We start from the raw sequence: 57,671 nt of genomic DNA on the forward strand, positions 1-57,671 counted from the left end.
CGAGCTGCACGACGTGGTCGCCCACCACATGTCGGTCATCTCCATCCAGGCCCAGGTGACCCCTCATCTGGTGGAGAACCCGTCCGAGGAGCTGCTGGAGAACCTGGCCGGGATCCGCGACAACGCGCTGGAGGCCCTCACCGAGCTGCGCCGGGTGCTCGGTGTGCTGCGTTCCGAGAACCCCGACGACCCGTACGGGCTGGGCGGTCCGGGCACCGGAGCGGCCCCGCACGCTCCGCAGCCCACGCTCGACCGGCTCGACGCGCTGATCGAGAACACCCGCGCCGCGGGGCTGGACGTCACCGCGGAGGTGGTGGGCGCGGCACGGCCGTACGCTCCGGGCGTGGAGCTGTCGGCGTACCGGATCGTGCAGGAGGCGCTGAGCAACGCCCTGCGGCACGCGCCGGGATCCCGGGTGCGTGTGGAGGTCGGGCACTTCCCGAACGGCCTGCACCTGGACGTGGTCAACTCGCCCCCGCGGCACCCCGTTCCGCCCTCTCCGGGAGCCGGGCACGGGCTGCTCGGTATGCGGGAGCGCGCGGCGATGCTCGGCGGTCATGTCGTCGCGGCCAGAACCTCGGGCGGCGGATTCCACGTGACGGCCTTCCTCCCCGGCGGCACCGGCCCGACGTTGTCCGGGACTTCGCCCGCCCCCGCGTCCGGTACGTCCGGGACCGCGCCCGGTCCCGCGTCCCCGCCTTCGTCCGACCGGCGTCCGACAGGAGAACACACCCCATGACGAGCGGTACCGGCAGCATCCGGGTACTCATCGCCGACGATCAGCAGATGGTCCGGCAGGGCTTCACCGTGCTGCTGAACACCCAGCCCGGCATCGAGGTGATCGGGCAGGCGGTGGACGGCCGGGACGCGATCGCGCGGACCGCCGAACTGCTCCCGGACGTGGTGCTGATGGACATCCGGATGCCGGAACTGGGCGGCATCGAGGCGACCCGCCGGATCACCGAGGACCACTTCGCCGTCAAGGTGCTGGTGCTGACCACGTTCGACCTGGACGAGTACGTGTACGACGCGCTGCGGGCGGGGGCCTCCGGCTTTCTGCTGAAGGACGCCTCCGCGGACAAGCTGGCCGAGGCGGTGCGGGTCGTGGCCGCGGGCGACGCCCTGCTGGCCCCCGGTGTCACCCGGCGGCTCATCGCGGAGTTCGCCCGGCTGGACGGCAGCGGCCGGGCCCCGCTCAAGCGGCGCGTCGGCGACCTCACGGAGCGGGAGACCGAGGTGCTGGCGCTGATCGCCCAGGGCCTGTCGAACGCGGAGATCGCCGAGCGGCTGGTCGTCGCCGAGCAGACCGTGAAGACACACGTGGGCCGGATCCTGGTGAAGCTGGGCCTGCGCGACCGCACCCAGGCGGCCGTCTTCGCCTACGAGTCCGGCCTGGTCCGCCCCGCAGGCCGCTGACCCGACGCGGACCGGGACGCCGGCCCCGCCGCACGCGTAGTACCTGAGAGGGAGGGCCGAGGACCCCTCTCCAAGGGGACGACCGCGCCCCCCGCCCGCGCCTACCGTTCTCCACGTGACCGAGACGACCCACACGCAGACGACCCCGCCGGGCCCGGCCGGCCGGCCGCGCAGCCCGGAGTTCCGGCTGGCCGCGGACGCCCTGCGCGGGCTGCGGCAGGACCTGTTCCACGACGCCTTCGCCTACCGTCCGCTGCCCCGTGCGGCGGCGGACGGCCCCCTCGTCCGCCGCCTCCCCGACCGTATGCGGGCCCAGGCCGCCTGGACCCCGCACGCGCTGGTGGCCGCCGCCGGCGTGGTGGCGATGCTCGCCAACGCGGCGAGCTTCTCCGAGGGCCAGGTGACGCAGCTGATGTGCCCGTTGCTGGCACTGGCCCCGGTGCTGCTGACCCTCGCCCGTCCGGTGGGCGCGTTCTGGCTGTCGCTCGCGGCGACCGCGGTCACCTCGGCGGTCGGCGACAGCTGGCACCCCTGGCCGTGGCTGCCCGGCAGCTTCATCTCCCACCTGGTGGTGCTCACGGTCGTGGCGCTGCGCACCCGCCCGCGCACCGCGGCCTGGATGTGGCTGCTGACGGCGGCGTACGGGGTGTGGACCGTGACCGCCTTCGGTGCCACCCACTACGACGTCGACGCCGCCCCGATGATCGTGCTGTCCGCGCTGATCCTGCTGGCCGTCACCGTCCGGCAGACCCGCCGGGAGGCCCGGCAGGAGGTGAGCGCCCAGCAGACGGTGACCGAGCACGAGCGCTCGCGCCGCACCCTGCTGGAGGAGCGCACGACGATCGCCCGGGAGCTGCACGACGTGGTCGCCCACCACATGTCGGTGGTCGCGATCCAGGCGGAGGCCGCGCCGTACCGGGTGGAGAACCCGCCGCCGGAGCTGGAGAAGGCGTTCGCCACCATCCGGGAGAACGCGGTGGCGGCCCTGACCGAACTGCGCCGGGTCCTCGGCGTGGTCCGGGCCGAGGACTACGAGGCCCCGGACGCCCCGCAGCCCACGCTGGCCGATCTGGACGGACTGCTCGCCAATGTGCGCGAGGCCGGCCTGACGGTGGAGAAGGCGGTGACCGGAGCGGTGCGGGAGCTGCCGCAGGGCGTGGAGCTGTCGGCGTACCGGATCGTGCAGGAGGCCCTGAGCAACACCCTGCGGCACGCCCCCGGCGCGGGCGCCCGGGTCGAGATCGGGTACGTCCTCGGCGGGCTGGGCCTGCGCATAGTCAACGGCCCGCCGCCGGCCCCGGACCGGGTGAAGCCCTCGCCCGGTGCCGGACACGGCATCACGGGCATGCGGGAGCGCGTGTCGATGCTGAACGGCGACATGACGGCGGGCCCCGGGGCCGACGGGGGGTACGAGGTGACGGTGTTCCTGCCGGTGCCCGCGGCGGACACGGCGATCGAGGGCACGGCATGACGATCCGCGTGCTGATCGCGGACGACCAGATGATGGTCCGCGAGGGCTTCTCGGTGCTGCTGAACGCGATGCCGGGCATCGAGGTCGTCGGCGAGGCCGTCAACGGCCGGGAGGCGGTCGAGCGGGTGCGGGAACTCTCCCCGGACGTCGTCCTGATGGACATCCGGATGCCGGAGCTGAACGGCATCGAGGCGACCCGGGAGATCGTGGCCGCGGACGAGACGGCCAAGGTGCTGGTGCTGACCACGTTCGACCTGGACGAGTACGTGTACCAGGCCCTGCGCGCGGGAGCCTCCGGCTTCCTCCTCAAGGACGCCTCCGCCCGTCAACTGGCCGACGGCGTCCGGGTGGTGGCCTCCGGTGAAGCCCTGCTCGCGCCCTCGGTCACCAAGCGCCTGATCACGGAGTTCTCGCGGCTGTCCGAGTCGCCGCGGCTGATGCCGTCGGCCCAGGCGGCGTACGGCGAACTCACGGAACGCGAGACGGAGGTCCTGGTCCTCATCGCGCAGGGCCTGTCCAACGCGGAGATCGCCGGGCGGCTGGTGGTGGCGGAGTCGACCATCAAGACCCATGTGAGCCGTGTCCTGGTGAAACTGGGCCTGCGCGACCGCACCCAGGCGGCGGTGTTCGCCTACGAGGCCCGGCTGGTCACCCCGGGCTGACCCGGCGGCCGGTCCGGGCGCGAGGACCCCTGGTCACGCCCCGGGGTGAGGCGTTAGCGTCCCCGCATGGCAGGCCCCACCGACCTCGCGTTCGACCCCTGGGACCCGGCGTTCGTCGCCGACCCCTACCCGGCCTACGCGCGGCTGCGGGCGCGGGGACGGGTGATCCGGTACGAGCCGACCGACCAGTGGCTGGTCCCGCGGCACGCGGACGTCTCGGCCCTGCTGCGCGACCGCCGGCTGGGCCGGACGTATCGGCACCGGTTCACGCACGAGGAGTTCGGCCGCACCCCGCCCCCGCCGGAGCAGGAGCCCTTCCACACCCTCAACGACCACGGGATGCTCGACCTGGAGCCGCCGGACCACACCCGGATCCGGCGCCTGGTGTCGAAGGCGTTCACCCCGCGCACGGTGGAGCGGCTCCGGCCGTATGTGCACGGGCTGGCCGGCGACCTGGTGGCCGCCCTCGTCCGGGAGGGCGGCGGCGATCTGCTGACGGACGTGGCGGAGCCGCTGCCGGTGGCGGTGATCGCCGAGATGCTCGGCATCCCCGAGGCGGACCGGGCACAGCTGCGCCCCTGGTCGGCGGACATCTGCGGGATGTACGAGCTGAACCCGTCCGAGGAGACGGCGGCGAAGGCGGTCAGGGCGTCCGTGGAGTTCTCCGGCTGTCTGCGCGAGCTGATCGCGGCCCGCCGCAAAAAGCCCGGGGAGGACCTGATCTCGGGGCTGATCGCGGCCCACGACGAGGGCGACCGCCTCACCGAGCAGGAGATGATCTCCACGGCGGTCCTGCTCCTCAACGCGGGCCACGAGGCCACCGTCAACGCCACGGTGAACGGCTGGTGGGCCCTGTTCCGCAACCCCGCCCAGCTGGCGGCCCTGCGCGCCGACCACACCCTGGTCCCGTCCGCGATCGAGGAGCTGATGCGCTACGACACCCCGCTCCAGCTCTTCGAACGCTGGGTGCTGGAGGACATCGAGATCGACGGCACGACGATCCCGCGGGGCGCGGAGATCGCGATGCTCTTCGGCTCCGCCAACCACGACCCGTCCGTCTTCACCGCCCCGGACCGGCTGGACCTCACCCGCGGGGACAACCCGCACATCTCCTTCAGCGCCGGCATCCACTACTGCATCGGAGCACCGCTGGCCCGCCTCGAACTGGCCGCCTCCATGACCGCGTTGCTGGAGAAGGCGCCGACGCTGAGCCTGGCGGCGGAGCCGGAGCGGAAGCCGAACTTCGTGATCCGGGGACTGGCGGGGCTGCGCGTCGAGGTGGTCTGAGCGCCCGGGGCCGCCTGGGCCGGCCGAGGGCGTCCGGGGCCCCCGGGCGGGCGTCACCGTTCCTTCGTCTCCTCCAGCACCGTCCGCCCCAGCAGCGCGTACCGCTCGGGAGAGCGCCTCTTCAGGTACTGGGCGCAGGCCACGCCGGTCGCCGCGACCAGGGCCACCAGCCACGGGGTCGCCTTCAGCACCAGCGAGCCGGACTCCGGCCCGGCCGCCACGCCCATGTTGGACACCAGCAGCACGACGACCGCGAGCATCGCGATCCCGCCCAGCAGGGGGGCGGTGAAGGTGCGGAACCAGTGCCGGCTCTCGGGGTGGTGGGAGCGGAAGTAGGCCAGCACCGCGAAGGAGCACACGGCCTGGACGACGAGGATCGCCATGGTGCCGAGGATGGCGAGCAGGACGTACGTCCCGGTGTAGGGATCCTTGCCCGCGGCCCAGAACGCGCCGACCAGCACCGCGCTGACGGCGGTCTGCACCAGGCCGGCGATGTGCGGGGAGCCGTGCCGGGCGTGGGTCCGCCCGACGGTGTCGCGCAGCGACGGCAGGACGCCCTCCCGGCCGAGGGCGTACAGGTAGCGGGCGGCGCAGTTGTGGAAGGCCATGCCGCAGGCCAGCGAGCCGGTGATCATCAGCCACTGCATGACGTCGACCGCCCAGTGGCCGACGTAGCGTTCGGTGGGGACGAAGAACATCGCCAGCGGGTTGGCGGAGGAGGCGGCCCTGACGGCCTCCGCCTCGCCGTTGCCGGTGATGGCCATCCAGGAGACGAGGACGTAGAAGACGCCCACGCCGAGCACGCTGATCATCGTCGCCTTGGGGATGATCTTCTTCGGGTCGCGGGACTCCTCGCCGTACATCGCCGTCGACTCGAAGCCGACCCAGGACCAGAAGGCGAAGAAGAGCCCGAGGCCGGCGGAGGTGCCCTTGAAGGCGTTGACGGGGTCGACCGGCGCGAAGGTGAAACCGTGCGGCCCGCCGCCGTGGAGGGCGACGGACACCGCCATCGCCGCGAGCACGGTGACCTCGGTGGCCAGCAGCGCCACCAGCAGCTTCTCGGCGACGCTGACCCCGAACCAGGTGCCCATGGCGTTGATCGCGAGCATCAGGGCCGCGAAGGCCCACCAGGGCACGTGCAGCCCCGTCTGGTCCGTGAGCGTCGTCGTCGCGAAGGTCGAGAAGATCCCGATCAGCGCCGGTTCGAAGACGACGTACGCGAAGGTGGCGAGCAGTCCGGAGGCCAGTCCGACGGTCCGTCCGAGACCGTAGGAGATGAATCCGTAGAACGCGCCGGTGGATGTGATGTGCTTGGCCATCGACGTGAAACCCACGGAAAAGATTGCCAGGACGACCATTGCCACGAGATAGCTCGCGGGTGCCCCGACGCCGTTGCCGGACGACACCATGAAGGGCACGTTGCCGGTCATCGCGGTGATCGGCGCGGCGGTGGCGACGGCCATGAAGACCACGCCCAGCAGCCCCACGGCGTTGGGCTTCAGCCGATGAACCGTTTCTTCTTCGCCCGTGCCCGTCGCCGGTGCGACACCCTCGTCCACAGCCATCGGGTGGCCCCTTCCCTGTCCTGTCCGCGGGTCCTGATGGAGCAGGATGGTGGACGGGGCGGGGGTGCGGGAAGGGGTCGGCGCGGTTAAATATTTGTCACGAGACCTTTAGGGGGCGTCCTGGGCGTCCTGGGCGTGCCGTGGGGCAGGGGCAGGGGCAGGGGTGTGGGGGTGCCGTGCGGCTCACCGGCCGGGGGGCAGCACGAGCCCCCAGGCCCCCTCCAGCACCCGCCAGGTGCGTCTGCGCACCGGGCCCGACACCGCCGCGTCCGCCCGGTAGCGGAAGTCCGCGCCCGTGACCGTCACCGTGCGACCGGAAGCCAGCAGCGGGGTCGCCTCCGCGCCCACCGACAGGGGGCGCACCTCCACCGTGGCCAGTCCGTCCGCCCCCGGCGTCACCGACACCGCCTCCACCGGCTGGTCCAGGTCGATCACCGTCGCCCCGTCCACCTCCACCCGGAGCCGGGACGCGCCGGGGGAGGGCACGGCGGGCAGCGGGGCGGGCCGGACGGCCAGGGTGCGCACCAGGGAGCGGTACCAGGGCCGGACCGAGGAGACCGGCACCGGCTCGGCGGCGGCCGCCCGCACCGGCGCCGGCGGAATGCCCAGCGCCCCCAGCACCACCCCGTCGCTGTCGTCGACCAGCAGGTCCAGCCGTCGCTCGGCGCCGTCCAGGACCGCCCGCGCCGCCGCCACCGCGCCCCGGGGCACCCCGAGCGACTCGGCGAGCGCGGTGTCCCCCACCGGCACCACCGACAGCGCACATCCGGTCAGCTCCCGCTGCCGGTGCAGCAGGGTGACGGCCCGCACCAGGGCCAGGCCGTCCCCGACCACGACCGGCCGCCTGGCCCCCCTGCGGCCCAGTGCGCGGGCGAATTCCTCGGGCCCCTCCGGGAGACACACCTTGGCCGCCGCACCCGCGCTGAGCACGTCTTTCGCGATCCGTACGGCCTCTCCGTCGGTCTGCCGTGCCGCCGGATCGATGATCACCAGCAGCTGATCGGACGTCGCGAAAGTCGCCACCTCGGTCCTGCCTCGCTTCCTCGGGTAGCATCTTTGTGCAAGAGCCCCTTGCGCTATTGCGCCAGGGGCTTCGTCTATTCCGGGGCATCCGGTCCGACGGTTGTGCGACCGACGACGGTCGCGGTGGTACGCGGCGGTGAACCTTACGCCCACGCCCCCGACCTTGGACATGCCCCGCCCGGAAGGGGTGTACGCGCGTGCCCGCACTTGTGCTGCTCGGTGCTCAGTGGGGTGACGAAGGCAAGGGAAAGGCGACGGACCTGCTTGGCGGCTCCGTCGACTACGTGGTGCGTTACCAGGGTGGTAACAACGCCGGCCACACGGTGGTCGTGGGCGATCAGAAGTACGCCCTGCACCTTCTCCCTTCCGGAATCCTGTCTCCCGGCTGCACGCCGGTCATCGGCAACGGTGTCGTCGTCGACCCGTCGGTCCTGCTCTCCGAGCTGAGCGGTCTGAACGAGCGCGGCGTCGACACGTCCAAGCTCCTGATCAGCGGTAACGCGCACATCATCACGCCGTACAACGTGACCGTCGACAAGGTGACGGAACGCTTCCTCGGCAAGCGCAAGATCGGCACCACCGGCCGCGGCATCGGCCCGACCTACGCCGACAAGATCAACCGCGTGGGCATCCGGGTCCAGGACCTCTACGACGAGTCGATCCTCCACCAGAAGGTGGAGGCGGCCCTCGACGTCAAGAACCAGGTCCTCACCAAGCTCTACAACCGGCGCGCCATCACCGCCGACCAGGTGGTCGAGGAGCTGCTGGGCTACGCCGAGCAGATCAAGCCGTACGTCGCCGACACGGTCCTGATCCTCAACCAGGCCCTGGAGGACGACAAGGTCGTCCTCTTCGAGGGCGGCCAGGGCACCCTCCTGGACATCGACCACGGCACGTACCCCTTCGTCACCTCCTCGAACCCGACCGCGGGCGGCGCCTGCACCGGCGCCGGCGTGGGCCCGACGAAGATCAGCCGGGTCATCGGCATCCTCAAGGCGTACACGACCCGCGTCGGCGCCGGCCCGTTCCCCACGGAACTCTTCGACGAGGACGGCGAGGCGCTGCGCCGCATCGGCGGCGAGCGGGGCGTGACCACCGGCCGTGACCGCCGCTGCGGCTGGTTCGACGCGGTCATCGCCCGCTACGCGACCCGGGTGAACGGCCTGACCGACTTCTTCCTCACCAAGCTGGACGTGCTGACCGGCTGGGAGCAGATCCCGGTCTGCGTGGCGTACGAGATCGACGGCAAGCGCGTCGAGGAGCTGCCGTACTCCCAGACCGACTTCCACCACGCGAAGCCGGTCTACGAGACGCTGCCCGGCTGGTCCGAGGACATCACCAAGGCGAAGTCCTTCTCCGACCTCCCGAAGAACGCCCAGAACTACGTGAAGGCGCTGGAGGAGATGTCCGGCGCCCCGATCTCCGCGATCGGCGTGGGCCCGGGCCGGGACGAGACGATCGAGATCAACTCGTTCCTGTAGGCATCTCGCGGGACCGCCCGCCGTTCCGCCCCTCGGGCGTGAGCGGCGGGCGGTTCGTCGTCTCCGGCGGCCGGCCGTTCCCGTGGTCGGCCGTCCCCGGCGGCCGGCCGTTCCCGGTGGACAATGGACGCATGGGCGTCCACCGGAGCGCGGTGTGCCGGGGACCGTACGGCGGTGAGGGGCACCAGGCCGACGGCACGGACTGCGCCGACCCGGCCGTCTTCGAGGTCGCCCGGCACAACAGGCCGCCCCTGTTCGTGTGCCCGGTGCACCTCGGCCCCTCCCTGCTCCTGGCGAGCGGGGTGCTGTGGCCTCCGGTGATCCACCTCATCGCCCGGGCGTCCGATCCGCGTCCCCCGTGACCCGCGGCCCTGACGGGCGGACCCGGCTCAGCTGAACACGATCATCGAGCCCTGCGCCAGCGAGCGGGTCGCCGCCGCGTGCAGGCCCAGCCAGACATGGCGTTCGCGGGCGAAGGGGCTGGGGTCGTAGGGGGCCGGCACGGCCGGTTCCTCCAGTTCGGTGGGGGCCGTCGGAGGGGCCGGGGGCGCCGGGGGGTTGGCCGGGTCGATGCCGATCGACGGTGCCACGTACTGGAGTTCCCGGAGCAGGCTCTGCGCCGAGCCCAACGGCCCGCCGCCCGCGAGGAGTTCCTCGTTCGACAGCGGGTGCGGGAAGTCCACCGGGACGTACGCGCCCGCGTGGTCGTAGTGCCAGACCAGGTGGGACTGCTGGGCCGTGGACTCGAACATCTCCAGCAGTTGCTCGTAGTCGCCGCCCAGCTCGTCCACCGGGGTCACCGGCAGGCCGCAGAGCTGGAGCAGGTACACCCGGCGCAGGAAGTGCAGGGCGTCGTAGTCGAAGCCGGCGACGGGGGCGACGTCACCGGACAGACCCGGCATGTACTGGTACACCGGCACCGGAGGCAGGCCGGCCTCGGCCAATGCCTTGTTGTACTGCGCGAGTTCCTCGGCGAAGGGATTGTCCGGGGTGTGGCACAACACGTCCACGAGCGGTACCAGCCACAGGTCACAGGCCAAAAGAGGGCTCCTCGCATCGGCAGGCGCGTGGTCACGCACGGCAGCAGGTGGTCAGGGAAGGGTAGTCGGTGGGGCCCCGGGGCGGCTCCCCCCGTACGGCCCGTATCGGTCACCTACCCGTTGGCCAGGTGTTCCAGCAGCGCCAGCGAATGGGCGTTGGCATCGGCGACGATCGCCCGGGCGCTCTCGGCCTCGCGGCGGGCCAGCGCGTCGACCAGGTCGCCGTGCCCGGCCCACAGCCGGCCACGCAGGTCGGGCAGGCGGAGCAGGTGCTGCACCACGCAGACCCAGGAGCGGACCCGCAGCCGGTGCAGGAAGTCGGCGAGATGCGGGTTGCCGAACAGGGCGCTCAGCTCGCGCCAGAAGCGGAGGTCGTAGCCGATGAGGACGGTGAGGTCACCGGCCGCCGCGGCCCGCTGGGCCTCCTCCCCGCGTCGGCGCACGGTGGTCAGCGCGGCGGTCGTGCGGGGATCACCGGGCGGGGTGCCGAAGGCGGGATGGCCGGCGGTGAGGGCCTGGAACATGCCGTCGGTGACCAGGCTGCGGGCCTCGATCATGCTGCGGTAGTCGGTGACCGAGTACTCGGGCACGCGGAAGCCCCGGTGCTGGTCGGCCTCCAGGATGCCCTGCGCGGACAGGTCGACCAGCGCCTCGCGGACGGGGGTGGCGGAGACGCCGTACTGGTCGGCGATCTCCTTGACGGTGAACGCCCGGCCCGGGCGCAGCCGCCCCGCCAGCACCTCGTCACGGAGCGCGTCCGCGATCTGCTGGCGCAGGGTGCTGCGCGTCACGGTGCCGTTGCCGGGCATGGTCCGTGCCTCTCCTCACGCGTCCGGGTGACGTACTCGTACAGACTCTCGATCTACGCGAGTCCCACTTGCTTACGAGCACGTCACCTTACGCGTTCGGCTCGGTCGGGCGGCAGCCGTCGTTCCGCTACGTTCCGTCGTCTTCCACGGGACGTGTCACACGGTGTACTCGTCCGCGACGGTCAGCGCGGCGTCGAGCGCGGCCAGGCCCTCCTTCAGCTCGGCCTCGGTCGCGTTGCACGGCGGGACGACGTGCGTGCGGTTCATGTTCACGAAGGGCCACAGGCCGTGCTTCTTGGCGGCGGCGGCGAAGGCGGCCATCGGCGCGTTCGCCTCGCCGGCCGCGTTGTACGGCACCAGCGGCTCGCGGGTCTCCCGGCTGCGCACCAGGTCCAGCGCCCAGAACATGCCGGTGCCGCGCACCTCGCCGACGCTCGGGTGCCGCTCGGCCAGCGTGGCGAGGCCGGGGCCGACGACGGTCTCGCCGAGCCGCTTGGCGTTCTCGACCACGCCCTCCTCCGCCATCACGTTGATCGTGGCGACGGCGGCGGCGCAGGCCAGCGGGTGGCCGGAGTAGGTGAGGCCGCCGGGGTACGGCCGCTTGCCGAAGGTCTCCGCGATCTTCCCGGAGATGGCCACACCGCCGAGCGGCACGTAACCGGAGTTCACGCCCTTGGCGAAGGTCATCAGGTCCGGGACGACGCCGAACAGGTCGGCCGCGAACCACTCGCCGGTCCGGCCGAAGCCGGCCATGACCTCGTCCAGGACGAAGACGATCCCGTGCCGGTCGCAGATCTCGCGGACACCGGCCAGGTAGCCGGGCGGCGGAAGCATGATGCCGGCCGTGCCCGGGACGGTCTCCAGGACGATCGCCGCGATCGTCCCCGGTCCCTCGAAGGCGATCGTCGTCTCCAGGTGCTCCAGCGCCCGGGCGCACTCCTGCTCCTCGGTCTCCGCGTAGAAGCGGGAGCGGTAGAGGAACGGCGCCCAGAAGTGGACGACACCGGCGCTGCCGCTGTCGGAGGCCCAGCGGCGCGGGTCGCCGGTGATGTTCACGGCCTGCTGGGTGCCGCCGTGGTACGAGCGGTACGCCGAGAGCACCTTCGGGCGGCCCGTGTGCAGCCGGGCCATGCGCACCGCGTGCTCGACGGCGTCGGCGCCGCCGTTGGTGAAGAAGATCTTGTCCAGGTCGCCGGGGGTCCGCTCGGCGATCAGCCGGGCCGCCTCCGAGCGCGCCTCGACGGCGAACGCGGGCGCGAAGGTCGTCATCTTCGCGGCCTGCTCCTGGATCGCGGCGACGACCTTCGGGTGCTGGTAGCCGATGTTGGTGAAGACGAGCCCGCTGGTGAAGTCCAGGTACCGGTTGCCGTCGTAGTCCCAGAAGTACGACCCCTCGGCGCCGGCGACGGCGAGCGGGTCGATGAGGTCCTGGGCGGACCAGGAGTGGAACACGTGCGCACGGTCGGCGGCCTTCACCGCGGCGCCGGTCTCGGGGCTGAGCTGAGGGGTCATGCGGGCGAGGGTAAATGTCCGCGATGCGGAAGCGACATCGGCGTCTTGTTCCGTGGACGGGGGGAATCCGCGACAGGTTGTCGACGGGCGGCTCCGGGCGGCCGGAGGCGCGGGCGGACGCGCGGGCGGCCTGTTACGGAACCGTAGACACCGGCCGGGGACCCCCGGTCCTACCACCGCACTATTCTCGGTCGTTGCATACCTATGGGGGGAAGGCGGCGCGGGGATGGAGAAGCGGGGACCGGGGGACCTGGGGGTGCCCCCGGCCGGAGGCCGGGGCCAGATCGGGGCCTACCGGCTGCTGGCACGGCTCGGCGCGGGCGGGATGGGGCACGTCTATCTGGCCCGGTCGGACCGGGGGCGGACCGTCGCCGTGAAGCTCGTCCGCGAGGAACTGGCCGAGCAGGAGCAGTTCCGGGCGCGGTTCCGGCAGGAGGTGCAGGCCGCGCGGCGGGTCGGCGGGTACTGGACCGCGCCCGTGCTGGACGCGGACACCGAGGCGGCCGTGCCCTGGGTGGCGACCGGGTACGTGGCCGGGCCGAGCCTCCAGCAGGTCGTCGGACACGACCACGGGGCGCTGCCCGAGCGGTCGGTACGGATCCTGGCGGCGGGCCTCGCGCACGCGCTGAAGGACATCCACGCGGCCGGGATCGTGCACCGGGACCTCAAGCCGTCCAACGTGCTCGTGACCATCGACGGACCCCGGGTGATCGACTTCGGGATCGCGCGGGCCCGGGAGACGGCGACCGGGGGCGGCGAGGAGGGGCTCACCCGGACCGGATCGCTCGTCGGATCGCCCGGGTTCATGGCGCCCGAGCAGGTGCGGGGCGAGCGGATCACACCCGCGTGCGACGTGTTCTGCCTCGGGTCCGTGCTCGCCTACGCGGCGACCGGGGCGCTGCCCTTCGGGGCCGCCGACAGCGGTGCCCACGCGCTGATGTTCCGGATCGCCCAGGAGGAGCCGGATCTGACGGGGGTGCCGGAGGGCATCGCCGACCTGGTGCGGGACTGCCTGCGGAAGGACCCGGCGGCCCGGCCCTCGCTGGACGCGATCCTGGAGCGGACCGGGGTGGAGGACACCGTGGCCGAGGGGCGGTCCCGGGATCCCTGGCTGCCGAGTTCGCTGGTCGCGCAGCTGGGGCGGCACGCCGTGCGGCTGCTGGAGGTGGAGGATCCGGAGCGGGGGGCGGGTGCTTCGCCGGGTGCGGAGGGCGCCGGGGCCCAAGGGTCCGCCGGAGGTGCGGGTGCCGGTGGGGCGGTCGCGGGAGCCGGCGGGTCGCCCGAGCACGCCGCTGTCTCCGACGGCGGGCCGGGCGGAGCCGACGACCGGCTGCCCACCGTCGCCGCCGCCCAGCCTCCGCCGCCCGGCATGCCACCGGTGCCGCCCGGGTTCGGGGCGGCGCCCTACGCGGCCCCGCATTCCCATCAGCATCCGCCGTCCCCGCAGCAGCCGCAGTCCCCGCAGTCCCCGCAGCCCCCGCAGCCCCCGCAGTATGGGCCGTCTCCTCAGCAGCCGCAGTCCCCGCAGTACGCGCCGTCCCCTCAGCATCCGCCGTCCCCTCAGCACCCGCAGTTCCCTCAGCCGCCGGTGCAGCACGCCGCCTACGGCTCTCCGCGGCAGCCCGGGGCCGCGCCCTGGGGCGGGGGACAGCCGGCGTACAACCCCTATGCCGACGCAGGACTCGGTGCCACCCCGCCGTACGGGCCGTCGACCGTGGGTGTGCCGGCGGAGCCGGAGCGGCGCAACGGGCGGTCCACCGCGCTGCTCGTCGTGATCGCCCTGGTCGTCGCGCTGGGCGCGGGCGGCTCGGTGTACGCGCTGATGAAGAACGGCAACGGTACCGACGACCAGGGCGGCACGGTCGTCCCGGGGCCCACCGCCGCCTCCGGTTCGCCGGCCGGTTCCGGTGAGCCCACCCCGACCGGCTCGGCGCCGTCCCCGTCCGCGTCCACCACCGGGGCCGGGGCGGTCCCGGACGCCTATCTGGGCACCTGGCGGACGACGATCGACAACGCGGGCGGGTCCAACAGCCGCGAACTGACCATCCGGCAGGGCGAGGTGGGGGACACCGTGCTCACGCTGGTCGCGGACGGGCCGACCGAGGGCGGCGGGTCGTACCACTGCGTCTTCGAGGCGACCCTCGCCGAACGGCCCGGCGGCGACGGGCCGTTGCGGATCGGGCCGTCCACCGTCTCCAGCGGTGAACCCGCTTCCTCCTGCACCCCGGGCGAGTCCACCGAGGTCACGCTGCTGCCGGACGGGCGACTGAAGCGGGCGAAGGCGAGCGGCGGGGAGAGCCTGACGTACAGCAAGGAGTGACCGGGGGTGGACGCCGGCGGGGATGAATCCGTGCGCGCGGCCGGTCGGCCGCGTGCGGGTGCGACCGATCCGCCGCCCGGTCCGCCTACCGCGGCTCCGGCGGGCGCTGCCGCGGCATGTTCGGCCTGGACCCGTTCGCCGGCGGCAGCGGGAACCGGCCCCCCGGACCGCCCGACTCCTGCCGCGGTACCGACGGCACCGCCGTCTGGATGCCCAGCGGTGCCGAACCCGTGCGGAACTCCACCATCCAGTCGGTCGTCTCCGTGCGGACCAGTTCCGTGACGTCCTCCGAGAAGCGCCGCAGCACCGACAGGCACCGCTCGGCCGCCTCGCTCGCCGTGCCCTCCGCCGGCCCGAGCACCTCCCGGACGCTCTCCGACGCCCAGTCGAACTGCAACGCCTGGAGCCGCCGGTGCACCGCCTGGGCGGTGGCCACGTCCCTTATCCAGCCCGACGTGACGCCGAAGAACCGGTCGATGCCGACGCAGGCGACCGCGAGCAGCAGCGCCAGACAACCCCAGGGCGCCACCCCGCCGACGGCCCCCGTCAGATCCAGCAGGGGCAGCGCCGCCCCGGCCACCGCCCCGGCCGCCGCCCCGGTCCGCAGCACGCGCGCCCCGCGCCGCTTCCACACACGGTCCCGCAGATACCAGGCGGCCGTCTCCAGCGCCCGGCGCTCCACCCACCGGTACAGCTCGTCCAGCCGTTCGGCGGGCTCGCCCCAGTCCCCGAGCGGAAAGGCCCGCCCGGTCAGATCGCCCGGCCGCAGCCCGGCCGCGCCCTCGCCCCGCCCGTCCTGAGGCGGACCCTCGGGCTGCATCTCCGGCTGACCCACCCGGCACTCCCTACTGATCACGACCGGTCACGTTGCGTGACATTCCATGACGACGCGCGGTCACCTTCCTACCGCCCAATGGGTGGCGGAGAGAGAGCTTTCCCGGCTTTTCCGCCCAGAAGAGGGCCTTGATCAGGTATAGGGCTGTCGAAGTTCTCACTCGAAAGAGTGGCGGGGCAGTGGCCGCGTGGACCACGTAGGCTCATTGACGACGAAGAAAAAAACGTCGGAGGACGCGGTCGGAGACGGCGGCCGACGCCGACGCGGAAAACGGCGAGGAGCTGATCGTGATCCCCGGTGGCCAGCCCAACATGCAGCAGTTGCTCCAGCAGGCGCAGAAGATGCAGCAGGACCTGCAGCGGGCGCAGGAGGAACTGGCGAACACGGAGGTCGACGGGCAGGCGGGCGGCGGTCTGGTGAAGGCCACCGTCACCGGCTCCGGTGAGCTGCGCGGGCTGAAGATCGACCCGAAGGCGGTGGACCCGGAGGACACCGAGACCCTCGCCGACCTGATCGTGGCGGCCGTCCAGGCGGCCAACGAGAACGCGCAGGCGCTCCAGCAGCAGAAGCTCGGCCCGCTGGCCCAGGGGCTGGGCGGCGGCAGCGGCATCCCGGGTCTGCCGTTCTGACGCATCCGCCTTCCGGGCGGAGGCGGAAGACAACTACGGTACGTACCGAAAGGTCTCCAGGAAGGGCAGTCCGTTGTACGAAGGCGTGGTCCAGGACCTCATCGACGAGTTGGGGCGGCTGCCCGGCGTCGGTCCCAAGAGCGCGCAGCGGATCGCCTTCCACATCCTGCAGGCCGAGCCGACGGACGTGAAGCGGCTCGCGCACGCTCTCCTGGAGGTGAAGGCGAAGGTCCGCTTCTGCGCGACCTGCGGCAACGTCGCGCAGGAGGAGCTGTGCGGCATCTGCCGTGATCCGCGCCGCGACTCCTCGGTGATCTGTGTGGTGGAGGAACCGAAGGACGTCGTCGCGATCGAGCGGACCCGTGAGTTCCGGGGCCGCTACCACGTGCTCGGCGGCGCGATCAGCCCGATCGAGGGCGTGGGACCCGACGACCTGCGTATACGAGAACTTCTCGCGCGGTTGGCCGACGGGACGGTCACGGAACTGATCCTGGCCACGGATCCGAATCTGGAAGGCGAGGCCACGGCGACGTACCTCGCCCGCATGATCAAGCCCATGGGCCTGAAGGTCACCCGCCTGGCCAGCGGCCTCCCGGTGGGTGGCGACCTGGAATACGCGGACGAGGTCACCCTCGGCCGCGCCTTCGAGGGGAGACGACTCCTAGATGTCTGACGCCACGCTGCACGCCTCGTCGCAGAACCCGGACGACTTCGCGGTCCAGGTCGCGGACCAGGTCGAGAGCTTCCTGGTGGCCGTCACGGAGGTGGCGAGGGGCGACGAGCCCGGCTCGACGGTCCCCTTCCTCCTCCTCGAGGTCTCCCAGCTCCTGCTGGCCGGCGGCCGGCTGGGCGCCCACGAGGACATCGTCCCCGACGAGCGCTACGAGCCCGACCCGGGGCCGGAGCCGGACCTGGACGAGCTGCGGGAGAACTTCGCCCGGCTGCTGGAGCCCGTCGACGTCTACTCCGAGGTCTTCGACCCGTACGAGCCGCGCAAGGCTCCCGTGCCGGCCCGGATCTCCGACGACCTCGCCGACATCATCACCGACCTCCGGCACGGCATGGTCCACTACCGCGCCGGCCGCACCACCGAGGCCCTGTGGTGGTGGCAGTTCTCCTACTTCTCCAACTGGGGCCCGACCGCGTCCGCGGTGCTGCGCGCCCTCCAGTCCGTCCTCATCCACGTCCGCCTCAACCAGCCCCTGGAGGAGCTGGACGGCCTCGACACCGACCAGGCCGCCATGGGCGACGAGACCCTGGAGTTCGAGGCGGGCCGGGTGATGGCGGAGGAGATCGGCGCCCCGCTGGGGATCCGTCCGGGCGAGTAGCCCGGGCCGCCGCTCAGCCGGCCGCCCTCCCTCACCGTCCCGCGGCAGGCGGCCGTCGGCCGTGGCCGGTGTGACCCGGGGCACTATCCGCGTGGCACGGCGAAGGCTGGGCAGGTGCCGGACGCGGGCGTCCGATCGCACCGGCCGATGTCTCACCATGCGGGAGCAGGGTGGTGGAATTCGGACGCTCGTTAGACTGAGCCGACATAAACGAACCGAGCGAGGAGCGCACGTGGGCCTTGTCGTGCAGAAGTACGGAGGCTCCTCCGTAGCCGATGCCGAGGGCATCAAGCGCGTCGCCAAGCGGATCGTGGAAGCGAAGAAGAACGGCAACCAGGTTGTCGTCGTCGTTTCCGCGATGGGCGACACGACGGACGAGCTGATCGATCTCGCCGAGCAGGTGTCGCCGATGCCTGCCGGCCGGGAGTTCGACATGCTGCTGACCGCCGGAGAGCGGATCTCCATGGCCCTGCTGGCCATGGCGATCAAAAACCTGGGCCACGAGGCCCAGTCCTTCACCGGCAGCCAGGCAGGCGTCATCACCGACTCGGTCCACAACAAAGCCCGGATCATCGACGTCACGCCGGGCCGCATCCGCGAGTCGCTGGACAAGGGCAACATCGCGATCGTCGCCGGTTTCCAGGGCGTCAGCGCCGACAAGAAGGACATCACCACGCTGGGGCGCGGTGGCTCCGACACGACGGCCGTGGCGCTCGCCGCCGCGCTCGACGCCGAGGTCTGCGAGATCTACACCGACGTCGACGGCGTGTTCACCGCCGACCCGCGCGTGGTGAAGAAGGCGAAGAAGATCGACTGGATCTCCTTCGAGGACATGCTGGAGCTCGCGGCCTCCGGCTCCAAGGTGCTGCTCCACCGCTGCGTGGAGTACGCCCGCCGCTACAACATCCCGATCCACGTCCGGTCCAGCTTCAGCGGGCTGCAGGGCACGTGGGTCAGCAGTGAGCCGATTGGGGACCAGAAGGTGGAGCAGGCCATCATCTCCGGTGTCGCGCACGACACCTCCGAGGCCAAGATCACGGTCGTCGGTGTGCCGGACAAGCCGGGCGAGGCCGCCGCGATCTTCCGGACCATCGCCGATGCCGAGATCAACATCGACATGGTCGTGCAGAACGTGTCCGCCGCCTCCACCGGCCTGACGGACATCTCCTTCACCCTGCCGAAGACCGAGGGCCGCAAGGCCATCGACGCGCTGGAGAAGAACCGGTCCGGCATCGGCTTCGACTCGCTGCGCTACGACGACCAGATCGGCAAGATCTCGCTGGTCGGCGCCGGCATGAAGACCAACCCGGGCGTCACCGCCTCCTTCTTCGAGGCGCTGAGCAACGCGAGCGTGAACATCGAGCTGATCTCCACCTCGGAGATCCGCATCTCGGTCGTCACCCGCGCCGACGACGTGCCCGAGGCCGTCCGTGCCGTGCACACCGCCTTCGGGCTCGACTCCGACACCGACGAGGCCGTCGTCTACGGAGGCACGGGCCGCTGATGGCACCGACCGGCAAGCCGACGCTCGCGGTCGTGGGAGCGACCGGGGCCGTCGGCACGGTCATGCTCCAGATCCTGTCGCAGCGCGCGGACGTCTGGGGCGAGATCCGTCTGATCGCCTCCCCCCGCTCGGCCGGCCGCAAGCTGGCCGTGCGCGGGGAGGAGGTCGAGGTGGTGGCGCTGACGGAGGACGCCTTCGCCGGCGTCGACATCGCGCTGTTCGACGTCCCGGACGAGGTCGCCGCCGCGTGGGCGCCCGTGGCCGCCGCGCGCGGCGCCGTCGTGGTCGACAACTCCGGCGCCTTCCGGATGGACCCGGACGTGCCGCTCGTCGTGCCCGAGGTCAATCCCCACGCGGTGCGGTTCCGCCCCCGCGGGATCGTCGCCAACCCCAACTGCACGACCCTGACGATGATCGTCGCCCTGGGCGCGCTGCACGCCGAGTTCGGGCTGCGCGAGCTGGTGGTGTCGTCGTACCAGGCGGTGAGCGGGGCCGGGCGGGCCGGTGTGGACGCGCTGCGGGCCCAGCTGTCGCTCGTGGCCGGCACCGAGCTGGGGACCAAGCCGGGGGACGTGCGGCGGGCCGTGGGGGACGACACGGGGCCGTTCCCGGAGCCGGTCGCGCTGAACGTCGTGCCGTGGGCCGGGTCGCTGCGGGAGGACGGCTGGTCGTCGGAGGAGATGAAGGTCCGCGACGAGTCCCGGAAGATCCTCGGCCTGCCGAAGCTGCCGGTCGCCGTGACCTGCGTGCGGGTGCCGGTGATCACCACGCACTCGCTGACCGTGCACGCCCGCTTCCAGCGCGAGGTCGGTGTCGACGGCGCCCGCGAGATCCTCGCCACCGCGCCGGGCGTGGTGCTGTGCGACGACCCGGCCGCCGGCGAGTTCCCCACCCCCGCCGACGTGGTGGGCACCGACCCCACCTGGGTGGGCCGGGTGCGGCGGGCCCTGGACGACCCGACCGCCCTGGAGCTCTTCGTGTGCGGCGACAACCTGCGCAAGGGCGCCGCGCTGAACTGCGCGCAGCTCGCCGAGCTGATCGCGGCGGAGAATGCCGCCCGCCCCTAGCCACTTTGGTAGAAGTTTGTAGGATCCATGTAAGCAGTGTGCCGAGAGCATGGTCCAATCCACTTGAACCGTTCCCTCTTGGCAGCAGAGGATTTCTCTCCCCGCCTTCCGCAACCGTACGGAGGCGGGGAGCGTCTTTGCGGTCACCCTTTGAGGGACCTGGGGACGTGATGATCCTGGCGTGGGGACGCCGTGATCGGGGCGTGGGGACGCCCGTTCAAATGGGACATAAGGGAAGAGCGGGGCGCATGACGGCACTTGAGGCACCGTCGGTTGTCGCACATGTGACGTCCGGCACGTACAACCCCCGAGGGGGGAAACGTGTCCAACTGGCGTGGCAGAGGTTCTCGAACTCAGTGTGGCCCGCAGCGGAACGGCCCTGCGGCCCCGCGCGGCGCTCCGGCCCCGCGCGTCCGGCGGCATGCCGGTGATCGCCCCCATGCCCGCAGCGCGGCCCGCCCGCATTCCCAGTCAGCGTGACGGCGCCGAGGAGACCGCGGGCGCCGCGGTCACCGAGGCCGCCGGGACGACCGTCGACCATCTCACCGAGACCTACCGGGCGCACTACCGCTCGCTGCTCGGTCTCGCCGCGCTGCTCCTCGACGACACCGCCTCCTGCGAGGACGTCGTCCAGGAGGCCTTCATCCGGGTCCACTCGGCCCGCAAACGCGTCCGCGACCCCGAGAAGACCCTCGCCTACCTGCGGCAGACGGTCGTCAACCTCTCCCGGTCCACGCTGCGCCGCCGCATCCTCGGCCTGAAGCTGCTCTCCAAGCCGATGCCCGACATGGCGAGCGCGGAAGAGGGCGCCTACGACAGCCTGGAGCGCCGGGACCTCATCAAGGCGATGAAGGGCCTCCAGCGCCGCCAGCGCGAGGTCCTCGTGCTGCGCTACTTCGCGGACATGACCGAGGCCCAGGTCGCCCAGACGCTCGGCATATCGCTGGGCTCGGTGAAGGCGTACGGCTCGCGGGGCATCGCCGCGCTGCGGGTGGCCATGGAGCAGCCGGCATGAGCGATCACGCCGAAGGGGGCGATTCCCATGACGGTCACTCCCAAGAGCGCCACTCCCACGAACGTCATGAGCCCTACGCCTGGCACGAGCCGACGAGGCGCCACGGGCAAGAGCACACGCCATCGCACGCTGGGAACGGAACTGTGAACCACGGCCCCGACGACAAGGGCCCCGAGGGGCTCGGCCCGGGTATCGACGGGCTCGACGGGCTCGACACGGACGAGCTGGCCCTGCGCCGCCTGCTGCACTCGGCGGTCGACGACATCACGCCGCGCACCGGCACCCTGGACCATCTGCGCCGGGCCGTCCCCGTGCGCCGCGCCCGCAAGCGGCAGGCCGTGGTCGGCATGGCCGCGGCGGCCCTGTTCATCGGCACCGCGATCCCCGCCCTCGTGCACGTCTCCCGGGCCGGCGGCTCCGACCCCAACACCGCCATGGCCGGCCAGTCCTCCCAGGCCCAGGGCGGCACCGGCCAGGGCAAGGACAAGGGGACCGCCAAGGGCGGCAAGGACAAGGACGCCCCCAGTACGTCGGTCAAGCCCGGCAAGGAACCCGGCAAGAGCGGCGAGAAGGACCACAAGGGCGGCACCAGCGGCGGCTCCGCCGGTGGCGTCAACCCCTCCGCCACGCCGGTCATGGGCACCCCGCTGTGCACGGCGGCCCAGCTGGGCTCCGCCACCGGCACGGTGAACGCCCCCGACTCCGCGGGGGTCGTCTACGGCGTCTTCCGCGTCACCAACACCTCCGGCACCGCCTGCACGGTCTCCGCCCCGGGCGGCGTCACGCCCACGGCCCAGGGCGCCGCCGACCCCACCAAGATCGTCTCCGCCCGGCATGTGGCCGGGGACGCGGCGACCTCGCTGCCCGACCCGTCCCTGGAGGTCACCTCCCTGGTCCTGCAGCCCGGCGCGGCCTACGAGGAGAAGTTCGCCTTCGTGCCCTCGGAGACCTGTCCCACCACCGGCGGCGGCGACCCGGGCGGCTCCGACACCGGTGGGCCCACGCCGGACCCCACGCCCACCCAGGACCCGGGTGTCGCCGGCGGTTCGACCGACACCGGCAGCACGGCGGCGGGCACGACCACCCAGCTGGTCACCGAGGACGGCACGGCCGACGGCAGTGTCGCGGTGACCCACACGGCGCAGGGTGGCGCCCCGTCGGCGACGGCGACCGTCCCGGGGGCGTGCGCGGGGACGCTCTACTACACCGGGCTGCTGGCGGGGGCGTAGCGTTCCCGCGGCGGCACCGCGGCGAGCGACGCCGCCCCGCGCCGCGGGCGGGCGGCCCCGCCCGCGACCCGGCGCGGGTCAGCCGCTCGGGACCGGTTCCCGCTCCGGCTCCTCCGGGACCAGGCCCAGTGCGGCGTCCCGCTGGAACTCCGTCTCACGCCGGAGCAACCGGAACCACATGAACACCACGAACCCCGCGAACACGAACCACTCGCCGGTGTAACCGAGGTTCTGGAACGCCTTGAGATCCAGCCCCGTACCGTCCGGCGCGCTCGCGGGGACGGCCTTCATCCCGGCGTCGCCCTTGTCCAGCGTCACCCACGCGTCGTACAGCCGGTACGGCACCAGGTTGACCAGCGAGGCCGAGCTGATCGCCGCCGTCTGCCCGGCCGGCAGCCCGCCCTGCGCGCTGACCCCGTTGTTCCCCGGGGTCTCGGACGCCTGCAGCGCGCCGGTGACGGTGACCTCGCCGGCCGGTGGGGCGGGAGCCTTGGCGGCGTCCGCCGTACCCGGCAGCCAGCCCCGCACCACGGGCAGCGCCCGGCCGGAGTCGGTGCGCAGCAGGCCGAGCACGTAGAAGCCGCGCCGGCCGTCGAGTTCCCGTCCGGGCACCAGCAGCTGTTTGCCGTACCGTCCGCTCGCGGTGACCCGCCGCCCCGACGTGTTCTTGTCGACGGGGAGCATCGCCGCCAGTGGGCGCGCGGCCTCGTCACGGCCGGACGCGGCCTGTTCGGTCGCGGCGTGATGATCCTGCACCCGGTCCTCGAACCGGCTCAGCTGCCAGGACCCCATGAAGATGCAGAAGGGGATGGCGAGCAGCACGAAGACGTTGATGCCCCACCAGCGGGGAGTCAGCAGAAACCGGTACACGCCCTCCACGGTACGGCGCCCGGCCCGGCGGCCGGGCCGCGGGGCGGCCGTCGCCCGCCCCTGCCCCGGAGCGGGCGCATCGGCGGAGTTATCCACAGGCTGGGCGTACCCGCCCGCCAATTGTCGGCGCGGCCAGGCAGTATGGGCGCATGACTGGGGCCATGAGTGAGAGCAGGACGCCGGACACACCGGACATGCCGGACTGGGAGAGGCGGTTCCGCGCGCCGCGGGTGTCGCTGCCCGACTGGGCGGAGGACGCACCGGACCGCTCCCTGTTCGTGTCGAACGCGACGGGGACGTACGAGCTGTACGCGTGGGACCGTGCGACGGGCGCGCAGCGGCAGGCGACGGACCGGCCGAACGGCACGACGGACGGCGTGCTCTCCCCGGACGGCGCGTGGATCTGGTGGTTCGACGACAAGGACGGCGACGAGTTCGGGATCTGGCGCCGCCAGCCCTTCGCGGGCGGACCGGACGAGCCGGCGGTGCCCGGCCTCGACCCGTCCTACCCGGCCGGTCTGGCCCTGTCCCGCGACGGCCGCACGGCGGTCGTCGGCCGTTCCACGGACGAGGACGGCACGACGATCCACCTGGCCGGCGCGGGCACGGACACGGTGGAGATCTACCGGCACCGCGAGTCGGCGGGCGTCGGCGACCTCTCGCACGACGGCTCCCTGATCGCCGTCGAGCACACCGAGCACGGGGACGCCATGCACGCGGCCCTGCGGGTGCTCCGCCCGGACGGCACGACGGTCGCCGAGCTGGACGACACCAAGGGCGGCACCGAGGAACTGGGCCTGGAGGTGCTGGGCTTCGCCCCGGTCGACGGCGACACCCGGCTGCTCATCGGCCACCAGCGCCGGGGCCGCTGGGAGCCCCTGGTGTGGGACGTGGCGACGGGCGAGGAGACGGACCTGGCCCTGGACCTGCCCGGTGACGTCAGCGCCGAGTGGTACCCGGACGGCTCGGCCCTGCTCGTCGTGCACGGCTTCGAGGCCCGCAGCGAACTGTTCCGGTACGACCTGGCGGCCCGCGAGCTGACCCGCATCCCCACCCCGCCCGGCACGGTCTCCGGCGCGACGGCCCGCCCCGACGGCAGCGTGGAGTACCTGTGGTCGTCGGCCGCCGAGCCCCCGGCGGTGCGCTCCACGACCGGCGCGGTGGTGCTGGACCCGCCCGGCATGGCCTGCCCGCCGTCGGTGGTCGTGGAGGACGCCTGGGTGGAGGGCCCCGGCGGCCGCATCCACGCCCTGGTCCAGCGGCCGGCGGGCGCCACCGGCCCCCTGCCCACCGTCTTCGACCTGCACGGCGGCCCGACCTGGCACGACAGCGACTCCTTCGCGGCGGGCCCGGCCGCCTGGGTCGACCACGGGTACGCGGTGGTCCGCGTCAACTACCGCGGCTCCACCGGCTACGGCCGCGCCTGGACCGACGCCCTCAAGCACCGGGTCGGCCTGATCGAGCTGGAGGACGTGGCCGCGGTGCGCGACTGGGCGGTCTCCTCCGGCCTCGCCGACCCCGCCCGGCTGATCCTGACCGGCGCCTCCTGGGGCGGGTACCTCACCCTGCTCGGTGTCGGCACCCAGCCGGACGCCTGGGCGCTGGGCATCGCGGTGGTGCCCGTCGCGGACTACGTCACGGCGTACCACGACGAGATGGAGTCCCTGAAGGCCATGGACCGCACCCTGCTGGGCGGCACCCCGGAGGAGGTCCCGGAGCGCTTCGAGGCGTCCTCCCCGCTGACCTACGTCGACCGGGTCAAGGCCCCGGTCTACATCTCGGCGGGCGTCAACGACCCCCGCTGCCCGATCCGCCAGATCGACAACTACGTCAAGAGGCTGGAGGCCCGGGGCGCGATCCACGAGGTGTACCGGTACGACGCGGGGCACGGCTCACTGGTGGTGGACGAGCGCATCAAGCAGGTGCGACTGGAGCTGGAGTTCGCGGAGCGGCACCTGGTCGTCTGAGGCGCCTTCGGTCACCGCAGCTCCGCGAGCCCGCGGCGGGTGGCGGCGACCACCACCCGGTCCCCCTTCTCCAGCACATGGCCGGCAGGGGTGCCGGTGCGCCCCAGCAACGCCAGCACCCGCCAGGCGCCGGCCCGGAACGCCTCCTGGACGGTGCGTCCCTCCAACTGGGGATGCCCGTCCACGTCGACCGCGGCGAACAGCAGCACCCTCCGCTCCACGGCGACGGCACCGAGCACCTGCCGCCCCAGCATCGCCCCGGCGAACGCGGGTGCGGCCAGGTGGGTGACGCTCCGGCTCCGGGTCAGCGCCTGCGGGTAGGCGGCCCGGAGGGTGCGGTACACGGCGGTGGCGAAGTCGTCGTCGTACAGCCGGAGCACCACCCGCAGATCGGGCCGCAGGGTCCGCGCGTACAGCACGGCCTCCAGGTTGGTGGTGTCGGCACTGGTCAACGCGAGCAGGGTCTGGGCCCGGTGGATCTGGGCGGCCTCCAGGACGCCTTCCTGGGTGACGTCCCCGAGCACCACCGGCACCCGCAGCCGGCGGGCGGCGGCGAGCCCCCGCGCCTCCGGGTCGGACTCGACGCACACCACGGGGATGTTCAGCTCCCGCAGCCGGGCCAGCACCCGCGTGCCGATCTTGCCGAGTCCGAGCAGCACCACATGCCCGTTCAGGCCGCGCGGCGGCTTGCGCAGGGCGGAGGCGGTCCGGAAGGTGCCGAACGCCTCCAGCGCGGCGGCCAGCAGCACCGGCAGGAGCAGCAACCCGACGAGCGCGGAGAGGAGTTGCAGGAGCTGCCGGCCCAGGGGCTCCTCGAGGGCCGGGTCGTCGATCGCGAACAGGTCGAGGAGGGTGACGTAGCAGGCCCGCAGCGGATGGATGCCGGTCACCAGCCACAGCGCGACGGCGAGTGCGACCACGCACCCGACCAGACCGGCCAGGGACCAGCGCAGTCGGCGGGAGAACAGCGAGCCGAGCGACGGTATGCCGGCCAGTGCGCGGCCCGGTGCGGCGGACTCCGTGCCGGGCGCGGCGGAGACGTGTTCCAGCACCACGGCCTGCCGTCCGGCGGCCCGCCGTACCTCCTCGTCGTCGGGGAGCAGCCGTGGCTGCTGTTCCGCACCGCCGTCCGGGCCGTGGCCGTCGGCCGGGTCGCCGCCCGACAGCAGGGCCAGGGTGCACAGTCCGGCGCCGGGGCCGGACCCGTCCGCCGGCAGCGGCCGTTCCACGGCCCGCAGCAGCAGCCCCTCGGCCTGCACGACCCTGCTGGTGCCGGTGACGGCGGTGGCGGCCAGCGCGGGCGCGGCGGTGTCCGCGTCGGACAGCACGGTCGTGGAGGCCTCACCGTCGACGCCGGCCGTGCCGTCCCCCTCGTCCCCGGCGGCCAGCGCGGCGGCCTGGTCGAGGAGTTCCTCGATGTGCTGGCCCAACCGCCGGTTGTAGAGCCGCAGGACGAGCCGCAGCCGGGGGTTGAGCCGGCGGGCGGTCAGCGCGGCCCGGATGTTGGTCTCGTCGTCGTCGTACACGAGGGCCAGCGCGGCGGCCCGCGCCACCCCGGCCTCGGCGAGCACCGCCTCGGACGGCTCGGCGGCCTCCAACGGCTCCTCGGGATCGGTGCGCTGACCGGGGTTCGGGCCGGAGGGCGGCCCGGCCCCGCCGGACCGGCCGCCCACCGCGGCGCTGACCATCCGGTCGAACAGCGCCGCCGACGCGGCGCGGGCCCGCCCGACCACCGGAGGCCGGGCGGTGCGCCCGTTCGGCGGCACGACCAGGGTGACCTGTTCGCCGTAGACCCCGCGCAACTCGGCGGCCAGCCGGTGCGCGAGCCCGTCGTCGCCGCACACCACCATGTGCGCCGGCGGGGCCCCCGGCCCCCCTTGATACGGAACGCTCGCCACAAGGGAAAAGAGTGCCCCAAGGAGATGCGTGGTTCCAGCAACGGCTGAACGCCCGCGCCCGGGACCGCGTACGGATGGGGAGGGAGAGCAGCAGCCGGAGGTAACCGCCCGTGGCCATCACCGAAGACGCCCCGCCCGGCACGGACGCCCGCCGTCCCGAGCCCCCGCCGGACGCCCCGGGGCGGCGGCTCAGCTCCCCGCTCGTGCTGGTGCTGACGCTGCTGCTCGCGGTGCTTGCCCAGTCCCCGATCCGGGGGGCCCTCGGCACTCCGGCGATGCAGAGCTGGATGACGGTGTTCGTGGCGGTGACCGTCCAGGCGCTGCCCTTCCTGGTGCTCGGCGTGCTGCTGTCGGCGGCGATCGCGGTGTTCGTCCCGGCGTCGTTCTTCGCCCGCGCCCTGCCGCGCCGCCCCGCCCTGGCCGTGCCGGTGGCGGGGATCGCGGGCGCGGTGCTGCCGGGCTGCGAGTGCGCGTCGGTGCCGGTGGCGGGCGCCCTGGTCCGCCGGGGCGTGACCCCGGCCGCCGCCCTCGCCTTCCTGCTCTCCGCGCCCGCGATCAACCCGGTGGTGCTGACCGCCACCGCCGTCGCCTTCCCCGGGCACCCGGAGATGGTCCTGGGCCGGTTCGCCGCGAGCCTGCTGGTGGCCTGCGCGATGGGCTGGCTGTGGCAGCGGCTGGGCCGGACCGACTGGCTGCGCCCGCCGGCCCACGGAGCGCACGAGGGCGCCACGAAGGGGGAGGCGTTCTGGGGCGCGGTCCGGCACGACGTCATGCACGCCGGCGGTTTCCTGGTGCTCGGCGCGATGGCCGCGGCCACGCTGAAGGCGGCGGTCCCGGCGGACTGGCTGGGCACGGCGGCCGGCCTCCCCCTGGTCTCGGTGCTCGCGCTCGCCGTGCTCGCCGTCCTGCTGTCGATCTGCTCGGAGGCGGACGCGTTCGTCGCGGCCTCCCTCACCCAGTTCTCCCCGACGGCCAAGCTGGTGTTCCTGGTGGTGGGCCCGATGATCGACCTCAAGCTGTTCGCGATGCAGGCCGGCACCTTCGGCCGTGCCTTCGCGCTCCGGTTCGCCCCCGCCACCTTCGCGCTGGCGATCGCGGGCGCCGTCCTGACCGGGGCGGTGCTCCTGTGAACCGTCAGGCCCAGGCGGCCGTGCTGTTCCTGCTCGGCGGGGCCCTGCTGCACGCGGGCGCCACCGACCTCGCGCTGCGCTATGTGAAGGCGGACCTGCGCCCGCTGCTGATGGCCTCGGGCGCGGTGCTGGTCGCGGCCGCCGTGGCGACGGCCTGGTACGCGCGCAAGCGTCCCGCTGCCGGCCACTCCCACCCCGAGCCGCGTATCTCCTGGCTCCTCGTGCTGCCCCTGCTCGCCCTCATCCTCATCGCCCCGCCCGCCCTCGGCTCCTACAGCGCCCTGCGCTCCGGTACGGCGCTGCAGAAGCCGTACGCCCTCGCCCCGCTGCCCGGCGGCGACCCGGTCCCCCTCTCCGTGGTCGACTACGCCTCCCGCGCGGCCTACGACCACGGCCGCTCCCTGCACGGCCGGCCGGTCCGGGTCACGGGCTTCCTCGCGCTGGACCACGCGGGCCGGCCCTACCTGGTCCGCATGGCCCTCAACTGCTGTGCCGCGGACGCCCAGCCGGTGAAGATCGCGCTGACCGGCGAGCTGCCGCCGGTCCTCCGCCCGGACGCCTGGCTGGAGGTCACCGGCACCTACACCCCCCGGCTGACCCGCGACCCGGTCAACGACGGCCCGATCCCGTATCTGCGGGTCACCTCGGCCCGCCCGGTCCCGGTGCCGCACGACCCGTACGACGAGACCTGGAACAACTGAGCCCGCCGACCGCCCCCGACCGCCCGCCCGGCGGCACGGCCGCGGGGCCGCACGGCCCCCGCGCCCTTGAGGGCGCCTACGCCTTCGGCCAGTCGAAGCGGTCGAGGTCCCTGAGCCACGCCTGCGCGTTGCCGTCCGACGGGGCGCGCCAGTCGCCGCGCGGGGAGAGGGAGCCGCCCGCCGAGACCTTCGGCCCGTTCGGCATGGCCGAGCGCTTGAACTGCGAGAACGCGAAGAAGCGGCGGCAGAACACCTCCAGCCAGTGCCGGATCTCGGCCAGGTCGTACGCCACCCGCTTGGCCTCCGGGAAGCCGGGCGGCCAGGCACCGGCGTCCGGGTCGTGCCAGGCGTGCCAGGCCAGGAAGGCGATCTTCGAGGGCCGGAAGCCGTAGCGCAGCACCTGGAAGAGGGTGAAGTCGTGCAGCGCGTACGGGCCGATCTTCGACTCGGTGGACTGCATCTCCTCGCCGGGCACCAGCTCCGGGCTGATCTCGGTGTCCAGGATCGCGGCCAGGATCTCGCCGGTCTCCTCGTCGAACTGCTCGCTGCTGATGACCCAGCGGATCAGGTGCTGGATCAGCGTCTTCGGCACGCCGGAGTTGACGTTGTAGTGGCTCATCTGGTCGCCGACGCCGTACGTGGACCAGCCGAGCGCCAGCTCGGAGAGGTCGCCGGTGCCGAGGACGATGCCGCCGCGCTGGTTGGCGAGCCGGAACAGGTAGTCGGTGCGCAGGCCCGCCTGGACGTTCTCGAAGGTGACGTCGTACACCGGCTCGCCGGCGGCGAAGGGGTGGTCGATCTCCTTCAGCATCAGCCGCGCGGTCGGCGTGATGTCCAGCTCGGCCGCGGTGACGCCGAGCGCCCGCATCAGCCGGTGGGCGTTGTCCTTGGTGTGGTCGCTGGTGGCGAAGCCGGGCAGGGTGAAGGCCAGGATGTCGCTGCGCGGCCGGCCCGCGCGGTCCATCGCGCGGGCGGCGACGATCAGCGCGTGCGTGGAGTCGAGACCGCCGGAGACCCCGATGACGACCTTGGGGCCGCCGATCGCCGCGAGCCGCTGCTGGAGCCCGGCGACCTGGATGTTGTAGGCCTCGTAGCAGTCCAGGGCGAGCCGGTCGGGGTCGGCGGGCACGAACGGGAACCGCTCGACGCGCCGCCGCAGGCCGAGGTCGGTGAGCGGCGGGTCCAGCTCGAACGACACCGTCCGGAAGTCACCGGTGCGCGCGCCGTGCGCGCGGCGGTTGTCGTCGAAGGTGCCCATCCGGTGCCGTTCCTGCCGCAGCAGGTCGAGATCGACGTCGGCCACCGCGTACTGGTCGCCGAGCGGGAAGCGGTCGGTCTCGGCCAGCAGCACCCCGTTCTCGTAGATCATGGTCTGTCCGTCCCAGGACAGGTCGGTGGTGGACTCGCCGAGACCGGCCGCCGCGTAGACGTACGCGGCCAGGCAGCGGGAGGACGCCGAGCGGCACAGCAGCTCGCGGTCCTCGGCACGGCCGACCGTGATCGGGCTGCCCGAGAGGTTGACCAGCACGGTCGCACCGGCGAGGGCGGCCTCGGCGCTCGGCGGCACCGGCACCCACATGTCCTCGCAGATCTCCGTGTGCAGCACGAGTCCGGGCACGTCCTCCGCCGCGAACAGCAGGTCCACCCCGAACGGCACCTCCGCGCCCGCGACGCGGATGGTCCCGCCCCGCTCGTCGTGGCCGTCGGCGATCTGCCGGCGCTCGTAGAACTCCCGGTAGTTCGGCGGGTACGACTTCGGTACGACACCGAGGACGCGGCCCCGGTGCACGAGCACGGCGCAGTTGTAGATCCGGTGGCGGTGGCGCAGCGGTGCGCCGACGACCAGCACCGGCAGCAGGTCCGCCGAGCCGGCCACGACCGTCCCGACCGCCTCCTCGACCCGGTCGAGGAGCGCGTCCTGGAGCAGCAGGTCCTCGATCGAGTAGCCGCACAGGCCCAGCTCGGGGAAGACGGCGACGGCGACGCCCTCGTCCGCGCACGCACGGGCCTGGCGCAGGACCGCTTCGGCGTTGGCGTGCGGGTCGGCGATGACGGTGTGGCCCGTGCACGCGGCGACGCGCGCGAAGCCATGCTGATAGATCGACCAGAAGTTCAACGGACTTCCCTCACGACGCCACGGACCCCACAGACGAACACATCTCCTACAGGGGAAGCCTAGATCTTCCCGCTCCGGATCTCCGCCCCGCCCGTCCCGTCGGGCGGCCCCGACCTGTGCGTTCCCGCGCGCTGAAACCGTTCCCGGCTCGCTGAAACCGGGCTGAAGCCGCTCTGAACCGGCCCGGTCGCATGCTCTGCGGCATGACGACGACAGACCACGAACCCGCGATCGCGGCCACCGGGCTGCGCAAGGCCTACGGGGACAAGACCGTCCTCGACGGCATCGACATCCAGGTACCGGCCGGCACGGTCTTCTCCCTCCTCGGGCCGAACGGCGCCGGCAAGACCACGGCGGTCAACATCCTGTCGACCCTGATCTCCGCCGACGCCGGCGTGGCACGGATCGCCGGGCACGACCTCGCCACCGAGGCCCACGCGGTCCGGTCGGTCATCGGGGTCACCGGCCAGTTCTCCGCCGTGGACGGCCTGATCACCGGCGAGGAGAACATGCTGCTGATGGCCGACCTGCACCATCTCTCCCGCGGGGAGGGACGGCGGGTCGTGGCCGGTCTGCTGGAGCGCTTCGACCTGGTCGAGGCCGCGAAGAAGCCCGCCTCCACCTACTCGGGCGGCATGAAGCGCCGGCTCGACATCGCCATGACCCTGGTGGGCGACCCGCGGATCATCTTCCTCGACGAGCCGACCACCGGCCTCGACCCCCGCTCCCGCCACACCATGTGGCAGATCATCCGCGAACTGGTCTCCGGCGGCACGACCGTCTTCCTCACCACCCAGTACCTGGAGGAGGCCGACGAGCTGGCCGACCGCATCGCGGTGCTCAACGGCGGCAAGCTGGTCGCCCAGGGCAGCGCGGAGGAGCTGAAGCGGCTCGTGCCCGGCGGCCACGTACGGCTGCGGTTCTCCGACCCGGAGGCGTACGAACGCGCGGCCACCGCACTGCGCGAGGTCACCCGGGACGACCAGGCGCTCACCCTGCAGATCCCCAGCGACGGAAGCCAGCGCGAACTGCGCGCCATCCTCGACTGGCTCGACGCCGCCGGCATCGAGGCCGACGAACTCTCCGTGCACACCCCGGACCTGGACGACGTCTTCTTCGCCCTGACCGGCAGTTCCGTACCCGCGCAGTCCACCCAGCCCGCTCGGCCCGCCCCGTCCACCGACAAGGAGACCGCCCGATGAGCACCGCCGGCCACGCCTTCCGCGACAACCTCACCATGCTCCGGCGCAACCTCCTGCACGCGCGCCGCTACCCCTCCCTCACCCTCAACATCATGCTCACCCCGGTCATGTTGCTGCTGCTGTTCGTCTACGTCTTCGGCAACGTGATGAGCGCCGGCATCAACGGCGGTCACGCGGACCGTGCCGACTACGTCTCCTACATCGTCCCCGGCATCCTCCTCATGACCGTGGGCATGACCGCGCTCGGCACGGCGGTGTCCGTGGCCACCGACATGACCGAGGGCATCATGGCCCGGTTCCGCACCATGGCGATCTCCCGCGCCTCCGTGCTGATCGGCCACGTGACCGGCAACGTGATCCAGACGATGCTCGCTCTGGTGGGGATCCTGGGCATCGGCCTGGCCATCGGCTTCCGGCCCGACGCGACGCCGGTGGAGTGGCTCGCGGCGGCCGGACTGATGACGCTGGTCAGCCTCGCGCTGACCTGGATCGCGGTCGGCATGGGCCTGGCCAGCCCCAACGCCGAGGGCGCCAGCAACATGGGACTGCCGCTGACGATGCTGCCGCTGCTGTCCAGCGCGTTCGTCCCGGTGGACGCCATGCCGGGCTGGTTCCGCTGGTTCGCCGAGTACCAGCCCTTCTCGCCCGCCATCGAGACCCTGCGCGGACTGCTGCTGGGCACCGGGATCGGGGTGAAGAACGCGGTGCTGGCCGTCGCCTGGTGCGTGGGGCTCTCGCTGCTCGGATACCTGTGGTCCAAGGCCCAGTTCAACCGGGAGCCCCAGCGGTGACACCGGGGGGCGAGCGGCACCCGGCCGGCACCCGCGAGCGCCCCTCAGCCGGCCGCCCCCGCCGCCAGCTCGCGCAACACCTCCACCCGCAGCTCCTCCTGCCCCAGGGCGGCGTACCGCGACCTCGCGTCGGCGTACGCCGCCCCGTCGGCGTTCTCGGCCGCCTCCCGGGACCGGCTCAGGGACAGGGTGGGGAACCCCCGCACCACCGGCATCCGCTCCGCGAGCGCCACCAGCCGTACGGCCCCCGCGGCGCCCCGGGCCAGACCGGTGAAACCGAGCGCCAGCAGCACCGTGCCGTACACCGGCAGGTCCACCGGAGCGCCGCCCGCCCGGACACCGGACGGCATCCCGAGCAGCCGCTCCCGCAGCTCCTCGGCGAGCCAGGTCACCGGCTCCAGCCGACCGGCCTGCGCGTGCGCCGCCAGCGCGGCCGACCGCACCTCCAGCGACCACGGCTCCACGAACGGGTCACCGGGATGCAGCCGGCCGTCCTGCTGTATCTGCTCCACCGCCCGGCGCCACAGCCCGAGCCCGACCTCGGTCAGCCCGCGGGCCAGCGCTATCTCCGCGCGGGACGGCAGATCGGAGGAGAAGACCCGGGCGGCCTCCGGCGGCTGCTCCAGCGCCGCGAGCCCCAGCCAGTACTCCGCCTCCTCGACGTCCCCGCGCTGCAGACAGGCCAGCACCAGCCCCCAGCGCACCCCCACCGAGTCCGACAGTTCCCCGAACCTGCCGAACTCGCCGAGGGCGTCCAGCGCGGCCCGCAGATGGTCGTACGCCTCCGCGCCCCGCTCGGACTGGAGGCACAGCTCGCTGATCCGGCCGTGGCTGAGCAGCGTCGTGGCCGGATTGCCGAGCGACGCCAGCGAGCGGAGCATCCGGCGGGCGTAGGCCAGCGCACGCTCCGGGTCGTTCCGGGACTCCCACACATAGCTCGCCACACAGGCCGCGACCCCCGCCAGCAGCGGCTCGTCGGACTCGCACAGCTCTTCCAGCCGTGCGTAGTGCGGCGGACGCAGCTCCGGGACGGCGCACAGCACGATCGACAGCGCGCGCAGCAGGGTGTCCGGCGGCGCGGGCGGCAGCCGGCGCAGGACGACCAACTGCCGTACGGCGTGCGGCCCGTGCCCCATGAACAGGCTCGCCGCGCACACGGCCGCCGCGCTGCGGACCGTCTCCACGTCCTCGGGGCTGTCGGGAGCCGGGCGGAACCGGGACAGCGGGCCGCCGGTCTCGGCGGTGAGGGCGGCCAGCCGGATGACGTTGGAGTCGGTGGCCCACAGGGAGGCCAGGACGGCGGTGAGCGCGGCCGTGCCCGGCCCGTCCTCGCGGGCCAGCGCGTACCGCAGCGCCAGGACGAGGTTGTCCTGCTCGACCCGGATGCGCAGCCAGGCGGGTACCGGGTCGCTGCCGAACAGCACGTCGTGGTGGGCGCGGCCGAACTCCCGCGCCCAGGAGAGGAACAGGTCGGTGACCGCTTCCTCCTCACCGGCCTCGGCACGCTTCGCGGCACCGAACTCCCGCAGCGTCTCCAGCATGTGGAAACGCACCCCGCTCGGGCTGTCGCCCACCTTGACGAGCGACTGCCCGGCCAGCTGCTCCAGCAGCTCCAGCGCGTCCCCGGTGTCGCCGAGGACGTACTGCGCCGCGTCCTCGGTGAAGCCGCCGGGGAACACGGACAGCGCGCGCAGGGCCGCCTGTCCGTCGGGTTCCAGCAGGTTCCAGCTCCAGTCGACGACGGCCCGCAGGGTGCGGTGCCGCTCGGGCGCGTCCCGGGCGCCGCCGCGCAGCAGCGCGAACCGGTCCCGCAGCCGGCGGGAGATGTCGGCCACGGACAGCACCCGGACCCGGGCCGCGGCCAGCTCCACGGCGAGCGGCAGCCCGTCCAGGTGCCGGCAGATCTCGGCGACCGGCCCCGCGGGCAGCTCCGCACCGGGCCGGGCGGCCCGCGCCCGCTGCAGGAAGAGCTCCACCGAGGTCGCCTGGGACAGCTCCGGCAGGGCGTACACGGCCTCCGAGGTCAGGCCCAGCGGGGCCCGGCTGGTGGTCAGCACCCGCAGCTCCCGGGAGCGCGACACCAGGGCCTGGACGAGGGCCGCCGCGCCCGCTATGACGTGCTCGCAGTTGTCCAGCACCAGCAGCGCGGGACCGGCGCCCAGCGCGGCGACGATCCCGCTCACCGAGTCGGCGCCGCCGGGGAACGGCCGGCTCTCCCCGGCGCCGACCGCGGAGGCCACCTCGCCGGGCACGTCGTCGTCGGTGGTGACACCGGTCAGGGTGACGAAGTGCACCACGGACTGCTCGGCCGCCCGGCTCACCGCGTGGGAGAGGCGGGTCTTGCCCAGCCCCCCGGGGCCCACCACGGTCACCACCCGGGCCTCGCGCAGCATCGCGGTCACGGCGGCGAGGTCGGCGTCCCGGCCCAGCAAGGGGTTCGGCTCGTGCGGCACACCGTGGCGGACCGGCGCCGCGTCCGCGTTCAGCAACTCCTGGTACACGGACCTGAGACGGGGGCCGGGGTCGGTCCCCAGATCCTCCCGGAGCCGGCGGCGGTAGGTGTCGTACCGGGTCAGTGCCGCGGCCCGGCCCGCGGTGGCGGCCTCGCAGCGCAGCAGCTCCGCCAGCAGCTCCTCGTCCCGCGGCAGCTCCTTCGCCAGCTCGGCCAGGGGGGCCGCGGCCTCCTCCCGCCGCCCCAGCCGGGCGAGCGCGAGCGCCCGGGACCGCACCAGCGCGCGGTACGCCCGCACCCGCCCGGCCCGCAGCGCGACCACCGGATCGTGCAGCTCCGCACCGGCTCCGGCGCCCACGTTCCCGTCCCACAGCGCCAGCCCCGCCTCGGCCCGCGCGAGCGCACCCTCGTGATCCCCGGCCCGCGCCCGCTCGGCGCTCGCCGCCTCGTGCAGCGGCAGCGCGGAACTGTCGACCTGTGTCTCGTCCAGCGCCAGCCGGTAGCCGACCGGTGTGCTCACGATCAGCTCGGCGCCCAGCTGCGACCGCAGCCGCGACACGAGGATCTGCACCGCCTTGCCCGGCCGTTCGGGCAGTTCCTCCGCCCACAGCCCCTCCACGAGCCGGCTCGTGCTGCAACCGGTGCGCAGATCCTCCGCCAGCAGCGCCAGGAGTCCGCGCAGCCGCGGCGCGGTGATCTCCCGTCCGCGGCAGGCGACTCGGGGCAGCAGGGTCAACTCGGTCGTCACGGGCTGAAGACTAGCCAGCGGACCCCCGACCGCGAACCGCCCCGCACGCACGCATGGGGCGCCTGACGGCCGTGCGTACGGCGGCTGTTGGCCGCGCGGGGCGTCCGGTGGTTGTGCGTGGAGGGGGGAGTGGAGGGACGAGGGGTGTGCGGCCGTCGTCTCACGCCTCCGGTGGCGCGGCCTCGCACTCGCGCTCCAGGAGCCCGGTGTCCAGCCGCAGCCCCAGCGCGTTGCGGCGGTGCAGGGCCGTCAGCGCGGCGTGCAGCGGGGACGGCGGCACCGCGAGCACGGGACAGCAGGCGTGGGCGAGGCAGTAGCGGCTGACCGACGGCCACAGCGCCCGGCGCAGCACGCCCCGCCCGCCGGCGCCGACGACGAGCACGTCGTCCGTCCGGCCGGCGGTCCGCACCAGAGCCGGTCCGGGGCTGCCCCGGACGACGAGAGCCTGTCCCGGCAGTCCGGTGTCCGTGCCGCCGAACCCGTCGGCCAGCGCCCGGAGCAGCCTCTCCCGGGCCAGCCGCTCCCACTCGCCGACCAGCACGGTCGCGGCCGGGGACCGGCGCGCGGCGAGATCCCCGCCGGGCGGCTCCCAGGCCAGCACCGGCCACAGCTCCGCGCCACGGCGCCGGGCCTCGTCGGCGGCCCGCGCCAGGGCGGTGAGGCTGCCCGGGGAGCCGCTCACACCGACCAGGACGCGGGGGGCTGCGGGCGGACGGGGCTCGGACATCGGATCCTCCTCGGAGTCGCGTCCATCCCACCTCCGTCGGGCCCGTTCCCACAGCGGGTACGCCCGTTCTTGGCACGCCTCTGACACCCCGTCCGGTCCCCACCCTCCGGTCCCCGCCCTTCGGTCCCCGTCCTTCGGTCCCCCCCTCCGGTCCTCCCCTCCGGTCCCCGTCCGCCAGGTCCTGCCCGGCCCCCGCCCTCCACTTCCGCCCGGTCCTTCTCCGCCAGGTCCCGCCCGGCCCTCGCTCTCGACGTCCGCCCGCTGCCCGTCCACCAGGTCCCGCCGGTCCGGTCCCCGCCCGCCCCGTCCGTCAGTAACCCGTCAAGGCCCCCGGGGCACCGTCGGCGTACCGTCCGTGCCGCCCCCCGGGGCGCCGTCAGTGACCCGTCAAGGTCCGCCGGGTCACCGTCAGCGTCCCGTCAGGAGGTGTCCGGCGTCCGGGGGAAGCGGGCATAACGTCGACGGCGAGCCCCGGCCCGCCTCCCCGCCGCCGGGGCGTCCCAGACCACTCCACTCCTGCCTTCCGGGAGGCACCCCATGGCAGAACTCCGCTACGGCGACGATTCCGAGCCCTCCGATCGGTTCCCGGCCGGACCCCTGTACGTCCCGGTCCGGCCGGGTCCTTCCGGGTGCGCGGCCCGGCTCTTCCGCACCCCGCTCGGCGACCGCACCGCCGTGGGCTTCACCTCCGCGCGCCGGCTGGCCGCCACCCTCGGCCCCGGCCAGTCCTGCGTCCGGCTCGCCGAGCCCGCGCTGCGCGCGCTGACCGCACCGCTCGGCGTCACCACCGTCACGGTCGACCCGCAGTTCACCGCCCCGGCTCCCGCACGCGTCACCTCGGGCACCCCGGTCACCCCCGACACCCCGGTCGCCCCGGTCACCTCCATCCCCTCGGTCACCCCGGTCGCGGTGCCGACCGTGCCCGAGATCCCCGCGCTGCGGACCGCCTGAGAGGGGCAGTCACGATGACCACGGTCCACGAACCCACCACCAGCGCGGCCGACCTGTCGGTGTGGCCCGCCTCCACCACCGAACCCCTGCGCGGCGCCCTCGCGGTGGGCGGCGTCCCGCTCGCCGAGGTCGCCGACCGCTTCGGCACCCCCGTCTACGTCATGGACGAAGCCGAGGTCCGCGACCGCTGCCGCACCTACCGGGACGCCTTCCCCGACGCCGAAGTCCTCTACGCCGCCAAGGCGTTCCTGTGCCGCGCGATGGCCCACTGGATGGACGAGGAGGGCCTCGGCCTGGACGTCTGCTCCGCCGGCGAACTCGAACTCGCCGTCACCACCGGCTTCCCGCCCGAGCGGATCGTGCTGCACGGCAACGCCAAGTCCCCCCGCGACCTCGACACCGCCCTGCGCCTGGGCGTCGGCCGGATCGTCATCGACAGCCCCGCCGAGATCGCCCGGCTGGCCGCCGCCGTCGGCCCCGAGGGCCATCAGAAGGTCATGGTGCGGGTGGTGCCCGGCATCAGCGCGGGCGGCCACGAGAAGATCCGCACCGGCACCGACGACCAGAAGTTCGGCCTGTCCATCGCCGACGGCTACGCCCAGCACGCCATCACCCGCATACTCGACCAGCCGCAGCTCGAACTGACCGGCCTGCACTGCCATCTGGGCTCGCAGATCACCGGCGTCAAGCCGTACCTGGTCGCCGTGCGCCGCCTCGTCGGCCTGATGGCCCGGCTGTACGAGCAGCACGGCCTGGTCCTGCGCGAACTCGACCTCGGCGGCGGCCACGGCATCGCCTACCGCCCCGGCGAGGAGGCCCTGGACCTCACCGCGCTGGCCCGCAAGGTCCGCGCCGAGCTGGCGGAGGCCTGCGCGACGGCCGGCCTCCCGGTCCCGCGCCTGATCATCGAACCGGGGCGGGCCATCGCCGGCCCGGCGGGCATCGCCGTCTACCGGGTGCTGTCCGTGAAGCACACCGGCGAGCACGTCTTCGTGGCCGTCGACGGCGGCATGAGCGACAACCCGCGCCCCGCCCTGTACGGAGTCCGGTACGCGCCCCGGCTGATCGGCCGCCACAGCAGCGCGGCCCCCGCCCGGGTGACCGTGGTGGGCCGGCACTGCGAGGCGGGCGACGTCCTGGCCGCCGACGTGGCCCTGCCGGCCGACGTACGCCCCGGTGACCTGCTCGCCGTCCCCGTGGCCGGCGCCTACCACCTGTCCATGGCCTCCGGCTACAACCTGGTCGGCCGGCCGCCCGTGGTCGCCGTACGCGACGGACTCGCCCGCCTCCTGGTGCGCCGCGAGTCCCTGGCGGACATCCGCAGCCGCGACGTGGGCCTGTAGTTCCTGCCGCCCTCCGCCTGCGGCTCCCCTCGCCCCCGCCGGCAGGTCCCGCCGCCCTCCGTGACCCCCGGGCGGGCCGGTCTTCCCTCACCCACACCGACCGACCCGCCCGGGCGCATCAGCAGGCACGTCCGCGCCCGGCGCAGCAGACTGGGGTCCGACCGCCCGACCGGCCCCGACGAGGTCCCGATGGTCTATGGCCTGGCACGCCGCGAGCTGCGACCGAAAGTCCCCCTGCGCCCCGGCGAGGGCGAGAAGCACCGTCTGACGAGCCTGGAGGGGCTGGCCGCGCTCTCCCTGGACGCGCTCAGCTCGGTGGCCTACGGTCCCGAGGCGATCGTGCTGGCACTGGTGGCCGCCGGGACCGGCGCCCTGACCGCGACCCTGCCCGTCACCCTGGCGATCGTCCTCCTCCTCGCCGCGCTGGTCGTCTCCTACGGTCAGGTCATCGCCGTACACCCGGACGGCGGAGGCGCCTACGCCGTCGCCAAGAAGGACCTCGGACCGACCTCCAGTCTGCTCGCCGCGGCCAGCCTGGTCGTCGACTACGTCCTCACCGTGGCCGTCAGCCTGGCCGCCGGAGCCGACGCGCTCGCCTCCGCCTTCCCCGCCCTCGCCCACGACAAGCTGCCGGTGTGCCTGGCGGGCCTCGCCCTGCTGACGGCGGTGAACCTGCGCGGCATCACCGAGAGCGCCCGGGTGCTCATGCTGCCCACGGCGCTGTTCCTCGTGGCGATCCTGGGCGTCGTCGTCGTGGACCTGCTCCGCTCGCACCCGGCGGCGGTGGTCGGCACGGACCGCTCCTTCCCCGCGCACGAGTCCCTCGGCCTGCTCCTGCTGCTCAAGGCGTTCTCCGCCGGCTGCTCGGCCCTGACGGGCGTCGAGGCGATCGCCAACGCCGTACCGGCCTTCCGCACCCCGCGTGTGAAGCGCGCCCAGCGCACGGAACTGATGCTCGGCGGGCTGCTCGGCGCGATGCTGATCGGTCTGGCGGTCCTGATCCGCCGCGACCGGGTGGCCCCGCGCGGCGACGTCACCGTCCTGGCCCAGCTGACGGCGGGCGCCTTCGGCACGGGCTGGCCGTACTACGCCACCAACCTCGTCGTCACGCTGGTCCTGGGCCTCGCGGCGAACACCAGCTTCGGCGGCCTGCCGGTGCTGATGAGCCTGCTGGCCCGTGACCACCGCCTGCCCCATCTGTTCGGCCTGCGCGCCGAACGCCCCGTCTACCGCTACGGCGTGGCCGCCCTGGCCCTGCTGGCCGCGTTCCTGCTCGTCACGAGCGACGCCGACACCCACCGGCTGATCCCGCTGTTCGCGATCGGTGTCTTCATCGGCTTCACGCTCAGCCAGCTGGGTCTCGTCCGGCACTGGAGGCGCGAGCGGCCGGCCGGCTGGCGGCGCCGCGCGCTGATCAACGGCACCGGGGCGCTGCTCACCACCCTGGCCGGCGTCATCCTCCTCGCCACCAAGTTCCTGGAGGGCGCCTGGGTGGTCGTGGTGGCGGTCCCCCTCCTCATGCTCCTGTTCGCCCGCATCCAGCGCTACTACACGGCCGTCGGCGAGGAACTCGGCCTGGGACGCATCCCCGCCCCGCCCGACCGCCGCTCGGCCAGCCTGGTCATCGTCCCCCTGGGCGAGGTCAGCAAGCTCGCGCGGTACGCCATCGGCGCCGCCCTGGCCCTGGGCGACGAGGTCGTGGCGGTGGCCGTCCACGCCGACCCCGACAAACAGCGCGCCCTGCGGGAGGCGTGGGACCGCTGGAACCCGGGCGTACGCCTGGACCTGATCGACAGCCCGCACCACTCCCTGGTCCAGCCGGTCGTCGACTACGTCCGACGCGCCGCCCGGGAGGGCCGCCAGATCGCCGTTCTCATCCCCGAGGTGGAACCGCGCCACCGCCGCTACGAGATCCTCCAGAACCAGCGCGGCCTGCTCCTCGCCACGGTGCTGCGCGCCCGCACCGACGTGGTGGTGTGCATGCTGCCGTACCGCCTCGGCCTGTGAGACGACCGCGCCCCCCGCGAGGGCCGGGTGGCCCTGGGGGGCCGGAACGGCAAAAGATCAACCTGTGCTCGTTTGCCGTCGCAGGAATTGATTGAACATTTGTTCCCGTAAGGGCGGTCGTCGGTCATTCTGTGCTGCGAAGCGAGGAAACAGGCCACATACCGTTCCACCTGTTTGCCGACGGGGGACTCGGCGGCAGCATGGTCACCCTTGAACGACGCAACGCGCCGCGGAGTGGGATCGTCGGGGGTGCTGGTGAATCACGCGTGGCCGCCGTCCACCTTTCTCGGCCGGTTGCGGGATACGACACGCGAGGAACTGCTCGGGATGGGCACGCCGATCGCCTATCCGCCCCATCGGGCGCTGTTGCAGCAGGGGGACGAGAGCCGGCACGTCCTCCTGATCACCAAGGGTGTGGTGAAGGTCGTCGCCAGCGCCGAAAGCGGTTACGACATGCTGCTCGCCGTCCGGATAGCGGGCGACCTGGTCGGCGAGATGGCGGCCTTCGAGGAGCGCCCCCGGTCCGGCACGGTGGTCGCGTGCAGTGACGTGCTGGCACGGATCGTCCAGGTGGGGGCGTTGGAAGCCTTTCTCACCCGCCACCCGGACGCCATGCGGGCCATCCTCCACATGCTGTGCGCCCGGTTGCGCTGGGCCAACCGGCGCCGGATCGATTTCCAGGCGTACGACTCGCTGACCCGGCTGGCCCGGGTCCTGGCCGAGCTGAGCCAGGCATACGCCCAGCCCGTGCCGGACGGCGACGGCAGGCGGTGCGACCTCGGCGTGACGCTGACCCAGAAGGAACTCGCGTCGCTTGCGGGCCTTGCCCTCAACACGGCCGAAAAGAGTCTGGCCGCTCTGACAGCCAGGGGACTGGTGGAACGCAGTTACCGCAACATAACCATCTGTGACGTTCCGAAACTGCTGGAATTCGCCAAAGTCGTTGCCGACAACCCGTATTGATACGGGATCACTTCACTCGCTCTCTCCTAGCCTCTCGATCAGCACTTCATGGGCGGTGTGCCCATGGCCTGCTCAGAGAGGAATGATCGGGTGGTTGAGTGGTCCGGGTTCCGTCACTGCGCCTTCATAGCGGTCGACGCACAGGCCTATGGCAGCAGGAACGACCGTAGGCAGTCCGACATCCAGCACGACCTGCCGCGGCTCCTCGACCGTGCCGCCCGGGGCGCCGGGCTGGACCGCGCGCAGTGGCAGATCCAGCGCAAGGGGGACGAGCAGCTCGCGGTCCGGCCGCTGGACGGCACCGAGCCGCGGCTGGTGGACGACTACGTCCGTCATCTCGTCGCCGAGCTGCGCGAGTACAACGCCCAACGGGTCCCCGGGGCGCGGATGCGGCTGCGGGCCGTCATCCACCAGGGACTGGCGGAGCTGGCCGAAAACGGCTTCGCCGGTTCGGCCGTGGTGGCGACGGCGCGTCTGCTGGGCGCGCGTCAGCTGTACGACGCCCTGACCGCGCACCCCGACGCCGACCTGGTGCTGCTGCTGTCCGACGAAGTCTTCCGGTCCACGGTGGCGGGCGGCCACACGACCCTGTCCGCCGAGGACTTCACCCCCGTCACCGTCCAGGTGAAGGAGTACGAGGCCACGGCCTGGCTGAGCGTCCCCGTGCGCGGCGCACCGGTCCCCGCCTCACAGGAGCCCGGAACCGCGGAGAAGGGGAAGCCCGCGGCTCCGGTATCGGGGGAGCCCGCGGCGGACCGGCACGCTCCGGCCGCCGCGGGCACAGCCGCCGGCCAGACGGGGTTCAGCAACGAATACCGGGCCGACCGGATCAACGTCACCAACGTCGCGGGCCCCGTGGACGCCCGGGGTGCCGTCTTCGGCTTCGGGAGCGCCGGTGGCTGACGTCGTGGACCCGGACGACGGGCCGGTACCGCCCGTCGCCCCCTTCGAGGACGTCGAGCCGCCCGCGCCGGTAGTCACCGGCGCTGCGCCGCAGACCGGGGAGGAGGCCCACGGCGCGGACCTCGGACCCGACGCGCCGTTCGAGCGGCGTAAGGAGCGGCACGAGCAGGAAGCGGACGAGCAGGGCTACGAGGACCTCCGGCTGGTCCACCAGCTCGTCAACAACAACTTCTACGGTGTCGTCGACGCCTCCGGGGCGGCGTTCGGCTTCGGCGCCGGCTCCTCCCCGGGACTCGCTCCCGGCACCATCGAGCCGACGGACACGGATCGGGCCCTGCGGTTCTACGTCCCGCCACGGCCCTGCTTCGACGAGGCGCTCGCCGAACTGCGCGAGAACGCCCTCGTGGTCCTGACCGGCCGGCACAACTGCGGCCGGGGCACGGGCGCGCTCGCCTTGCTCAGGAAGCTCCTGGGAAAGGAGACCGGACTGCGCAGCCTGTCGCCGGCCAACGCACTCGCCGAGCTGGCCGCTTCCCGGGACCTCAAGCCGGGGCAGGGGTACGTCATCTTCGACTACGTCGGCGAGCTGCACCCCGAGTCCGTGCAGGCGTACGAGATCGGGCGGCTGAGCGAGGAACTCCGCCGCAAGGGGTCCTACCTGGTGATCACGGCAGGTGGCACGGCCGACCGCCGGCTGGCACTGCGGGATCACTGCGTGCCGTGGCAGGCCCCGGATCCCGTGGAACTGTTCGAACACTGCCGGGAGAAGCTCACGACCGCCCGCCTCGCACCGGACACCGAGAAGGAACTGCTGGAGCGGATCGGCGAGCAGCGGCGGCCCGCGGACGTCGTCGCCGCGGCCGTGGCCCTGTCCCGGGAGGGCGCGGAGGCGGCCCTGGACACCCTGCGAGACCGGCACCGGGAGGCGGTCCAGGAGTGGTTCCGCAAGCAGCCGTCCGCGGACGATCTGCTTCCGCTCGCTGCCCTGGCCTTTCTGGAGGGCATCCCGGAGCGGACGTTCGAGAAGGAGTGCGCCGCGCTCGCCGTTCATGTGCGCAACTGGGAGCAGAGCGGGGAGGCGCCGGCCGCGGAGGTGGACGGCTCGGCCGGTTCACCCTTGCACGGCGCGGTGGCCGACCAGTCCCGGGCCCGGTGGCGAGAGCGGGCGGTGGGGCTCGTCACGACCGAGTACCGGCCCGGCCCGGGCCGGGACGCCGGCCGCAGCGAGCGACGCCTGGTCTTCACCTCGCCGCGCATCCGCGAACTCGTCATCGCGGAGCTGCACGAACTGTACGGCTACGGCCTCTGGTACCCGCTGCGGCAGTGGCTGGGCGAGCTGGCCCTGCGGGGCGACCTGGACACCCGGACAGAGGTGGCCCGAGGGGTCGCGCTCCTGGCCCGCTACGCGCTGGTCGAGGTCGACGAGAACCTGTTGACGGTGTGGTCCGACGGCATCACCAGCCAGCGGGTGACCGCCGCGCTCACGCTCCAGTTCATGTGCGACGTCGAACACCTCGCCCCGCAGGCCCTGAACACCGTCCAGAGCTGGGTGGACAACCGCGGTGCCGGGCGCGCGGTGACGGCGGCCATGGCACTGACGGGGCGCCTGGGCTCGCTCTACCGCCTGCAGGCGCTCAACTGGCTGTGGTTCCTGACGAACCGGGGCGAACGGGTGGCGTTCTCGGCCCGTCGCTCCCTGGTCCTGCTGCTGCAGACCGCCGAACCCGACTCCGAGCGTGTCGTGTTCATCCTCCGGTACGTCAGGACCGTGATCGCGCACGCGGAGCCGCGCTCCCGAGAGCGGGCGATCGTGCTGAGGACCGCCGTCCAGCTCCTGGAAGCCCCCCGACTGGAGACTCCCGAACCCGTCACGGCGGCACTGCTGCGCACCGTGCCGGACAGCGTCCGCCACCTCGGGTCCCTGTGGGCGGACGTGCTGCACACCAGCAACCGGAGCCGGGCGCTCAGCGCGCTGTGCCGGACGCTGGTGCAACTGCGGGACGACCCGTCCGTCACCGACGCCGTACGTGAACTCGGCGAGGCCATGCGCAAGGGCATGAGCCCGAGCCAGTGGACAGCGCTGCGCCGCCACCTGTCCGTCGCTCTCAAGCACCCCGACTACGCGATCCCCGGAGCCGGCCGGCTGGCACACGTGCTCCTCGGATCACTGCGCGGCCGGCCGTCCGGGGACGCCCACCGCACCACCACGTCTTTCCTGTCCACCACCCCCCTCACCTCTGGTACCCCCCTCCCCTCTGGCAAAGGAGGCCGAAGCAAGTGAACTACCCGGTCATAGCCGAGCACATCCTGGCCACGGTCCAGGGCACCTGGTGGTCTCGGCGCCGCCGCCGCGACGACGTACCGGCGCTGCCGCCCGGCGCGGTCCACGTCTTCCGGGTCGGCGGGAACTACCGCACGTTCCCCGAGGGCATGGTGTTCGACCCGTCCCACCCTGACGTGCTCGACGCCTCCTCGGTCAGCCTGGTCGACACCCGGGCGCGGCTGGTCGACGTGGAGCGCCCGCTGCCGTCGGTGAGCGAGGCGGACAACTTCACGCTGCGAGCGTCCTTCAGCTGCCAGGTGACCGACCCGACCGTCGTCGCCCGGCAGGGCATCATCGACGTCACCGTCCCCCTGCGCGCCTACCTGATGGGTGACAGCGACCTGCCGAGGGTGAGCGCCGGGCACCGCGTGGAGGAGATCAACGCGGTGCGCGTCGAGGCAGGCCACCGTATGACCGCCTACAGCGCGATCGTGCCGCCGCGTGTCGCGGGCATGAGCGTGGAGTTCGTGAGCGCCGAAGTGCACGCGTCGGACGACCTGCGGGACTGGGAACAGAAGCTGCGCGACGAGCGGCGCTTCTGGGAACTCCAGCGGGGACAGCGCGACTTCGAGACCCAGGACGCACTGCGGATCGCGGAACTGCTCTCCCAGGGTTCGGACCACGTGGACGCCTTCGGTATCGCTCGCAAAGAGATCGACGTCACCGAGGTGGCGTCTCGTATCCACAGGATCACCGAGGAGGAGTCGGCCCGCCGCCACGAGGCGGAGACGACCGAGCGGGCCCACACACAGTCGCTGGCGACGGCGGACGCGCAGATGCGCCGTGACATGCTGCTGACGCTGCTGCGGCAGATGGCCGGCAGCGAGTACGTCGACTACCAGCAGGTCCTGGAACAGTTCCTGCGAGAGACGGGCGGCCAGAGCGCACCCGGCATCGGAGCCGCCGACACCGCCCGGATGGTCGAGCCGGGACACGCACCCCCTGGCCGCACGGCAGCGGGACGGGACGGCACGCGCGACCCGCGCGGTGGGTTCGTCAAGGACGAGGACGATCTCGTTGACTGACTTCCTGACGAACCCCGTGACGACCACGGCCTTCGGCACGGCGGACGGCCAAGGAACCCGCGACGGTGCCGGCGTCGGCACGGCAAACGGTCACGCGGCGTCCCGCGGCACGGATGCCTTCCGCCCCCGCACGACGGAGGCCCCCTCCACTCGCGGTACCACGGCCGGCAGGCCGTCTCCCGGCACCGCCGGTGAGGGAACGCCGGCCCCCGCCCGCACCACCCGTAGCCCCTTCGGCTTCGGTCCCGGCTTCGACGCCGCACGACGTCTGCGAGCCCTGACCGGCGTCGACGAGGAGCTGCTGGCCAGGATCCGGTATGAACGGAGCAAGTACACGGCCCTCGGCGGGGTGGTGCTCGGCACGTCCGTCATCGCGGCGTTCTCCATGTGGAACTTCGCCACCGAGGCGCTCGGCAGGGTGTCCTTCGTGGCTTCGGTACCGACGGTCATCTGGATGCTGTTCGTGCTCAACCTCGACCGCTGGCTGGTCACACCGCAGCCGAACGCGCGACGGCGGGTCGGTCCTCTGCTCACCCGTCTGCTGATCGCCCTGCTGCTCGGTGCCGTGATCGCCGAGCCGCTGGTGCTGCGTGTCTTCCAGACGGCCATCGAGGAACACGTCGCGGACGAACGCACGGACGTCATCGACCGGTTGCGCACCCAGCTGGTCCGCTGCAACCCCGTACCCACCGCGACGCAGGCCGTCACCCCTGACGGCTGCGACAGGACGTACGTCCTCTCCTTCCGTGCCACCCCAGGAGAACGGGTGGAGGAACTGGCCTCCCTGCGCTCGGACGCCGCCGCCCTGCAGAAGCGGGTGGACAAGGACACCGCCAGGCTGGAGACCCTCGATGCCGAGGTTCGGGACGAGTGCCGCCGACTGATCCGCATCGCCGCCACCGGCCTGTATCAGCGGACGTCCGAATGCCTGCGGCTGCGCGACACGGCGAAGGACTACCGGACCACCCACCGCACGAGCGAGAACGAGAAGCGACTCGCCGGCATGAACACCCGCATCTCGAAGATCGAGGCCGGGCTGACCTCGTCCCGAGGTGCGTTCCTCGAGGCCCGGGCCGACGGCATCGAGCAGCGGCTGGACCGGGAACGCGCCAAGCAGAAGGAAGTCGGTGTCCTGGAACGGATGCGGGCACTCGACGAACTCGCGAGCGGGAACCCGGTGCTGTTCGTGGGCATCTGGCTGGTCCGGCTGCTGTTCGTCCTCCTCGATGTGCTCCCCGTGCTGGTGAAGTACCTGAGCGGCGAGACCGCGTACGACCGGATGCTCACCGGTGAGAGCAACAGCGCGGTCAAGATCCACGGCGAGGAGGTTCGACTTGCCGAGCGCCGGGCCATGGCGGAGCTGGAGATCGCACAGGACGCCATCGAACAGAAGGTCCGGCGTCATCGCGCCGAGTCGGAGGCGGGGTTCCGGGAACACACGGCCGCAATGAACATCCGGGTCCGGCAGGCGGTGAACGCGCTGGAGGACGAGATCCGCCGCTCGTCGGCGGTCTGAGACGACGGCACCGCGCCAGGAACACAGCACCACGGCCGCCCCACACCCCGGGGCGGCCGCCAGGCACTGACGGATCGGAGGCGGAAGCATGACGACACCCGGAGGCGAAGCCGGCACGGCCCCGGACACCGGCAGGGCAACCGACCGCGGCGCACAACTCGCCAGAGTCCTGCTGGCCGAGGCCCGTGAGGAAGTCGCCAAAGCCGACAGCAAGGCCGGGCTCGTACTGGCGTCCCTGGGGGCCGCGCTGACTGCTCTGCTCGGCGCGATGGGCAGCGGCATCATCGCCCCGCGACACTATCCGGTCGTTCCGCAGATCCTCCTCTGGGCGGGCTGCGCAGCCTGTGTACCGGCACTCGTGCTGCTGGGCCTGGCCGTGACACCGCGGCTCGGCAACCCCCACCACTCCCGCACGCACTACTTCGGCGACGCGAGGCTGGCGATGTCGGTCGCGCACCTGGAGGTCGCGGTCCGCCGTACCGACCCGGTGTCCCGTGACCTCGCCCAGCTGGCGACCCTGTCTCAGATCACCTGGACCAAGTACCGCTGCATACGCCACGCACTGACCTGGACCGCGGCTTTCACCACGCTCACCCTGCTGGGCATCGTGACGGGAGCGGCGACCTGACAGCCTTCCGCGGAACGAAGGACCGTCCCGCCCACGGAATCGGGTATCGCACAGGCCCGGGCGAAGGTCCTCGCCGCGTGTACGGATCGGCGGGCGCCTCGGGTGGCGTGCCGCGTCCTCCCTCACCCCCGGCCCCTGCCGCTTAGCGCGAACATGCCGCCGAGGTGGTGCTGATGGCGGCTCCCAGGCATGGCCGCAAGCCGTAGACGGGGAAGCGGCGCAGGACCGGCATCCGGTCGGAGCCGCCACTTCGCACCCCCGACACCACGTTCGCACGCGTCCTGGATACGCTCGTCGCCATGCAGCTGTCCGACCCATTCGAGTAAATCGGCCAAACGATTGATATTCAGGGCATCACGGTGATTTCGCGAATAAACGGCAGGGAGGCGTCCGCCGCGTGGCGTCGACAGCGCGCGATGCTGTGGACCGCGGCTGGTGCGGTGACGCTCGCGTTCCTCGTCGCGCTGGAGATCGCCGCACGCCACTACGGCCAACCGGGGCCGATCACCGACCAGGTGGAGTCCCTGGTCTTCCCCTCGAAATCGGGCCCGCTGTACGGCGGCATGGCGCTGACCATGGTGGTGCTCACCTGGCGGCAGCGGTTCGTCGCGGTCGGCGCCGCGCTCGGGATCGACGCCCTCTTCCTACTGGTGCGATGGACCTTCGACATCAGGATGGACGAAGGCCGGTTCTTCGGCAGCGGCGCGTTGTGGGTGATGCTGGGCTGCGCGTTCATCGCCGTCCGACGCCGCACCGGCGAGGAACGCGTCCTGCTGCTCAAGGGCGTCGGACTGGGCCTGCTGCTGGTGGCCGGCCGCAAGATCGGCGACACCTGGCTGCTCATCACGTCGAAGTCCCGCCCGACGGTGCTCGACCAGTACGTGGCGACCGCCGACCAGGCACTGGGCAACCCCTCGTGGCTGGTGGGCCGGCTGGTCGAGGCCACCAGCCCGTTCGGCCCCCGACTCCTCCACCTGGTCTACGGGCAGCTCGCGGTGGCCGCGATCGTCGTCGCGCTGTACCAACTGCGCGACGTGGCGGTCGAACGCCGCTTCCCGCGCCACCATCTGGTCCGCACGTTCCTGGCGATCGGCCTCCTCGGACCGGCCATCTACATGATCTTCCCGGTGGTCGGACCGGTCTTCGCCTACGGCCCGGGTGCCTCCGGCACCGGCGGCGTGGAGTGGGCGGCGGCCAACCTCTGGCCGCACACGCCCCCACCGATCACCACCCCGCACCCCATGCCGTACGACGGGATCACCCCCCGGAACTGCATGCCCAGCCTGCACACGGCGTGGGCCACCGCGATCTTCATCCACACCCGCAGAGGTCCGCGGGCTCTGCGCCACGCGGGTACGTTCTGGCTGATCGCCACGCTCACCGCGACGCTGGGCTTCGGTTACCACTACGGCACGGATCTCGTCGCCGGCGTGGTGTTCGCGCTCACCGTCGAGACGGCACTGCGCATGCTCGACCGCGGCCGGGACCGGCAGGGGATCCAGCTGATCGGATACGGCACGACGGTCTTCGCCGCGCTCCTGGTCTCGTACCGCTATCTGCCGTCGCAGATGGCCGCACACCCCTGGGTGTTCGGCCCACTCCTCATTCTGCTGATGGCCTCGGTGATCTACGGCTACCTGCGGGCGGCCAGGCTGTGGGATCCGGTGACCGCCGCGACGCCGCAACTGCAACCGCAACCCGAACCTGCCTGAGCCGCGCCCAGGGCAGGCCGCCGTCGAGCGCTGCCCCCACCGCCGGACCGTCAGGGCCGCGGCGAGGATCCCTCCCGCTCGACGACCGTGCCGGAAACCACTCGGCCGCTCGTACCGGTCGCGGCCTGGGCCGAGTCCTGCTCCTTGAGAGCCTTGGACTCGCTCTTGAATATCCGGGCCGCCTTGCCCGCCGACCGCGTCAGCTCGGGCAGCTTCTTGATCCCGAGGACCACGGCGACGACTACGAGGATCACGCCCAGCTCACTCAAGCCGAACATCAGGTCTGCCCTCCGCGCGAGAATCTACAGGGTTGTAGAAGTGTCTCCCGGAACGTGATCACCCGACAAGTCCGCCTCCCGGCCGGTGCGGCCGGAGAGCGCACTGTCGTCGCAGCCACCGTCGTCCGTGGAGCTAGGCGGCCCTGGCCCGCGCCGCACGCATGCCCGGGGCGGACTCCTGTACGTCCTCGAACAGCAAGGTCTCGTCCTGCCCGAAGTCAGGAGCCTGGAAGGGGTTCGTCGCCGGAGGCGGTGACGCTGCGGTGGAGCAGCGGGGTTGCCCGTCCGGGGCGGAGAACAGTGGCGTCAGGTCGATGGGAGGTCTCTCCTTAGTGACAGGCCCCTGAAGGGGCCTGGTGTGCCGTGACCGGGCACAGCGGTTCTACAGCTTGGTCATCTTGGCGTACGGGCTCAAGATCCGCATCTGCGCCGAGCCGAAATCCACGAGGGCCGCGATCCCGTCCTCGATGCCGATGACCCGGCCGAGGCCGTACACGTCATGGGTGACCTGATCGCCGACGGCGAAGTGCTTGGGGGGCGGTGCGACCGGGGCCTTGAAGGGGCTGGTGGGCAAGTGACGCTTCGGCGCAGCGGGCTTTGTCATGACTCAGTATGAGCCTACGCGCCCCCCACTTGCTGTGGCCGTCGGCACAGATCCTTAAGGAAGCAACAGCGCCACGCCACTGACCTGGGACTTCGGTCTCCGACGCGACAAAAATAGACCGCATGTCTCCTTCGCCGTGGGGCCGAGCGCGCTCTTCCGCGGCGCACGCCTGGCCAGATCGGACGATGACGCATGGGCGATGCCGCATCGATGGCTGCGGTGAAGGGTCTCGGTGACTGCCCGTGCGATGCACGAATTGGCCCATAAGGGGGACCGGGGTCGAAGCCGAGGAGATCGAGTTCGTCGACGAACCGAGGAAGCCGGCCGCATCGAGCCCAGGGGGACCGAGGACATCAACGGAGGCACGTGGAGGCGACCGTCTCTCGCTGAGGGAGGTCGCCGATGAAGTACGTCACGGCGGTTTGGGACGATGGCGGGTTCTTCGTGGACCCGACCGCCTATCTGGCGGAGCTGCCGAGTCTGGGTGCCGGCCTGCCCCCGGGCGCCCTGTTCTTCGCCACCGACCCCGGTCACTACGACATCGCGGGCGCCACCCGCTGTGTGAAGGACCTGGAACTGGCCGGGGTCCACCTCGCGACCGACAAGAGCGGCGGGCTGGTCCTGGACTTCGCGCCGAACAAGTTCAAGCACGACGCCGGCCTGCGCATCAGCTACTCGGGCGTGACGCACTTCTCCATCGACTACGAACACTCCATCGACTGGATGAGCGTCGACACCGTGCTCCTCGACGAGATCCTCCCCGGCGAGGACGGCGGTTGCGAGCACGAGATCGCGCTCACCGACGCGTCGATCACCGTCCGGTGCGAGGATCTGCGGGCCGTGTGGGGAGACGCGAGCTGAGGCCAGGCCCGGCTACGCTCCCCGTGTGACCGCCGTCGAACCGACCGACCCGCAGAACGAACTGGAGAAGGGGCGGGTGTCCCTCTGGCTCGATCCTGACGACCTTCGGTGGCTGTCCCGCCATTGCTGCTGTCCTCCGGACGCGTCCGAGGAAGAGCGCGACCGCTGCGGGCGCATCCGCTTCCGGGCGGGTGCGGCACTCCACAAGCACGGCCGTGAGCACTGAGGACGGGTACGTGGCCCATCTGGCCGCCTTGACCGAGCCAGGCCGCTCACATGCATCGGAGGCCCATTCACGCTCACGTGAACGGGCCTGCGAGTGAGGGGTGGTTTCGGGGAGAGGGATGACGCAACGCCGGAACCGCCCCAGCCGTATTGACGTGCAGGTACGGGGGAGTGCCTGGGATGTCGTCCCGGATCGGCCCATGACCGCACAGGTCGACGGATGGATGCGAGTACGGACCACATGGATGCAATCCACGATGACGTGGCGGAGTTCGCGTTACTGCTGACACGTATGAAGGAACGCACGGACCGCAGTTACGCGGCGCTGGCCCGCCGTCTGGACATGAATGCCTCCACGCTGCACCGCTACTGCGCCGGAGACGCGGTCCCCTTGGACTTCACCGGGATCGAGCGGTTCGCCGCACTCTGCGGAGCCTCCGCCGAGGAGCGCGTGGAGTTGCACCGCCGCTGGATCCTGGCCGTCGCGGCACGGCAACGACCACGCCGTTCCGCTGCCCGACGGGCACCGGCGCCCCGCGACACCACGAGCGCCGCGGCATCGGCCGCATCCGCGAGCCACAGCAACCCAGCAGACGAGGCACCCGAGCCGACCCCGCCGACCGACCCGTGCCCGGGGCCGATCTCGCCGGCCGACCCGCGCCCAGAGCCGACCCCACCGACCGATCCGCACGCGAAGCCGATCTCGCCGACCGCCCGGCGGCCCCACGCCGGGCGCCCCCGACGGCGGCCCGTGCGATCGACGGCACTGGCGGCCACGCTCGCCGTCGCGCTGGCCGGCCTCGCCTCATCCGCTGCCGGACCCACCTCCCCCGGCGGTGAACCGTCGGCCTCCGCCCGCACCACACCGGAACTCTCGGCGCCGGCCACGCACAGCGGCAGCCCGCAGGAGAACCGGGCGAGCGCCGACCCGGTCCCGCCCCCGGCCCCGCTCACCTGGACGGCCAACTCCCACCTCTGGCGACCCGAATGCGACCACGACTACGTCATCGCCAAGCCACCGCAGCAGGTCCCACCGCCGCCGGCCCCGCAGGACGCCGCGGCGTGGGCCGCGTCCCTGGGGGCGGTGCACGGGCGCACCACCCATCTGCGGATCACGGTGCAGGGACGCGGCTCCGCCGCCGTCATCCTGGAGGCGCTGCATGTGCGCGTGGTCAACCGCACCACCCCCGCCCCCCGCCGAGGCATCGCCTACTCCATGTACGAAGGCTGCGGCGCCATCCTCATCCCCCGCCACTTCTCCGTGAACCTCGACGCGCACCGACCCCTGGCCCGTGCGATCCCTGGCAACGACCCGGACAGACCGGACCCCGCGGTCGACTTCCCCTACCAGGTGTCCCTGCGGGAGCCGGAGGTCCTGCTGCTCTCCGCGCGCACCGGCTCCTGCACCTGCGACTGGTACGTCGACCTCGACTGGTCCTCACAGGGCCGGACCGGCACGGTGCGCATTGACGACCACGGCCGCCCGTTCCGCACCACCACCATCGAGGGGCTACCGCACTACTGGTACCGCAATCCCTCCGGCTGGGTCCCCATGCCCACCTCCGTCGACGAGACCGAGACCGGCGACTGACGAAGCAACAGGCCGCACAGCCCGTCCGACAGCGGGACCGGGGGCGGCGGGGCCCCCGCCGCCCCTGGTCCCGCCGTCGGCGGGATCCGGACCGAACCGGGCCGGGGCTGTTCCCCGCACGCACGATCCGGCGGATTCAGCACGTGGAGCTGCTGGAGATCCTTATTCCGTTGACGCTGTAGGCGTTGCCGAACACGGTTTGGGTGTTCGGCTCAAGGCATATCGAGCCCCCGCTCTGGAGCCGCAGGTACACCACGTCGTCGTTCCGGGTGTTCAGGACTCCGTAGTGCGGCCGGGGGGTGACCGCCTGATAGCCACTGGTGACGTCCTTGTACTTCGAGATCGGCCTGCCTGCGAGCAGGGCATCGGCGTCCACGTAGAAGCAGACGTAGGGGTACGGGCAGCCCTGGGTGGGGGACTCCGCGTGGGCTGCGGATGCGCCAGTCATGGACATGGTTACGACGGCCACGCTCACCCCCGCGAAGCTTGCGAGCCTCCGGATGACGGACTTCATCAGACCTCCGAGAATTCTGTGGATTTTTCGATTCTGTCGACGAGCGGTGAGGGCCAGGCCAGGCAGGAGCATGGCCGGGGCGCACACGTGCGGCCGCCGCGAACTCCCCACGCTCCAGGCGAATCCGGGATCGGCCCGGATCTCGGCCGAGGAAGCGGTCCCGAAGGAAGTGCGTCACTTCGACATGATGAAATCCAGGGCGAAGCCGGGAGAAGTCGTCCAGTAGGTGACCCGCTGAAAGTCGTTGGCGTACAACGTCTCGACGGGCATGGGGACATCGATCGGCTTGCCCGCGCTGCTGCCGGGCTTGCGCCCCTGGAGGCTGAGGGTGATGCTCTTCGCCTCGTACTCGTCCATGGGGCCGTTGACGAGCAGACCGGCATACGCCTCCGCACCCGGAGCGAGGGTGACGGGGACCCCCGGGTTCGGGTCGCTCTCCTCGATCACGCGGGCCGTGCTCTTGCCGGCACCGAGCCGCACGAGGGGGTAGCGGTAGAGGTCGCACTTCTTGTCGCCGGTGTTCTGGACGGTGAGGAGGAGGTGCCTGGCGTCCTCGCTGTCCGCGGGCTCCTTCGCGGCGGAGACCCCGAGGACCTCCTGGGAGCAGGGGGCGACGGTGCCCTTGTCGCCACTGCCGCCCGAGCGGTGCGTCACCGCACCCTCGGCCTTCCCGCCGACCGTCAGCGGCCCGGTGGCGGAGGCCTGTGCCGACAGACCACACCCGAGCGCCAGGACGAGACCCGCGGCCACGGCCACACGGCGGCCCGTAAGGGAGGACTTCACGTTCATATGCGTGTTCCTTCTCTGATCGGTATGAGGTCGCACGGGTCCGCGGTCCGGCACCGCGGACCAAGGTGCGTGCCGGGCCGCCGCAGCCACACACCACCCGCCCCTCCCCGGACCGGGCCAAAGAATGGGGTGTCCCAGGGGCGGGTGCTGGTGGGTGGGGTGTCGTGGGGCTGCCGGGCGGTCGGCCGCTTCAGCCGGTGCGACATCCGTAGCATCGGGTGCCTCGTGGGCCGGGGACAACGGCTGCCGCCCAACCTGCAACGGTGGAACGATCCCACCCCGGCCACCTGCGGAAACAGGGAAACCTGGGATGCCTGTCCGGGATGGGGGACGTCCCTGCGTCCGGCGCGCGGACGGCCGACGTCCGGCGCGACCTTCAAGCCATTGCGCGCAGGCCGGCCTGACACCCGGGTGAACGCCACGGGAGCTCCGGCAGTACATGCCGGAGGGCGCCCGTCAGGATCACCGTCGGCCCGTCCCTGACACAGCCGGACGCCCCATGCTGCAAGGAGGCCGAGCGAAAGACGGAACGCAGGCCGAACGCACCGAATTCTTCTGGGATGACACCAGGCTGGCGGAGCAGACCGGCCCGGACGGCAAGGTGACCACCTGGGACTACGAGCCCGGCACCCACCGGCCGATCGCCCAGACTGATCACCGGCGATCAACTGTCGGACGCGATGCCTCATTCCTCGCCCGGCTGGTCGAGGAGTCGGCACCCGGCCATGTGGCCGTGTTCCAGGCGGTCGTGACGGATCCCGTCGGCATGCCCACCGAACTGGTCACCGCCGAGGGCGAGATGACATGGCAGAGCCGGACCACTCTGTGGGGCACCTCCCTCGCCGGCCCGGTCGAGTCTTCTTCCGCCGTTTGCCCACTGCGGTTCCCGGGCCAGTACGCCGACGCCGAAACCGGCCTGCACTACACCTACTTCCGCTACTACGACCCCGAGACAGCTTGCTACCTCAGCCAGGATCCCCTGGGCCTGAAGCCGGCCCCCAGCCCCTCGGCATACGTCCGCCATCCCGGCACCTGGTCGGACCCCCTGGCTCTGTACGGCTGTGAGCTGGAGGACCTCGGGGGCGGCTGGTACCGCTCGCCCGAAGGTTTGGACTACGGTCCGGGTTCGGCCGAGGGGCACCGCATCACTCACGTCATGCAGCACACCAGGGAGAACCCCGCGAAGCCCGCTCACGGAGTTTTCGACACGGGTAACCAGGGCGTGCCGGAAACGGTCGACGAGGCATGGAACCGGCGCGCCATGGCGGTGTCGGTCAACCAGCAGGGCGCTCGTACCACCTACATCGTGCCGATGGGCCGACAGGTGGGTTACAACCCGGGAGAGGAATAAGTTTCGATCACCGTCGAACACGGCAACGAAGTGATCACGGCCTTCCCGAGGAGCTGGAACTGATGGACCGGGTCGCCTGCGCGCACTGCGGCCAGGACTGGCCGCGCTGTTACGAGCGAAAGGACACGGGGCAGAGGTTCTTCCTCTGCCCGGAGTGCGAGTCCGTCTGGGAACTGGAGGACGACCTCCACGAGGACACGGACATGTATTTGAGCGAGTACCTGCTGACCGGGGACCCCGTAAAGGACTGGGAGATCATCGCTCCCTGCGGCTGAGGAGGCCGACGGTGTGTCGGCTCGGGGACCGAAACCGGATCACCGCTTTCCTTCCGATAGGTGAAGAGGTAGATCCCGTGATCACTGTGCGATTCACCGTACGGTCCGGCCAGGGTGACGCCGACGGGTCCGATCTGGGTGACATGGCCGTCTCCGGGACCTGACCTCGGCACAGCCGACTCGGTCGGGCACGTCCCGGATCAGGGCACGACGATCTACCCAGCCGTCGTCCGGAGGAACCGGCGAGCCTGGTCATGGATATCGACGGTGTGCGGTTTACCTGCTGCTTCTTCGACATCGAAGAGATCGAGTTCACCTTCGATCCGTCGGCTTCGCCCAGGCGTCGTGCGTCTGCTGATACGACCCGCCGACGCGAGGTCTGCTCGCACGGTGAGCCGGCAAGGGGCCAGCGCTCCTTGCCGGCTGCGGGACCACTTGAAGCCCGGACACGGGGATGGTGGCCTCTCGGGAGAGGCGTAGGAAATGGCCGCCCGCCTCAGGAGCCACCTCGCGCTACGGCGCGCTTCACTCGCGCGTGTGCCAGACGCTTCCCGTGATGCGCCCGGCGCCGCCTCCGGGGCAGAGGAATGGGAGCCGCCCGGGAGCTGGATTTTGAAGTCGGCTCCCCAATGGCTCCTAGATTGACCCCGAAACCACTCAGGGGCCCGACCCGCCAAGCGGATCAGGCCCCTGACTGGTACTACGGCGTCGGGGTGGCGGGATTTGGACCCACGACCTCTTCGTCCCGAAGCAACTTGGGTGGGGAGGCTGCCTTGGGCTGATGTGCCCCACACCTGCGCTGATGGTCCGCAGACGTTCGCGCTCGTCCGCCAAAGTTCGCCGGCGTTGTCACGCAGTTAGACACTCACCCCGCGACTCCGACTCACTTCTTGCGGTGCTTGCTCGCCCTCTTCTTTAGCTCGGCTTGGCCACGCTTCGTCCAGTCACCTTGGTGGAGGTAGCAACGCGACGTGCCCTTCATCGTCCTGTTGCGGCAGCTGCCTCGATCCGTCGGCC

The 57,671-nt window shown here is 72.3% G+C and carries 50 protein-coding genes (1 of these 50 only partly in view); 35 read left to right on the forward strand and 15 right to left on the reverse strand.

What is annotated here, in order from left to right; translation table 11 throughout:
• From ACZ7KF_RS22835 to ACZ7KF_RS22855, 5 genes are all read left to right on the forward strand, one after another.
• Window positions 1–739, forward strand: partial view of a sensor histidine kinase gene (locus ACZ7KF_RS22835; protein WP_471077937.1) — the 3' portion only. 692 nt of this gene lie to the left of the window's left edge; 739 of the gene's 1,431 nt are visible here — the last part of the coding sequence; its start codon lies beyond the left edge, outside the window; the stop codon is at window positions 737–739.
• On the forward strand, window positions 736–1,416 hold the full coding sequence (locus ACZ7KF_RS22840; RefSeq protein WP_471077940.1) for a response regulator: 681 nt from the start codon (window positions 736–738) through the stop codon (window positions 1,414–1,416). The genes ACZ7KF_RS22835 and ACZ7KF_RS22840 overlap by 4 nt, the downstream gene beginning before the upstream one ends.
• A gap of 115 nt (window positions 1,417–1,531) precedes the next feature.
• A complete protein-coding gene (locus ACZ7KF_RS22845; RefSeq protein ID WP_471077943.1) occupies window positions 1,532–2,887 on the forward strand; it encodes a sensor histidine kinase in 1,356 nt (451 codons plus the stop codon).
• Complete coding sequence (locus tag ACZ7KF_RS22850) at window positions 2,884–3,549, forward strand: response regulator (RefSeq protein ID WP_471077946.1); 666 nt, start codon at window positions 2,884–2,886, stop codon at window positions 3,547–3,549. Before ACZ7KF_RS22845 ends, ACZ7KF_RS22850 begins: the two co-directional genes overlap by 4 nt.
• A 66-nt stretch (window positions 3,550–3,615) precedes the next feature.
• A complete protein-coding gene (locus tag ACZ7KF_RS22855) occupies window positions 3,616–4,836 on the forward strand; it encodes a cytochrome P450 (RefSeq protein ID WP_471077949.1) in 1,221 nt (406 codons plus the stop codon).
• 53 nt (window positions 4,837–4,889) lie between these two features.
• On the opposite strand, the gene ACZ7KF_RS22860 is transcribed toward ACZ7KF_RS22855, so the two are convergent.
• A complete protein-coding gene (locus ACZ7KF_RS22860) occupies window positions 4,890–6,401 on the reverse strand; it encodes an APC family permease (RefSeq protein ID WP_471077952.1) in 1,512 nt (503 codons plus the stop codon).
• Window positions 6,402–6,584: 183 nt separating this feature from the next.
• Window positions 6,585–7,424: a diacylglycerol kinase gene (locus ACZ7KF_RS22865; protein WP_471077955.1), complete on the reverse strand. Its 840-nt coding sequence runs from the start codon at window positions 7,422–7,424 to the stop codon at window positions 6,585–6,587.
• A gap of 197 nt (window positions 7,425–7,621) precedes the next feature.
• On the opposite strand from ACZ7KF_RS22865, the gene ACZ7KF_RS22870 reads away from it, so the two are divergent.
• Together ACZ7KF_RS22870 and ACZ7KF_RS22875 are read left to right on the forward strand one after the other, a co-directional pair.
• The gene (locus ACZ7KF_RS22870; protein ID WP_225824797.1) at window positions 7,622–8,905 is read left to right on the forward strand and encodes an adenylosuccinate synthase; all 1,284 of its coding nucleotides are present in this window, start codon (window positions 7,622–7,624) and stop codon (window positions 8,903–8,905) included.
• Between the two features lie 131 nt (window positions 8,906–9,036).
• Window positions 9,037–9,267, forward strand: coding sequence for a hypothetical protein (locus ACZ7KF_RS22875; RefSeq protein ID WP_471077958.1), 231 nt, complete (start codon window positions 9,037–9,039; stop codon window positions 9,265–9,267).
• A 27-nt stretch (window positions 9,268–9,294) separates the two neighbouring features.
• On the opposite strand, the gene ACZ7KF_RS22880 is transcribed toward ACZ7KF_RS22875, so the two are convergent.
• From ACZ7KF_RS22880 to ACZ7KF_RS22890, 3 genes are all read right to left on the reverse strand, one after another.
• The gene (locus ACZ7KF_RS22880) at window positions 9,295–9,945 is read right to left on the reverse strand and encodes a hypothetical protein (RefSeq protein WP_471077961.1); all 651 of its coding nucleotides are present in this window, start codon (window positions 9,943–9,945) and stop codon (window positions 9,295–9,297) included.
• 113 nt (window positions 9,946–10,058) lie between these two features.
• On the reverse strand, window positions 10,059–10,754 hold the full coding sequence (locus tag ACZ7KF_RS22885; protein ID WP_471077964.1) for a GntR family transcriptional regulator: 696 nt from the start codon (window positions 10,752–10,754) through the stop codon (window positions 10,059–10,061).
• Between the two features lie 156 nt (window positions 10,755–10,910).
• On the reverse strand, window positions 10,911–12,266 hold the full coding sequence (locus ACZ7KF_RS22890) for an aminotransferase class III-fold pyridoxal phosphate-dependent enzyme (RefSeq protein ID WP_471077967.1): 1,356 nt from the start codon (window positions 12,264–12,266) through the stop codon (window positions 10,911–10,913).
• 226 nt (window positions 12,267–12,492) lie between these two features.
• Here ACZ7KF_RS22890 and ACZ7KF_RS22895 point away from each other — a divergent pair, with 226 nt between their 5' ends.
• Window positions 12,493–14,586, forward strand: a complete 2,094-nt coding sequence (locus ACZ7KF_RS22895; RefSeq protein ID WP_471077970.1) for a serine/threonine-protein kinase — start codon at window positions 12,493–12,495, stop codon at window positions 14,584–14,586.
• Between the two features lie 85 nt (window positions 14,587–14,671).
• Here ACZ7KF_RS22895 and ACZ7KF_RS22900 read toward each other — a convergent pair whose 3' ends face one another.
• The gene (locus ACZ7KF_RS22900; RefSeq protein ID WP_471077973.1) at window positions 14,672–15,421 is read right to left on the reverse strand and encodes an SLATT domain-containing protein; all 750 of its coding nucleotides are present in this window, start codon (window positions 15,419–15,421) and stop codon (window positions 14,672–14,674) included.
• Window positions 15,422–15,708: 287 nt separating this feature from the next.
• Between ACZ7KF_RS22900 and ACZ7KF_RS22905 the strand changes: the two genes are divergently transcribed.
• The 7 genes from ACZ7KF_RS22905 (at window position 15,709) to ACZ7KF_RS22935 (ending at window position 22,193) form a co-directional block, all read left to right on the forward strand.
• The gene (locus ACZ7KF_RS22905) at window positions 15,709–16,050 is read left to right on the forward strand and encodes a YbaB/EbfC family nucleoid-associated protein (protein ID WP_471077976.1); all 342 of its coding nucleotides are present in this window, start codon (window positions 15,709–15,711) and stop codon (window positions 16,048–16,050) included.
• A 73-nt stretch (window positions 16,051–16,123) separates the two neighbouring features.
• Window positions 16,124–16,723, forward strand: coding sequence for a recombination mediator RecR (gene recR / locus ACZ7KF_RS22910; protein WP_471077979.1), 600 nt, complete (start codon window positions 16,124–16,126; stop codon window positions 16,721–16,723).
• On the forward strand, window positions 16,716–17,378 hold the full coding sequence (locus ACZ7KF_RS22915; RefSeq protein WP_471077981.1) for a DUF5063 domain-containing protein: 663 nt from the start codon (window positions 16,716–16,718) through the stop codon (window positions 17,376–17,378). The genes recR and ACZ7KF_RS22915 overlap by 8 nt, the downstream gene beginning before the upstream one ends.
• Before the next feature lie 232 nt (window positions 17,379–17,610).
• The gene (locus tag ACZ7KF_RS22920; protein WP_471077984.1) at window positions 17,611–18,882 is read left to right on the forward strand and encodes an aspartate kinase; all 1,272 of its coding nucleotides are present in this window, start codon (window positions 17,611–17,613) and stop codon (window positions 18,880–18,882) included.
• Complete coding sequence (locus tag ACZ7KF_RS22925) at window positions 18,882–19,949, forward strand: aspartate-semialdehyde dehydrogenase (RefSeq protein ID WP_471077987.1); 1,068 nt, start codon at window positions 18,882–18,884, stop codon at window positions 19,947–19,949. Before ACZ7KF_RS22920 ends, ACZ7KF_RS22925 begins: the two co-directional genes overlap by 1 nt.
• 334 nt (window positions 19,950–20,283) lie before the next feature.
• Window positions 20,284–20,964, forward strand: coding sequence for a SigE family RNA polymerase sigma factor (locus ACZ7KF_RS22930; RefSeq protein ID WP_471077990.1), 681 nt, complete (start codon window positions 20,284–20,286; stop codon window positions 20,962–20,964).
• 143 nt (window positions 20,965–21,107) lie between these two features.
• A complete protein-coding gene (locus tag ACZ7KF_RS22935; protein ID WP_471077993.1) occupies window positions 21,108–22,193 on the forward strand; it encodes a hypothetical protein in 1,086 nt (361 codons plus the stop codon).
• A 78-nt stretch (window positions 22,194–22,271) separates the two neighbouring features.
• Here ACZ7KF_RS22935 and ACZ7KF_RS22940 read toward each other — a convergent pair whose 3' ends face one another.
• Complete coding sequence (locus ACZ7KF_RS22940) at window positions 22,272–23,063, reverse strand: SURF1 family protein (RefSeq protein ID WP_471077995.1); 792 nt, start codon at window positions 23,061–23,063, stop codon at window positions 22,272–22,274.
• Window positions 23,064–23,224: 161 nt separating this feature from the next.
• On the opposite strand from ACZ7KF_RS22940, the gene ACZ7KF_RS22945 reads away from it, so the two are divergent.
• Window positions 23,225–25,030: a S9 family peptidase gene (locus ACZ7KF_RS22945; RefSeq protein ID WP_471077998.1), complete on the forward strand. Its 1,806-nt coding sequence runs from the start codon at window positions 23,225–23,227 to the stop codon at window positions 25,028–25,030.
• Window positions 25,031–25,041: 11 nt separating this feature from the next.
• Here the strand turns inward: ACZ7KF_RS22945 and ACZ7KF_RS22950 are convergent, their stop codons facing one another.
• A complete protein-coding gene (locus ACZ7KF_RS22950; RefSeq protein ID WP_471078458.1) occupies window positions 25,042–26,880 on the reverse strand; it encodes a potassium channel family protein in 1,839 nt (612 codons plus the stop codon).
• A gap of 158 nt (window positions 26,881–27,038) precedes the next feature.
• Here ACZ7KF_RS22950 and ACZ7KF_RS22955 point away from each other — a divergent pair, with 158 nt between their 5' ends.
• Window positions 27,039–28,058 (forward strand): permease, encoded by a 1,020-nt coding sequence (locus tag ACZ7KF_RS22955; protein WP_471078001.1) that lies wholly within the window; start codon window positions 27,039–27,041, stop codon window positions 28,056–28,058.
• A complete protein-coding gene (locus ACZ7KF_RS22960) occupies window positions 28,055–28,759 on the forward strand; it encodes a TIGR03943 family putative permease subunit (RefSeq protein WP_471078004.1) in 705 nt (234 codons plus the stop codon). The genes ACZ7KF_RS22955 and ACZ7KF_RS22960 overlap by 4 nt, the downstream gene beginning before the upstream one ends.
• A 76-nt stretch (window positions 28,760–28,835) precedes the next feature.
• Here ACZ7KF_RS22960 and ACZ7KF_RS22965 read toward each other — a convergent pair whose 3' ends face one another.
• Complete coding sequence (locus ACZ7KF_RS22965) at window positions 28,836–30,875, reverse strand: NAD(+) synthase (protein WP_471078007.1); 2,040 nt, start codon at window positions 30,873–30,875, stop codon at window positions 28,836–28,838.
• A gap of 203 nt (window positions 30,876–31,078) precedes the next feature.
• Here ACZ7KF_RS22965 and ACZ7KF_RS22970 point away from each other — a divergent pair, with 203 nt between their 5' ends.
• Entirely contained in the window at window positions 31,079–32,077 is a 999-nt protein-coding gene (locus ACZ7KF_RS22970) for an ATP-binding cassette domain-containing protein (RefSeq protein ID WP_471078010.1), read from the forward strand.
• Window positions 32,074–32,868, forward strand: coding sequence for an ABC transporter permease (locus tag ACZ7KF_RS22975; RefSeq protein WP_471078013.1), 795 nt, complete (start codon window positions 32,074–32,076; stop codon window positions 32,866–32,868). Before ACZ7KF_RS22970 ends, ACZ7KF_RS22975 begins: the two co-directional genes overlap by 4 nt.
• A 44-nt stretch (window positions 32,869–32,912) precedes the next feature.
• On the opposite strand, the gene ACZ7KF_RS22980 is transcribed toward ACZ7KF_RS22975, so the two are convergent.
• A complete protein-coding gene (locus ACZ7KF_RS22980) occupies window positions 32,913–36,068 on the reverse strand; it encodes an ATP-binding protein (protein ID WP_471078015.1) in 3,156 nt (1,051 codons plus the stop codon).
• Between the two features lie 160 nt (window positions 36,069–36,228).
• The gene (locus ACZ7KF_RS22985; RefSeq protein ID WP_471078018.1) at window positions 36,229–36,795 is read right to left on the reverse strand and encodes a universal stress protein; all 567 of its coding nucleotides are present in this window, start codon (window positions 36,793–36,795) and stop codon (window positions 36,229–36,231) included.
• Window positions 36,796–37,332: 537 nt separating this feature from the next.
• Here ACZ7KF_RS22985 and ACZ7KF_RS22990 point away from each other — a divergent pair.
• From ACZ7KF_RS22990 to ACZ7KF_RS23035, 10 genes are all read left to right on the forward strand, one after another.
• The gene (locus ACZ7KF_RS22990) at window positions 37,333–37,746 is read left to right on the forward strand and encodes an SAV_915 family protein (RefSeq protein WP_471078021.1); all 414 of its coding nucleotides are present in this window, start codon (window positions 37,333–37,335) and stop codon (window positions 37,744–37,746) included.
• Between the two features lie 14 nt (window positions 37,747–37,760).
• A complete protein-coding gene (gene lysA, locus ACZ7KF_RS22995) occupies window positions 37,761–39,089 on the forward strand; it encodes a diaminopimelate decarboxylase (RefSeq protein ID WP_471078024.1) in 1,329 nt (442 codons plus the stop codon).
• 189 nt (window positions 39,090–39,278) lie between these two features.
• On the forward strand, window positions 39,279–41,096 hold the full coding sequence (locus ACZ7KF_RS23000) for an APC family permease (protein WP_471078027.1): 1,818 nt from the start codon (window positions 39,279–39,281) through the stop codon (window positions 41,094–41,096).
• Window positions 41,097–41,306: 210 nt separating this feature from the next.
• Window positions 41,307–42,059 (forward strand): Crp/Fnr family transcriptional regulator, encoded by a 753-nt coding sequence (locus ACZ7KF_RS23005; protein ID WP_471078030.1) that lies wholly within the window; start codon window positions 41,307–41,309, stop codon window positions 42,057–42,059.
• 90 nt (window positions 42,060–42,149) lie between these two features.
• Window positions 42,150–42,962: a hypothetical protein gene (locus ACZ7KF_RS23010; RefSeq protein WP_471078033.1), complete on the forward strand. Its 813-nt coding sequence runs from the start codon at window positions 42,150–42,152 to the stop codon at window positions 42,960–42,962.
• Entirely contained in the window at window positions 42,955–45,243 is a 2,289-nt protein-coding gene (locus ACZ7KF_RS23015) for a hypothetical protein (RefSeq protein ID WP_471078036.1), read from the forward strand. The genes ACZ7KF_RS23010 and ACZ7KF_RS23015 overlap by 8 nt, the downstream gene beginning before the upstream one ends.
• Window positions 45,240–46,310, forward strand: coding sequence for an SPFH domain-containing protein (locus ACZ7KF_RS23020; protein ID WP_471078039.1), 1,071 nt, complete (start codon window positions 45,240–45,242; stop codon window positions 46,308–46,310). Before ACZ7KF_RS23015 ends, ACZ7KF_RS23020 begins: the two co-directional genes overlap by 4 nt.
• Window positions 46,303–47,826: a DUF4407 domain-containing protein gene (locus tag ACZ7KF_RS23025; protein ID WP_471078042.1), complete on the forward strand. Its 1,524-nt coding sequence runs from the start codon at window positions 46,303–46,305 to the stop codon at window positions 47,824–47,826. The genes ACZ7KF_RS23020 and ACZ7KF_RS23025 overlap by 8 nt, the downstream gene beginning before the upstream one ends.
• An 88-nt stretch (window positions 47,827–47,914) precedes the next feature.
• A complete protein-coding gene (locus tag ACZ7KF_RS23030) occupies window positions 47,915–48,454 on the forward strand; it encodes a Pycsar system effector family protein (protein ID WP_471078045.1) in 540 nt (179 codons plus the stop codon).
• 416 nt (window positions 48,455–48,870) lie between these two features.
• Window positions 48,871–50,166 (forward strand): phosphatase PAP2 family protein, encoded by a 1,296-nt coding sequence (locus tag ACZ7KF_RS23035; RefSeq protein WP_471078461.1) that lies wholly within the window; start codon window positions 48,871–48,873, stop codon window positions 50,164–50,166.
• A 50-nt stretch (window positions 50,167–50,216) separates the two neighbouring features.
• Here the strand turns inward: ACZ7KF_RS23035 and ACZ7KF_RS23040 are convergent, their stop codons facing one another.
• Together ACZ7KF_RS23040 and ACZ7KF_RS23045 are read right to left on the reverse strand one after the other, a co-directional pair.
• Entirely contained in the window at window positions 50,217–50,444 is a 228-nt protein-coding gene (locus tag ACZ7KF_RS23040; protein WP_471078048.1) for a twin-arginine translocase TatA/TatE family subunit, read from the reverse strand.
• 382 nt (window positions 50,445–50,826) lie between these two features.
• A complete protein-coding gene (locus ACZ7KF_RS23045; RefSeq protein ID WP_100570769.1) occupies window positions 50,827–51,048 on the reverse strand; it encodes a hypothetical protein in 222 nt (73 codons plus the stop codon).
• 402 nt (window positions 51,049–51,450) lie between these two features.
• On the opposite strand from ACZ7KF_RS23045, the gene ACZ7KF_RS23050 reads away from it, so the two are divergent.
• From ACZ7KF_RS23050 to ACZ7KF_RS23060, 3 genes are all read left to right on the forward strand, one after another.
• Window positions 51,451–51,909 (forward strand): hypothetical protein, encoded by a 459-nt coding sequence (locus ACZ7KF_RS23050; RefSeq protein ID WP_471078051.1) that lies wholly within the window; start codon window positions 51,451–51,453, stop codon window positions 51,907–51,909.
• A gap of 25 nt (window positions 51,910–51,934) precedes the next feature.
• A complete protein-coding gene (locus ACZ7KF_RS23055; protein WP_471078054.1) occupies window positions 51,935–52,135 on the forward strand; it encodes a hypothetical protein in 201 nt (66 codons plus the stop codon).
• A gap of 291 nt (window positions 52,136–52,426) precedes the next feature.
• The gene (locus ACZ7KF_RS23060) at window positions 52,427–53,725 is read left to right on the forward strand and encodes a helix-turn-helix domain-containing protein (RefSeq protein WP_471078057.1); all 1,299 of its coding nucleotides are present in this window, start codon (window positions 52,427–52,429) and stop codon (window positions 53,723–53,725) included.
• A 136-nt stretch (window positions 53,726–53,861) separates the two neighbouring features.
• Here the strand turns inward: ACZ7KF_RS23060 and ACZ7KF_RS23065 are convergent, their stop codons facing one another.
• Window positions 53,862–54,173 (reverse strand): hypothetical protein, encoded by a 312-nt coding sequence (locus ACZ7KF_RS23065; RefSeq protein ID WP_471078059.1) that lies wholly within the window; start codon window positions 54,171–54,173, stop codon window positions 53,862–53,864.
• Window positions 54,174–54,413: 240 nt separating this feature from the next.
• Window positions 54,414–55,028 carry a DUF4232 domain-containing protein gene (locus tag ACZ7KF_RS23070; RefSeq protein WP_471078062.1) on the reverse strand — a complete coding sequence of 205 codons (615 nt, stop codon included), beginning with the start codon at window positions 55,026–55,028 and terminating at the stop codon, window positions 54,414–54,416.
• Window positions 55,029–55,467: 439 nt separating this feature from the next.
• Between ACZ7KF_RS23070 and ACZ7KF_RS23075 the strand changes: the two genes are divergently transcribed.
• Entirely contained in the window at window positions 55,468–56,379 is a 912-nt protein-coding gene (locus ACZ7KF_RS23075; protein ID WP_471078065.1) for an RHS repeat-associated core domain-containing protein, read from the forward strand.
• Window positions 56,380–56,441: 62 nt separating this feature from the next.
• Window positions 56,442–56,654, forward strand: coding sequence for a hypothetical protein (locus tag ACZ7KF_RS23080; protein WP_471078068.1), 213 nt, complete (start codon window positions 56,442–56,444; stop codon window positions 56,652–56,654).
• The last annotated feature ends 1,017 nt before the right edge of the window (window positions 56,655–57,671 follow it).

The sequence above is a fragment of the Streptomyces sp. NPDC038200 genome, from assembly GCF_055600785.1.

What these genes read in the sequence shown, in the direction of transcription:
- ACZ7KF_RS22840 (WP_471077940.1), top strand. Translation starts at nt 736, where the DNA reads ATGACGAGCGGTACCGGCAGCATCCGGGTACTCATCGCCGACGATCAG.
- ACZ7KF_RS22850 (WP_471077946.1), top strand. Translation starts at nt 2,884, where the DNA reads ATGACGATCCGCGTGCTGATCGCGGACGACCAGATGATGGTCCGCGAG.
- ACZ7KF_RS22855 (WP_471077949.1), top strand. Translation starts at nt 3,616, where the DNA reads ATGGCAGGCCCCACCGACCTCGCGTTCGACCCCTGGGACCCGGCGTTC.
- ACZ7KF_RS22860 (WP_471077952.1), bottom strand. Translation starts at nt 6,401, where the DNA reads ATGGCTGTGGACGAGGGTGTCGCACCGGCGACGGGCACGGGCGAAGAA.
- ACZ7KF_RS22875 (WP_471077958.1), top strand. Translation starts at nt 9,037, where the DNA reads ATGGGCGTCCACCGGAGCGCGGTGTGCCGGGGACCGTACGGCGGTGAG.
- ACZ7KF_RS22885 (WP_471077964.1), bottom strand. Translation starts at nt 10,754, where the DNA reads ATGCCCGGCAACGGCACCGTGACGCGCAGCACCCTGCGCCAGCAGATC.
- ACZ7KF_RS22890 (WP_471077967.1), bottom strand. Translation starts at nt 12,266, where the DNA reads ATGACCCCTCAGCTCAGCCCCGAGACCGGCGCCGCGGTGAAGGCCGCC.
- ACZ7KF_RS22895 (WP_471077970.1), top strand. Translation starts at nt 12,493, where the DNA reads ATGGAGAAGCGGGGACCGGGGGACCTGGGGGTGCCCCCGGCCGGAGGC.
- ACZ7KF_RS22915 (WP_471077981.1), top strand. Translation starts at nt 16,716, where the DNA reads ATGTCTGACGCCACGCTGCACGCCTCGTCGCAGAACCCGGACGACTTC.
- ACZ7KF_RS22925 (WP_471077987.1), top strand. Translation starts at nt 18,882, where the DNA reads ATGGCACCGACCGGCAAGCCGACGCTCGCGGTCGTGGGAGCGACCGGG.
- ACZ7KF_RS22945 (WP_471077998.1), top strand. Translation starts at nt 23,225, where the DNA reads ATGAGTGAGAGCAGGACGCCGGACACACCGGACATGCCGGACTGGGAG.
- ACZ7KF_RS22950 (WP_471078458.1), bottom strand. Translation starts at nt 26,880, where the DNA reads ATGGTGGTGTGCGGCGACGACGGGCTCGCGCACCGGCTGGCCGCCGAG.
- ACZ7KF_RS22970 (WP_471078010.1), top strand. Translation starts at nt 31,079, where the DNA reads ATGACGACGACAGACCACGAACCCGCGATCGCGGCCACCGGGCTGCGC.
- ACZ7KF_RS22975 (WP_471078013.1), top strand. Translation starts at nt 32,074, where the DNA reads ATGAGCACCGCCGGCCACGCCTTCCGCGACAACCTCACCATGCTCCGG.
- ACZ7KF_RS22985 (WP_471078018.1), bottom strand. Translation starts at nt 36,795, where the DNA reads ATGTCCGAGCCCCGTCCGCCCGCAGCCCCCCGCGTCCTGGTCGGTGTG.
- ACZ7KF_RS22990 (WP_471078021.1), top strand. Translation starts at nt 37,333, where the DNA reads ATGGCAGAACTCCGCTACGGCGACGATTCCGAGCCCTCCGATCGGTTC.
- lysA (WP_471078024.1), top strand. Translation starts at nt 37,761, where the DNA reads ATGACCACGGTCCACGAACCCACCACCAGCGCGGCCGACCTGTCGGTG.
- ACZ7KF_RS23000 (WP_471078027.1), top strand. Translation starts at nt 39,279, where the DNA reads ATGGTCTATGGCCTGGCACGCCGCGAGCTGCGACCGAAAGTCCCCCTG.
- ACZ7KF_RS23030 (WP_471078045.1), top strand. Translation starts at nt 47,915, where the DNA reads ATGACGACACCCGGAGGCGAAGCCGGCACGGCCCCGGACACCGGCAGG.
- ACZ7KF_RS23035 (WP_471078461.1), top strand. Translation starts at nt 48,871, where the DNA reads ATGCTGTGGACCGCGGCTGGTGCGGTGACGCTCGCGTTCCTCGTCGCG.
- ACZ7KF_RS23040 (WP_471078048.1), bottom strand. Translation starts at nt 50,444, where the DNA reads ATGTTCGGCTTGAGTGAGCTGGGCGTGATCCTCGTAGTCGTCGCCGTG.
- ACZ7KF_RS23045 (WP_100570769.1), bottom strand. Translation starts at nt 51,048, where the DNA reads ATGACAAAGCCCGCTGCGCCGAAGCGTCACTTGCCCACCAGCCCCTTC.
- ACZ7KF_RS23050 (WP_471078051.1), top strand. Translation starts at nt 51,451, where the DNA reads ATGAAGTACGTCACGGCGGTTTGGGACGATGGCGGGTTCTTCGTGGAC.
- ACZ7KF_RS23060 (WP_471078057.1), top strand. Translation starts at nt 52,427, where the DNA reads ATGAAGGAACGCACGGACCGCAGTTACGCGGCGCTGGCCCGCCGTCTG.
- ACZ7KF_RS23065 (WP_471078059.1), bottom strand. Translation starts at nt 54,173, where the DNA reads ATGACTGGCGCATCCGCAGCCCACGCGGAGTCCCCCACCCAGGGCTGC.
- ACZ7KF_RS23070 (WP_471078062.1), bottom strand. Translation starts at nt 55,028, where the DNA reads ATGAACGTGAAGTCCTCCCTTACGGGCCGCCGTGTGGCCGTGGCCGCG.
- ACZ7KF_RS23075 (WP_471078065.1), top strand. Translation starts at nt 55,468, where the DNA reads ATGCCGGAGGGCGCCCGTCAGGATCACCGTCGGCCCGTCCCTGACACA.
- ACZ7KF_RS23080 (WP_471078068.1), top strand. Translation starts at nt 56,442, where the DNA reads ATGGACCGGGTCGCCTGCGCGCACTGCGGCCAGGACTGGCCGCGCTGT.